General features: G+C 71.0%; 41 protein-coding genes, 1 pseudogene and 1 riboswitch. Of the genes and pseudogenes, 21 read left to right on the plus strand and 21 right to left on the minus strand.

Annotated elements, in window-relative coordinates:
* Positions 1–165: 165 nt before the first annotated feature.
* The 6 genes from WBA97_RS11325 (at position 166) to WBA97_RS11350 (ending at position 6,587) form a co-directional block, all read left to right on the plus strand.
* Entirely contained in the window at positions 166–918 is a 753-nt protein-coding gene (locus WBA97_RS11325) for an ESX secretion-associated protein EspG (protein WP_424230705.1), read from the plus strand.
* Positions 919–1,014: 96 nt separating this feature from the next.
* Positions 1,015–1,380, plus strand: coding sequence for a group I truncated hemoglobin (locus tag WBA97_RS11330; RefSeq protein WP_424230706.1), 366 nt, complete (start codon positions 1,015–1,017; stop codon positions 1,378–1,380).
* 360 nt (positions 1,381–1,740) lie between these two features.
* Positions 1,741–3,342, plus strand: a complete 1,602-nt coding sequence (locus WBA97_RS11335) for a DUF4331 domain-containing protein (RefSeq protein WP_424230707.1) — start codon at positions 1,741–1,743, stop codon at positions 3,340–3,342.
* A 68-nt stretch (positions 3,343–3,410) separates the two neighbouring features.
* Positions 3,411–4,727: a tetratricopeptide repeat protein gene (locus tag WBA97_RS11340; protein WP_424230708.1), complete on the plus strand. Its 1,317-nt coding sequence runs from the start codon at positions 3,411–3,413 to the stop codon at positions 4,725–4,727.
* Complete coding sequence (locus WBA97_RS11345; RefSeq protein WP_424230709.1) at positions 4,724–6,211, plus strand: nickel/cobalt transporter; 1,488 nt, start codon at positions 4,724–4,726, stop codon at positions 6,209–6,211. The genes WBA97_RS11340 and WBA97_RS11345 overlap by 4 nt, the downstream gene beginning before the upstream one ends.
* Before the next feature lie 19 nt (positions 6,212–6,230).
* Complete coding sequence (locus WBA97_RS11350) at positions 6,231–6,587, plus strand: hypothetical protein (RefSeq protein WP_424230710.1); 357 nt, start codon at positions 6,231–6,233, stop codon at positions 6,585–6,587.
* Between the two features lie 121 nt (positions 6,588–6,708).
* Here WBA97_RS11350 and WBA97_RS11355 read toward each other — a convergent pair.
* Positions 6,709–7,809: pseudogene (locus WBA97_RS11355) on the minus strand (aminotransferase class V-fold PLP-dependent enzyme); the annotation flags it as partial.
* Positions 7,810–7,843: 34 nt separating this feature from the next.
* Positions 7,844–8,155 carry a DMT family transporter gene (locus WBA97_RS11360; protein ID WP_424230711.1) on the minus strand — a complete coding sequence of 104 codons (312 nt, stop codon included), beginning with the start codon at positions 8,153–8,155 and terminating at the stop codon, positions 7,844–7,846.
* 6 nt (positions 8,156–8,161) lie between these two features.
* Positions 8,162–8,228, minus strand: a riboswitch (guanidine-III (ykkC-III) riboswitch).
* Positions 8,229–8,343: 115 nt separating this feature from the next.
* Here WBA97_RS11360 and WBA97_RS11365 point away from each other — a divergent pair.
* The 3 genes from WBA97_RS11365 to WBA97_RS11375 all read left to right on the plus strand — a co-directional run bounded on the left by WBA97_RS11365 (position 8,344) and on the right by WBA97_RS11375 (position 12,541).
* Positions 8,344–10,719: a phosphoketolase family protein gene (locus WBA97_RS11365; RefSeq protein WP_424230712.1), complete on the plus strand. Its 2,376-nt coding sequence runs from the start codon at positions 8,344–8,346 to the stop codon at positions 10,717–10,719.
* Positions 10,704–11,786 (plus strand): acetate/propionate family kinase, encoded by a 1,083-nt coding sequence (locus WBA97_RS11370; RefSeq protein WP_424230713.1) that lies wholly within the window; start codon positions 10,704–10,706, stop codon positions 11,784–11,786. The genes WBA97_RS11365 and WBA97_RS11370 overlap by 16 nt, the downstream gene beginning before the upstream one ends.
* Before the next feature lie 107 nt (positions 11,787–11,893).
* Positions 11,894–12,541 carry a response regulator gene (locus WBA97_RS11375; RefSeq protein ID WP_424230714.1) on the plus strand — a complete coding sequence of 216 codons (648 nt, stop codon included), beginning with the start codon at positions 11,894–11,896 and terminating at the stop codon, positions 12,539–12,541.
* 9 nt (positions 12,542–12,550) lie between these two features.
* Here the strand turns inward: WBA97_RS11375 and WBA97_RS11380 are convergent, their stop codons facing one another.
* From WBA97_RS11380 to WBA97_RS11390, 3 genes are all read right to left on the minus strand, one after another.
* Positions 12,551–14,272, minus strand: a complete 1,722-nt coding sequence (locus tag WBA97_RS11380) for a GAF domain-containing sensor histidine kinase (RefSeq protein ID WP_424230715.1) — start codon at positions 14,270–14,272, stop codon at positions 12,551–12,553.
* Positions 14,273–14,360: 88 nt separating this feature from the next.
* Positions 14,361–15,242: a universal stress protein gene (locus tag WBA97_RS11385; protein WP_424230716.1), complete on the minus strand. Its 882-nt coding sequence runs from the start codon at positions 15,240–15,242 to the stop codon at positions 14,361–14,363.
* 19 nt (positions 15,243–15,261) lie between these two features.
* Positions 15,262–15,897 (minus strand): TetR/AcrR family transcriptional regulator, encoded by a 636-nt coding sequence (locus WBA97_RS11390; protein ID WP_424230717.1) that lies wholly within the window; start codon positions 15,895–15,897, stop codon positions 15,262–15,264.
* Between the two features lie 100 nt (positions 15,898–15,997).
* Here WBA97_RS11390 and WBA97_RS11395 point away from each other — a divergent pair, with 100 nt between their 5' ends.
* The gene (locus tag WBA97_RS11395) at positions 15,998–17,179 is read left to right on the plus strand and encodes a cytochrome P450 (protein WP_424230718.1); all 1,182 of its coding nucleotides are present in this window, start codon (positions 15,998–16,000) and stop codon (positions 17,177–17,179) included.
* On the opposite strand, the gene WBA97_RS11400 is transcribed toward WBA97_RS11395, so the two are convergent.
* From WBA97_RS11400 to WBA97_RS11415, 4 genes are read right to left on the minus strand one after another with little or no spacing between them, the layout of a single operon-like run.
* On the minus strand, positions 17,169–18,248 hold the full coding sequence (locus tag WBA97_RS11400; protein ID WP_424230719.1) for a zinc-binding dehydrogenase: 1,080 nt from the start codon (positions 18,246–18,248) through the stop codon (positions 17,169–17,171). The two genes, WBA97_RS11395 and WBA97_RS11400, sit on opposite strands and share 11 nt — an antisense overlap.
* A gap of 23 nt (positions 18,249–18,271) precedes the next feature.
* On the minus strand, positions 18,272–18,967 hold the full coding sequence (locus WBA97_RS11405; RefSeq protein ID WP_424230720.1) for a 2OG-Fe(II) oxygenase: 696 nt from the start codon (positions 18,965–18,967) through the stop codon (positions 18,272–18,274).
* Entirely contained in the window at positions 18,964–19,611 is a 648-nt protein-coding gene (locus WBA97_RS11410; protein ID WP_424230721.1) for a methylated-DNA--[protein]-cysteine S-methyltransferase, read from the minus strand. The genes WBA97_RS11405 and WBA97_RS11410 overlap by 4 nt, the downstream gene beginning before the upstream one ends.
* Positions 19,608–20,072: an RNA polymerase sigma factor gene (locus WBA97_RS11415; RefSeq protein ID WP_424230722.1), complete on the minus strand. Its 465-nt coding sequence runs from the start codon at positions 20,070–20,072 to the stop codon at positions 19,608–19,610. The genes WBA97_RS11410 and WBA97_RS11415 overlap by 4 nt, the downstream gene beginning before the upstream one ends.
* 126 nt (positions 20,073–20,198) lie before the next feature.
* On the opposite strand from WBA97_RS11415, the gene WBA97_RS11420 reads away from it, so the two are divergent.
* From WBA97_RS11420 to WBA97_RS11430, 3 genes are all read left to right on the plus strand, one after another.
* The gene (locus WBA97_RS11420; RefSeq protein WP_424230723.1) at positions 20,199–20,504 is read left to right on the plus strand and encodes a putative quinol monooxygenase; all 306 of its coding nucleotides are present in this window, start codon (positions 20,199–20,201) and stop codon (positions 20,502–20,504) included.
* 175 nt (positions 20,505–20,679) lie between these two features.
* Entirely contained in the window at positions 20,680–21,549 is an 870-nt protein-coding gene (locus WBA97_RS11425) for an NAD(P)-dependent oxidoreductase (RefSeq protein ID WP_424230724.1), read from the plus strand.
* Positions 21,550–21,653: 104 nt separating this feature from the next.
* On the plus strand, positions 21,654–22,520 hold the full coding sequence (locus tag WBA97_RS11430) for an aldo/keto reductase (protein WP_424230725.1): 867 nt from the start codon (positions 21,654–21,656) through the stop codon (positions 22,518–22,520).
* 52 nt (positions 22,521–22,572) lie between these two features.
* Here WBA97_RS11430 and WBA97_RS11435 read toward each other — a convergent pair whose 3' ends face one another.
* The 7 genes from WBA97_RS11435 to WBA97_RS11465 all read right to left on the minus strand — a co-directional run bounded on the left by WBA97_RS11435 (position 22,573) and on the right by WBA97_RS11465 (position 30,346).
* Entirely contained in the window at positions 22,573–23,940 is a 1,368-nt protein-coding gene (locus WBA97_RS11435) for a rhamnulokinase (RefSeq protein WP_424230726.1), read from the minus strand.
* Positions 23,937–25,958 carry a bifunctional aldolase/short-chain dehydrogenase gene (locus WBA97_RS11440; protein WP_424230727.1) on the minus strand — a complete coding sequence of 674 codons (2,022 nt, stop codon included), beginning with the start codon at positions 25,956–25,958 and terminating at the stop codon, positions 23,937–23,939. The genes WBA97_RS11435 and WBA97_RS11440 overlap by 4 nt, the downstream gene beginning before the upstream one ends.
* 94 nt (positions 25,959–26,052) lie before the next feature.
* Positions 26,053–27,075 carry a LacI family DNA-binding transcriptional regulator gene (locus tag WBA97_RS11445; RefSeq protein WP_424230728.1) on the minus strand — a complete coding sequence of 341 codons (1,023 nt, stop codon included), beginning with the start codon at positions 27,073–27,075 and terminating at the stop codon, positions 26,053–26,055.
* A gap of 145 nt (positions 27,076–27,220) precedes the next feature.
* Entirely contained in the window at positions 27,221–28,474 is a 1,254-nt protein-coding gene (locus tag WBA97_RS11450) for an RNA polymerase sigma factor (protein ID WP_424230729.1), read from the minus strand.
* A gap of 16 nt (positions 28,475–28,490) precedes the next feature.
* Positions 28,491–28,877 (minus strand): YciI family protein, encoded by a 387-nt coding sequence (locus WBA97_RS11455; RefSeq protein ID WP_424230730.1) that lies wholly within the window; start codon positions 28,875–28,877, stop codon positions 28,491–28,493.
* Between the two features lie 11 nt (positions 28,878–28,888).
* Positions 28,889–29,317 (minus strand): YciI family protein, encoded by a 429-nt coding sequence (locus WBA97_RS11460; RefSeq protein ID WP_424230731.1) that lies wholly within the window; start codon positions 29,315–29,317, stop codon positions 28,889–28,891.
* Between the two features lie 84 nt (positions 29,318–29,401).
* The gene (locus tag WBA97_RS11465; RefSeq protein WP_424230732.1) at positions 29,402–30,346 is read right to left on the minus strand and encodes a helix-turn-helix transcriptional regulator; all 945 of its coding nucleotides are present in this window, start codon (positions 30,344–30,346) and stop codon (positions 29,402–29,404) included.
* 164 nt (positions 30,347–30,510) lie between these two features.
* Between WBA97_RS11465 and recQ the strand changes: the two genes are divergently transcribed.
* From recQ to WBA97_RS11490, 5 genes are all read left to right on the plus strand, one after another.
* Positions 30,511–32,328 (plus strand): DNA helicase RecQ, encoded by a 1,818-nt coding sequence (recQ, locus tag WBA97_RS11470; RefSeq protein ID WP_424230733.1) that lies wholly within the window; start codon positions 30,511–30,513, stop codon positions 32,326–32,328.
* 112 nt (positions 32,329–32,440) lie between these two features.
* Positions 32,441–33,658, plus strand: a complete 1,218-nt coding sequence (locus WBA97_RS11475; protein ID WP_424230734.1) for a M50 family metallopeptidase — start codon at positions 32,441–32,443, stop codon at positions 33,656–33,658.
* A 27-nt stretch (positions 33,659–33,685) separates the two neighbouring features.
* Complete coding sequence (locus WBA97_RS11480) at positions 33,686–34,609, plus strand: LysR family transcriptional regulator (protein ID WP_424230735.1); 924 nt, start codon at positions 33,686–33,688, stop codon at positions 34,607–34,609.
* Positions 34,610–34,708: 99 nt separating this feature from the next.
* The gene (locus WBA97_RS11485) at positions 34,709–36,118 is read left to right on the plus strand and encodes an OFA family MFS transporter (RefSeq protein ID WP_424230736.1); all 1,410 of its coding nucleotides are present in this window, start codon (positions 34,709–34,711) and stop codon (positions 36,116–36,118) included.
* A gap of 8 nt (positions 36,119–36,126) precedes the next feature.
* On the plus strand, positions 36,127–36,258 hold the full coding sequence (locus WBA97_RS11490; RefSeq protein WP_424230737.1) for an MFS transporter small subunit: 132 nt from the start codon (positions 36,127–36,129) through the stop codon (positions 36,256–36,258).
* A gap of 11 nt (positions 36,259–36,269) precedes the next feature.
* Here WBA97_RS11490 and WBA97_RS11495 read toward each other — a convergent pair whose 3' ends face one another.
* Both WBA97_RS11495 and WBA97_RS11500 read right to left on the minus strand, forming a co-directional pair.
* Entirely contained in the window at positions 36,270–36,809 is a 540-nt protein-coding gene (locus WBA97_RS11495; RefSeq protein WP_424230738.1) for a TetR/AcrR family transcriptional regulator, read from the minus strand.
* Positions 36,806–37,129 carry a DMT family transporter gene (locus WBA97_RS11500; protein ID WP_424230739.1) on the minus strand — a complete coding sequence of 108 codons (324 nt, stop codon included), beginning with the start codon at positions 37,127–37,129 and terminating at the stop codon, positions 36,806–36,808. The genes WBA97_RS11495 and WBA97_RS11500 overlap by 4 nt, the downstream gene beginning before the upstream one ends.
* 65 nt (positions 37,130–37,194) lie before the next feature.
* Here WBA97_RS11500 and WBA97_RS11505 point away from each other — a divergent pair, with 65 nt between their 5' ends.
* A complete protein-coding gene (locus WBA97_RS11505) occupies positions 37,195–38,328 on the plus strand; it encodes an L-talarate/galactarate dehydratase (RefSeq protein ID WP_424230740.1) in 1,134 nt (377 codons plus the stop codon).
* Positions 38,329–38,351: 23 nt separating this feature from the next.
* Here the strand turns inward: WBA97_RS11505 and WBA97_RS11510 are convergent, their stop codons facing one another.
* Entirely contained in the window at positions 38,352–38,900 is a 549-nt protein-coding gene (locus WBA97_RS11510; RefSeq protein WP_424230741.1) for a type 1 glutamine amidotransferase domain-containing protein, read from the minus strand.
* Positions 38,901–39,010: 110 nt separating this feature from the next.
* Between WBA97_RS11510 and WBA97_RS11515 the strand changes: the two genes are divergently transcribed.
* Complete coding sequence (locus WBA97_RS11515; protein ID WP_424230742.1) at positions 39,011–39,634, plus strand: alpha-ketoglutarate-dependent dioxygenase AlkB; 624 nt, start codon at positions 39,011–39,013, stop codon at positions 39,632–39,634.
* Positions 39,635–39,668: 34 nt separating this feature from the next.
* Here the strand turns inward: WBA97_RS11515 and WBA97_RS11520 are convergent, their stop codons facing one another.
* Positions 39,669–39,950: a metal-sensitive transcriptional regulator gene (locus tag WBA97_RS11520; protein WP_424230743.1), complete on the minus strand. Its 282-nt coding sequence runs from the start codon at positions 39,948–39,950 to the stop codon at positions 39,669–39,671.
* Positions 39,951–40,145: 195 nt separating this feature from the next.
* On the opposite strand from WBA97_RS11520, the gene WBA97_RS11525 reads away from it, so the two are divergent.
* Positions 40,146–41,861, plus strand: a complete 1,716-nt coding sequence (locus tag WBA97_RS11525; RefSeq protein ID WP_424230744.1) for a gamma-glutamyltransferase family protein — start codon at positions 40,146–40,148, stop codon at positions 41,859–41,861.
* Here the strand turns inward: WBA97_RS11525 and WBA97_RS11530 are convergent.
* On the minus strand, positions 41,843–43,204 hold a 1,362-nt coding region (locus WBA97_RS11530), incomplete at its 5' end, for an aldehyde dehydrogenase (NADP(+)) (RefSeq protein ID WP_424230745.1). The two genes, WBA97_RS11525 and WBA97_RS11530, sit on opposite strands and share 19 nt — an antisense overlap.

The raw sequence follows: 43,204 nt of genomic DNA on the forward strand, positions 1-43,204 counted from the left end.
CGCCATGGGTGGGGCACCGGTGGGCGCGGGGCGCGGCAAGGGCGACGAGGACGAGGAGCACAAGCGCAAGGTGCTCCTGGAGGCCGATGCGGAGAGCATCTTCGGCAGCAACGTGTTGACCGCACCCCAGGTGATCGGCGACGACGAGTACGAGGACTGACGGGGGTGCTACCGGCGCCGGCGCACGTGCCGGCCGCGCTACTTGCGTGGCTGGTCGCCGACGCCAACCTCGGCGAGCTGCACAAGACACTCGCGCCCGAGGCCCGCTGGTTGCCGCCGTCCGGGCACGTAGCCATGCGTCGGCAGTCCCAGGAGCTGCTGACAGCACTGGGCTGGCGCGACCGCCGTGGCAACCTTGAACGGGAGGTCGCCACGGCGTTGGCCGTGCTGTGCCGGCCGCGCGTCGAGTACTACGGATGGATCACCCATGACGGTCGCACCGTCGGGGTCCTCGCCGGACGAACCGGCGGGGAGTCGCTCCTCGCGGTACGCCAGGCGGATTCGACGGTGCGGTTGAGCCGGATCGGCGCGAACCGGCTCGCCGAGCGGCTGGTCGCGCAGACACCCGACGTGCCGGCGGGCTCTGGCACGCCGTTCACCGTGTCGGCGGCCGAGGTCCGGTCCACCAGGCCGGACGGAAGGCTGCGCACCCCGGCCGGGGCGGGAGTGCGCCGCGCCGGACCCGAGGCGCGGCGCGTGCGGCGCCTGGCCGCGTTGCCGGTCGGCGGGTTCGGTGAACTGTCGGTGGCGACCCGCGACGAGTGGGGCCGCCGACGGCGTGCCGCGCAGCCGTTGCGGTACACCGACACCAGCGAGGGGCGCTTCGTGTTGTTGCCAGGGGCCGGGGATGACGTGCGGGTGGCACCTGCGAGCCGGGACGATCTCGTCCGGCACCTGACCAGGATGGCCTCGAGCTAGCGCCCTGTCGTCACGCGAGCCGCAACTGATACGATGATACGTGCCACGATTCTCTGTATCATCGCGGGAGAACTCCACGCGGGAATGGAGCTTCTGATGAGCGTCTACGGAGAGATCGGCGGCCAGGTCGCGCTGGTCGCGGTCGTCGACGACTTCTACGACCGGGTGCTCGCCGACCCGGAAGTGGCCGCGTTCTTCAACGGCACCAACATGTCCCGCTTGAAGGGCATGCAGGTCGAGTTCTTCGCCGCCGCGCTCGGTGGTCCGGACGAGTACCGCGGCAGGTCGATGAAGGACGTGCACCTTGGCCGCGGCATCACCCAGCGCCAGTTCGATGTGGTGGCCACCCACCTGAACGACGCGCTGACCGACGCCGGTGTGCCATCGGACACCGCGGCCACGATCATCGGCACGATCGCGCCCCTGGCCGACGACATCGTCTCCTCCCGTGTGACCGGATGACCAACCCGCTCGCCGTACCGCGCTGACATCACCGATGCGGGAAGCACCTGTCCGGTAGAGCCGCCGCCACCCGCTCTCGTGGCCGCGCTCCTGGATGAGCCCCGCCACAACACTTCCACAACGTCCCCACAGGCGGCCGCGCGCAGTATCGGCACACGACAGAGGACCGGGGAACCCGGCCTCTGCGCAGCGGGAACCTGCCGACTTCTCCCACGGCGGATCCCGCGTCCAGGGGATTGCAAAACTCTGTTGTTTCCGGGTCGGACGGGGATCGACCTGTTGATCGTCGCGCCGTGATCGAGCTGATACGCGGCCTGCCCGCGTCCCGCGGGCGATGTTCTTTGCCAGAAAGGGATGGAAATGGCAACACCCTCTCCTGCTCGTCCCCGGGTGGTCACCCGGCGACGAGCGGCGGTCGCGCTCGTCGCGGTCGGCAGCACTGTGCTCGCGAGTGCGCTCGTCGGGCTGTCGTACGGGCCCGCGGTCGCGTCGAGCCACCGGGAAGCTCCACTGATCGCCGGCGACCCGCCGGTCGACAACACCGATGTGTACGCGTTCGTCAGCCCCGACAAGCCGGACACCGTGACCCTGATCGCGAACTGGTACCCGTTCTCCGAGCCCAACGGTGGACCGAACTTCTACCCGTGGGCCGCGGACGCCCACTACGACATCAACATCGACAACGACGGCGACGCGCGTGCGGACCTGACCTACCGGTGGGACTTCCGCACGGACGACCGGCGGGGGAACACCACGTTCCTCTACAACGACGATCCGGTCACCTCGCTGGACGACCCGGACCTGTTGTTCCGTCAGACCTACACGCTGTCGTTGATCGACCGGGTCGCCGGGCGGGTCACGACCCTGGCCAGCGGAGCCAGGGTCGCGCCGTCGAACGTCGGTCCGGCCTCGATGCCGGACTACCGGGTGCTCCGCGACCAGGCCATCACCACCATTCCGGGTGGCGGGCGCAGCTACGCGGGGCAGGCCGACGACCCGTTCTTCCTCGACCTGCGGATCTTCGACCTGATCTACGGTGGTGACCTGTCCGAGACAGGGCAGGACACGGTGGCCGGCTACAACGTGAACACCATCGCGTTGCAGGTGCCCAAGACCGCGCTGTCGCTCCGGGGCAACCCGGCCCGCAACCCCGTGATTGGGGTCTGGAGCGACACCGAGCGTTATTCGCTCACGGTGCGCACCCCCGGTGCGCAGCAGTCGTTCGGCAACGAGGTCCAGGTGTCGCGCCTTGGCAACCCGCTGGTGAACGAGGTAATCCCGCCCGCGGCGTTGAAGGACAGGTTCAACTCGCTCCTGCCAGAGCAGGACCGGACCGTGCCCGCCCTGGTCGACCGGGTGAACAACCCGGAGGTGCCCGATCTGATCCAGCGGATCTACGGCATCCCCGCACCGCAGAAGCCACGGAACGACCTGTTCGAGATCTTCCTGACCGGGATCACCACGAAGACCGGTGCCGATATCAACGTGGATCTCAACTCCCAGCTCAACAACCTCGACGTCGACCCGGCTCGGTTCGCACCGTCGGAACAGTTGCGGCTGAACACGTCGATCCCGCCCACCGCCCAGCCCAACCGGCTCGGGGTTCTCGGCAACGACCTCCAGGGGTACCCGAACGGCCGCAGGCTGGCCGACGACGCGCTCGACATCAGCGTCCAGGCCCTTGAGGGCGCCGCGGTCAGCGGCATCGTCGCACCGCTCGCCGCGGGTGACCGGGTCGACCGGAACGACGTTCCGTTCGACACGGTGTTCCCGTATGTCGCGCTGCCGAACAACAAGGCGGTCAACTCGTCCTCCTCGTCCGGTGGCGCGGTGCCGCCGTTCGGCTGGACGAACTTCCCCGCCATGCCGGCGCTGACCGGTCTGGTCGCGGTGGCGTTGATCGGGTCCGGCGTCGTGCTCTACCGGCGCCAGTCCCGAGGCAACGTCGTTCAGACCGCGTAAGAGGACGGCCGTCGGCGACCGCGTCCCGCGGCGTCGGCGGCCCCACCACACCCCGGAAGGCACGATCGATGTCTGGAAGAACGCGCTCCCGCCTCGGTGCCGCACTGGTCGCCGGGCTCGGCACCGGCCTCCTCGTCCTCAGCGTCGCGGCACTCCTGCCACCTGCCCCGCCGAACCCGGCCGTCGTCGAGGGACCGGCCAGTGCGTCGAGCACTCTCGACCGGTGGATCCTGACCGCGCAGGCCAAGCTGGACCGGCGGGAGCGGGATCCGCAGACGTGGGCCGAGCTGGGCACCGCGTACGTCGAGAAGGCACGGATCACCGCGAACCCCGCCTACTACCCCAAAGCGGAAGGGGCGCTGCGCACGTCCTTGGCGCAGCGGCCAGACGGCAACGGGGCCGCGCTGACCGGCATGGGTGCGCTCGCCAACGCACGACACGACTTCGCGGCCGCCCGCGACTGGGGTGAGCGGGCCAGGGCGGTGCTCCCGGACACCGCGAAGGTGTACGGCGTGCTCACCGACGCCTACACCCAGCTCGGTGCCACCGCGGCGGCCACCGACGCGCTGCAGCGCATGCTGGACATCGAACCCGGCGTCTCCTCGTTCACCCGCGCCGCCTACGAGTTCGAGCTGCACGGCCGCGCCGACGACGCCCGCTACGCGCTCGACCGTGCGCTGGCGGACGCGGTCGACACCAGTGACATCGCGTTCTGCCGCTACCGGCTCGGCGAGCTCGCCTTCGACAACGGGGACATCGACACCGCGGCGCGCCACTACGAGGCGGGCCTGCGTGCGGTGCCGCAGGACGCGCCGCTGCTGCAGGGAAGAGCGAAGGTCGCGGCGGCACGCGGGCAGACCGTGGCGGCGCTCGCCGGCTACCGGAACCTCGTGTCCCGGCTGCCGAACCCCCAGTACCTTCAGGAGTACGCCGTGCTCCTGACCTCCGCGGGCGAACCGGAACTCGCCGAACGCCAGTACGCGGTCATCGAACAGCAGGAACGGCTCCAAACCGCCTCGGGCGCGAGCGACGACCTCGCGGCGTCCCTGGTCGCCGCCGACCGCGGTGACGCCGAGCAGGCGCTCCAGCGTGCGCGGGCGGAGTGGTCACGCAGACAACCCGTGTTCGTCGCGGACGCACTGGCCTGGGCGCTGCACCTTGGCGGGCGGGACGCCGAGGCACTCACCTACGCCGACCGCGCCGCGCGCACCGGCTGGCGCAACGCCACGTTCTCCTACCACCGCGGCATGATCCTCGCCGGCCTCGGCAGGAACACCGAAGCCGTCACCACACTCGACGAGGCGCTGCGCGTCAACCCGCACTTCTCCCCCGTCGAGGCGCGGACCGCGCGGACCACGCTGGCGAGTCTGCGAGGTGCCGGATGAGGCGCCTCGCCGTGTTGCTGGTGCTGTGCGCGCTGGGGCTGGCGGCCGCGCCGGCATCAGCGGCAGCGCACCCGCTCGGCAACTTCACCGTCAACCACTTCAACGGTCTCACCCTGTTCCCGGACCGGATCGACCTGCACGCCGTCATCGACCTCGCCGAGATACCGGCGGTGCAGGAACGGCCGACCGTCGACCGCGACGGTGACGGCACGGTGTCCCCGGCGGAGGCCGACCGGTACGCCGGCCGGGAGTGCTGGCGGTTCGCCACCGCGACGACGGTCGCCGTCGACGGCCGCTCCGGCGAGTGGCGGCCTGCCGGGCACCGGCTGGAGTTCCCCGCAGGCGAGGCCGGGCTCGCGACCATGCGCCTGCTCTGCGAGTTCACCACCTCGGCCACGCTGGACCACCCCGCCACCATCGACTTCCGGGATGCGTTCCGCACCGACCGGATCGGGTGGCACGAGCTGGTGGTCACCGGCGACGGGGTGCGTACCGTCGACTCGGCGCTGCCCGCCACGAGCGTCAGCGACGAGCTGCGTGCCTACCCCGAGGACCTCCTGGCGGACCCGCTCGACCTGCGCGCGGCCACGTTCCGGACCGAGCCAGGAGCCGCCGGGAGCGGCGCGGCTCTCGGCGCTCCGCCCGGCTCGGTGGTCACGTCCGCGACGTCCTGGTTCACCGACCTCGCGGGCAGCAGGGACCTCACCCCGATCGTCGGCCTCCTCGCGGTACTGCTCTCCCTCGTGCTCGGCGCCTCGCACGCGGCCCTGCCGGGGCACGGCAAGACCGTCATCGCCGCCTACCTCGCTGGCAAGAACGGCTCGGTGCGGGACGCCGTCACCGTGGGCGCCACGGTCACCGTCACCCACACCGCGGGGGTGCTCGTCCTCGGGCTGCTCATCAGCGGGTCGAGCGCGGTCGCTGGCGAGAGCGTGCTCGGCTGGCTCGGCGTCGCCAGCGGTCTGCTCGTCGCGTTGATCGGCGCCGTGCTGCTGCGATCGGCACTGCGGGCCCGCGCCCGCGCCATGCCGGCCGCACCCGTGCGGGAACCGGTGCTCGCACACACCGGCGGGCCGAGCCCTCACGCCCAGCACCACGGGCATGGGCACGCGCATGGGCACAGCCACGGGCACGGACACGGCCATGGGCACAGCCACGGGTACGGCCGGACCGGGCTCATCGGCATGGGTGTCGCCGGTGGTCTCGTGCCCAGCCCGTCCGCACTCGTCGTCCTGCTCGGCGCGATCGCGCTCGGCCGGACCTGGTTCGGGGTGTTGCTCGTCGTCGGCTACGGCGTCGGCATGGCCGCCACGCTCACGCTCGTCGGCGTCCTGCTCGTCCGCTTCCGTGACCGCTTCGAGCGACTCCCCCGCCTCCAGAACCGCCTGACACGTCTGCGGAACTGGATGCCGGCACTCACGGCGACGCTCGTCCTCGTCGTCGGGCTCGGCCTCGCCGTGCGCGCCGCGGCGGGCATCACCTGACCGGAAAGGCAGCAAACACATGCACCTCCGACTCCTCGGTGCCGCACTGAGCGCGTTGCTCTTCTGCGCGGTCGCCTGCACCGAGGCTGCGCCCGACCCCGGCCCGCGCTTCGACGACGAGACCGCCGGCGGTGCCGCGCGAGAGCTCAGCTGCATGCGGCACCAGCCGCAGCCGCCCGGCACCCGCTACACCGACGCCACGATCAGGCGTACTGGCGAGACCTTCGCCCTGCTCCGCTACTACACCGCGAACGGCGCCAAGCCGTACTGCGACGGCAAGGGCCCCACCGCCGTCGACCGGCAGTGGGCGGACATCTACGTACGGCTTGGCGCGGACCGGAACAACGTCGCCGCACTGCTCGACGACGAGGGGTGAGCGGTCAGAGCCCGCAGGGAACGGCCTGCCCGCGAGCGACAGCGAGCAGACCCTCAGCGACGAACGCGCAGGGCAGCGAAACACTCCATGACCGACATGCCAATCACACGATCAGCGTGTCCCGCTTCAGCCGGGACAGCGCCGCGCGCACCCGGTCGACGGCGCCGGGTCCGGTCGACGCGTGCGGGGACAGCCGCACCTGGTCCGGCCGCACCGTGGCCGTCACTTCGGCGTCGGCCAGCGCGGCCGCCACCTCCCCGGCGGTCCGGCCGGGCACGCGGAAGGCCAGGATCCCGGCTCGCCGGTCGGTCGCGGACACGATCTCGGCACCCGCCGATCGCAGCATCTCGTCGAACTCCGCGACGCGGTCGGTGATCCGCCGCGAGACCACGTCCTGTCCGATCTCCTCGACCAGCTCCAGCGCCCTGGCGAGCGCACCGGCGTTCACCGGGCTGAGGTTGCTCACCGACCAGGACTGGGCATCGGGGGCCATCTCATGGATCTCGTCGTCGAACACCGCGGGGTCGCGTGCCCCGGTCCACCCAGAGATCAGCGGCGACATGCGATCCAGCGCGCGGTCCGACAGCACCGCGAAGGCGATCCCCCACCCCGCGCGCAGCCACTTCTGCCCACCACACACGAGCACGTCGGCGGCCGCCCACGGCTCGTCGACGACGCCGACGCCCTGGATGCCGTCCACCACGAGGAGCCGGTCGCCGACGACCTCGCGCAGCGCGCCGAGGTCGGCCCGGTACCCGGTGCGGAAGTCGACGGCGCTCACCGAGACCACGGTCGTGCTCGCGGTCAACGCGGCCGCGACCACCTCCGGGGTGACCCGGCCCCTCGGCGGACGCAGCAGGCGCACGGTCAGCCTGCCCGCCTGCTCGGCCCGCACCCACGGGTAGGTGTTGGCCGGGAACTCCGCGGCCGACACCAGCACCTCACCGGCCGGGACGCCGAACGCCGTCTGGAACAGGCCCTGACTGGTGTTCGGCAACAGGGCCACCCGGTCGTCGGCGGCGCCGCACAACCGGGCCACCGCCGCCCTCGCGCGCGCGTCGCACGTCATCAGGTCGTCCACCGTGGACGGCCCCGCGGTCGCCAGCCTGCCGAGCAGCTCGGCGCTGGTCTCGACCACCGCACGCGACGGCGGCCCGACCCGCGCGAAGTCGAGGTAGCCAGGCGACTCGCCGAACCACTCACGCCAGAAGTCACCGGTCACCGGTGGTGCACCGCCCTCTCCCCGAAATCACCAACTAAGCAAGCTTCAGGCCCACCGCGCCCGCGACGATCAGCAGCACGCAGCACACCCGCGCGACGGTGACGGGTTCGTTCAGGTACAGCATGCCGAACACGGCGGTGCCGACCGCGCCGATGCCGACCCATACCGCGTAGGCCGTGCCGATGGGAATGGTTCGCATGGCGACGGCGAGGCCGCCCATGCTCATCACGAGCGCGGCGGCGAACACCACGGAGGGTACGAGCCGGGTGAAACCCGCGCTCTTGCCCAGTGCGATCGCCCATACCGTCTCGAAGAGACCCGAAATGACGAGAATGATCCAGTTCATGGTGGTGGTGCGCCGTCTTCGCCTGGCCGGGTACGACGCTCTCGTCCGGAACGGCGCCGGAACGGGCCGTCGACACCGACCATAACCCCCCGGCGGCCGCCCGGTTCGGGCGGTGACCGGGCAGCGCGCGCATAGGACGGCTCGGGCCGGGAACCCGGCACCTGAGCCGACCACCCGGGAGACAACCAGTGACCGAGACGATCGACGTGCCACTCGACCAGCGGGAACTGCGGGTGCTCGACGCGTACTGGCGGGCAGCCAACTACCTGTCCGTCGGCCAGATCTACCTGCTCGACAACCCGCTGCTGACCGAGCCGCTGCGCCGTGAGCACGTCAAGCCGCGGCTGCTCGGCCACTGGGGCACCACGCCCGGCCTGAACTTCCTCTACGCCCACCTCAACCGGGTGATCCTGGCGCGGGACCTGAACGCCATGTACGTGATCGGCCCAGGTCACGGCGGGCCCGCGATGTTCGCGAACACGTGGCTGGAGGGTAGCTACACCGCCGCCAACCCGGCTGTGCAGCGCGACGAGCAGGGCATGCGGGAGCTGTTCCGGCAGTTCTCGTTCCCGGGTGGCGTGCCGAGCCATGTGGCGCCGGAGGTGCCCGGTTCCATCCACGAGGGCGGCGAGTTGGGCTACTCGCTCGCCCACGCCTTCGGTGCCGCGTTCGACAACCCGGACCTCGTGGTGGCGTGCGTGGTCGGCGACGGCGAGGCCGAGACCGGTCCACTCGCGACCAGCTGGCATGCCAACAAGTTCCTCGACCCGGCCACCGACGGCGCGGTGCTGCCGATCCTGCACCTGAACGGCTACAAGATCGCCAACCCCGCGGTGCTGGCCCGCATCCCACAGGAGGAGCTGGACGCACTGCTCCGCGGCTATGGCTACGCGCCGCGTCATGTCACCGGCGAGGACCCGGCGCGGATGCACCAGGACATGGCCGCCGCCCTTGACGACTGCCTCGACGAGATCGCCGCCGTCCAGCGGCGGGCCCGCACGGACGGGGACCGCACGCGGCCACGGTGGCCGATGATCGTGCTGCGCTCCCCCAAGGGCTGGACCGGACCGGACACGGTCGATGGCGTGCAGGTGACCGGCACCTGGCGGGCACACCAGGTGCCGCTGTCCGGGGTGCGGGACAACCCCGGGCACCTCGCGATGCTGGAGCAGTGGCTGCGCTCCTACCAGCCGGAGGAGCTGTTCGACGAGTCCGGCGCCCCAACCCCCGAGCTGCTCGCGACCGTCCCGGACGGCGACCGCAGGATGGGCGCCAACCCGCATGCCAACGGCGGCCTGCTGCTGCGCCCCCTCGACCTGCCCGACTTCCGTAACTACGCCGCGCGGGTCGAGAAGCACGGCGCCACCACCTCCGAGCCCACCCGGGTGCTCGGCCGCTTCCTCCGCGACGTCATGCGGGACAACGCGGACGCCAGGAACTTCCGGCTCTTCGGGCCGGACGAGACGGCCTCCAACCGGCTCGACGCCGTCTACGAGGTGACCGGCAAACAGTGGCAGGCCGAGGTGCTGCCCGTCGACGAGCACCTCACCCACGACGGCCGCGTGGTGGAGGTGCTCTCCGAGCACCTGTGCCAGGGCTGGCTGGAGGGCTACCTCCTCACCGGGCGCCACGGCCTGTTCTCCTGCTACGAGGCGTTCATCCACATCATCGACTCGATGTTCAACCAGCACGCCAAATGGCTCAAGACCAGCAAGAAACTTCCCTGGCGGCGACCGGTCGCGTCGCTGAACTATCTCCTGACCTCGCACGTCTGGCGCCAGGACCACAACGGCTTCTCCCACCAGGATCCCGGGTTCATCGACCACGTCATGAACAAGAAGGCCGAGGTCATCCGCGTCTACCTGCCGCCGGACACCAACACGCTGCTGTCGGTGACCGACCACTGCCTGCGCAGCCGCGACTACGTCAACGTGATCGTCGCGGGCAAGAACGAGTCACCGGACTGGCTGCCGATGGACGAAGCGGTCCTGCACGCCACCCGCGGTGCGGGCATCTGGGAGTGGGCAAGCAACGACGACGGCACCGAACCCGACGTCGTCCTGGCCTGCGCGGGCGACGCACCGACCCTGGAGATCATGGCCGCGACCGCGATCCTGCGCGAGGAACTCCCCGACCTGAAGGTACGGGTGGTCAACGTGGTCGACCTGATGCGCCTCCAACCCCGCACCGAACACCCGCACGGCATGAGCGACCCCGAGTTCGACGCCATGTTCACCACCGGCAAGCCGGTGATCTTCGCCTACCACGGCTACCCCTGGCTGATCCACCGCCTCACCTACCGTCGCACCAACCACGACAACCTCCACGTCCGCGGCTACAAGGAGGAAGGCACCACCACCACGCCCTTCGACATGCTCGTCCTCAACGACCTCGACCGCTTCCAGCTGGTCATCGACGTGCTCGACCGGGTGCCCGGCCTCGGCACCCGGACCGCGCTGGTCCGCCAGCGCATGCTGGACCTGCGGGCCCGCCACCACGTGTGGACCCGCACCCACGGCGAGGACCTGCCCGAGGTCCGCGACTGGGCGTGGCCGAGCCGATGACGTGTGTGCTGGTGGTGAACGCGGGCTCGTCGAGCCTCAAGCTGGCTCTGCTGGACGATGACGACGAGGTCGTCGGCGCCACCACCGTCGAGCGGTGGTCGGGCGGCGACGAGACCGACGACGTCATGGCGTTCGTCGACGGGCTCCCCCGGGTCGACGCGGTCGGGCACCGGATCGTGCACGGGGGCGCCGACCTGACCTCGCCCGTCCTGCTGGACCGGGACGTCCGCGACCGCATCGCCGGACTCGCCGAGCTGGCGCCGCTGCACCAGCCCCGCGGGGTGGCCGGGATCGACGCCGTGAGCGCGGTCCTGCCCGACGTGCCATCGGTCGCGTGCTTCGACACCGCGTTCCACCACGACCTGCCCGCCGCGGCACGCACGTACGCGCTGCCGAGGGAGTGGAACGAGCGGTGGGCGTTGCGCCGCTACGGCTTCCACGGCCTCTCGCACGCGCACGTGGCGCGGCGGGTGGCCGAGCTGGCAGGGCCCGGCAGGCGGATCGTCAGCTGCCACCTCGGTTCCGGCGCGTCGCTCGCGGCCGTCGTCGGTGACCGGTCCGTGGACACGACGATGGGGTTCACGCCACTCGCCGGTCTCGTGATGGCCACCCGATCGGGCGACATCGACCCTGGCCTGGTGTTGTGGCTGCTGCACCACGGCGGTGTGTCGGCCGACGAGCTGTCGGACCTGCTCGAGCACCACAGCGGCCTGGCCGGGCTGACCGGCGGCAGTGGCGACCTCCGGGACATCGTGGACAGCGACGACGAGGCGACCCGGCAGGCACTTGACGTGTACCTCCACCGGCTGCGGCGGGAGATCGCCGCGATGACCGCCGCCATGAACGGGCTGGACGTGCTGGTGTTCACCGGCGGCGTCGGCGAGCACCAGCCGGTCGTGCGTGCACGGGCGGCCGACGGCCTCGCGTTCCTCGGTGTGGCGATCGACGCGGCGGTGCCCGTCGACGGGGATACCGAGATCACCGTGCCCGGTGCGGCCACGCGGACGTTCGTCGTCACGGCCCGCGAAGACGTCGAGATCGCCAGACAGGTCAGGACGGTGGTGTGAAAGGGACTTTCGTCCCTGATTATTAGAGGCCAGTTTCCTGCGTGCGCATCACCCTTTCGGGAATACCTTCTGGGTGAGGGTGTAACCAGTGCGCCGAGGAGGCAACCGTGACTGTCCGCGTCCTGTTGGTCGATGACCACGAGATCGTGCGGCGGGGCATCGCCGATCTCGTCGGCACCGCCGATGACCTCGAGGTCGTCGGCGAGGCGGCGGGCGTGGTGGAGGCACTCGCCAGGGCGCCGCAGGTGACCCCGGACGTCGCGGTGCTGGACGTGCGGATGCCCGACGGCAACGGCATCGAGCTGTGCCGGGACCTGAAGTCCATGCTGCCCGACCTGAACTGCCTGATGCTCACCTCCTACGCCGACGACGACGCGCTGTTCGACGCGATCATGGCGGGCGCGTCCGGGTTCGTGCTCAAGCAGGTACTGGGCCTCGACCTGCTCGAAGCGATCCGCATGGTCGGCGCGGGCGGCTCGCTGCTGGACCCGAAAACCACCGCCGCGTTGATGAACCGGATCCGCCACGAACGCGAGAACCAGAACCCGCTCAACGCACTCACCGAACAGGAACGAGCCGTGTTCGACCTCATCGGTGAGGGACTGACCAACCGCCAGATCGGCGAAAAACTCTTCCTCGCGGAGAAGACGATCAAGAACTACGTGTCACACCTGCTGAACAAGCTCGGCATGCAGCGCCGCACGCAGGCCGCCGTCCTGGCCACGGAGCTCCGCTCCCGCAAACAGGCCAACTGACGGCCCAGGTCACGGTGACGGGATCGGGACCCGCCACACGAGCCGCGTCCCGCCATCGGGGTTCGCCGACACGGTGGTCGTGCCGCCGCACTCCATGGCCCGCCGTTCGAGGTTGAGCAGACCGCTGCGCGCCACGTCGGGCGGCATGCCGACCCCGTTGTCCGTCACGCCGATGACCAGGTCGGCGGCCGCTTCCACGGTGACCACGATGTCGGTGGCGCGTGCGTGCCGCACCGCGTTGCTGATGCCCTCCCGCAGCGCGGCGAGCGCGTGCTCGGCCACGGACGGCGGGACCAGGGTGTCGACGGCGCCGGAGATCCGCACCGCGGGCGACATGTCGGTGTCCGCGCTGGCCTCGGCGACCAGATCGAGCATCCGCCGCCGCAGGCTGGTGGGGCTCTCCTCCCCGGCCGTGTGCAGGTCGAAGATCGAGGTGCGGATCTCGCGCATGGTCTCGTCGAGCAGGCCGACCACGCGGCTGACCCGGCCGCGGGCCTCGCCGTCGGTGATGCGGCCGACGATGGCCTGCAGGCTCATGCCCGCCGCGAAGAGCCGCTGGATGACGTGGTCGTGCAGGTCGCCCGCGATCCGGTCGCGGTCGGCGAGCAGGTCGAGCATCCGTTCCTGCCGCTGCTTGTCCGCGAGTTCCAGTGCCAGCGCGGCCTGCGCGGCGAACGACGCGAGCATCGGCAACTGGTCGTGGCCGAACTGCGTGTCGCCCTTGTTACGCAGCGCCAGCAGCAGCCCGCTGACCCCGGTCGCGGACCCGAACGGCACCGCGTGCGCGGGCCCGAAGTCGCCGAACATGTTGGCCTCCGAGCCCAATGTCTGCGCGAAGTCGGCGTACACGGTCGGCTCGCGGTCGGTGATGACCGAGGCGATCGCGGGCGTGGTCGTGGACAGCCTGCGGCCGATCATCTCCTCGCCCCGGGTCCCGGCACCCGCCTCCACGGTGAGCGTCTCGCCCTCCCCGTCGGCCCGGAGGATCAGCGCGGAGTCGGACCCGGACAGCTCACAGGTGCGCTGCGCGATCAGCAGGAGGGCCTCCTCGCTCGAACCTCCGCCAAGGAGCAGCGCGTTGACCTCCGCCGACGCGTACTGCCAGCGCTCACGCAGCCGGGCCTGCTCGAACAGGCGCGCGTTCTCCACGGCGACACCGGCCGCCGCGGCGAGTGCCTCGAGCACCACGACATCGTCGTCGTTGAACTCGTTCTCGCCCTTCTTCTCCGTGAGATAGAGGTTGCCGAACACCGCGTCACGCACCCGGACGGGCGTGCCGAGGAAGCTGCTCATCGGCGGGTGGTTCGGCGGGAAGCCGACCGACGCCGGATGCTCGGCGAGGTCAGGTAGCCGGATCGGGACCGGGTGCTCGATCAGGTGGCCCAGCAGGCCCTTGCCCTCCGGCAAGTGCCCCATCTCCGCACGTATCCCCGGATCGATACCGACGTAGACGAACTCCGAAAGCCCCTCGTCACCCAGCACACCCAGCGCGCCGTAGCGGGCATCGACCAGCTCCACCGCGGTCTGCACGATCCGCTGCAACGTGCCGGCCAGCTCCAGACCCGCACCGACCGCGACGACCGCGTCCAGCAGACCCTGGAGCCGGTCACGGGTCTTGCCGATCTCGACCAGCCGGTCCTGCAGTTCGTTCAGCAGCTCGTCGAGCCGCAACCCGGCGAGTGACACACCGACGGCAGAACGCTTGGGTCTGCCACCGCCGGCGTCCGGCATCCGCACACTCCGCTCTCGAACCGGTGGCCACCGGGCGATACGGCCACCGATGGACACTTCCCAGCGTATCCGTAGCGGCAATCACCCGTCAGGGACCGACGTCCCTGGTCCGGACGACCGCGACCGGACACGGCGCGTGGTACAGAAGGTGCTGGCTGGTCGACCCGAGCAGCAGACCGCGGAACCCGCCCCGGCCCCTGGTGCCGACGACGACCAGCCGCGCGTTCTCCGCGTGCCGCAGCAGCGCGACGCTCGAGCGTTCGCGCTCCACGTGCCGGGTGACCTCCACGTCCGGGTACTCCTCGCGCCTGCCCGCGAGCCGCTCGCCGAGCTCGGCCGCCGCGGTCTGGGCCAGCGGCGAGAAGTCCAGCGCCGCCGCGCCACCCGCGAACGCGGTCTCCACCAGCAGGTCGGACCACGTGTGGACGGCGACCAGCCCGGTCCCGTACGCCGACGCGGCGGCGAACGCGTGCTCGATGGCCGCCTCGCTCGCCGGGGTGCCGTCGACGCCGACCACGACCGGGCCGGTCGTGGTCGACACCATGCCGCGGACGACCACGAGCGGGCAGTGGGACCGGCTCGCCAGCTCCACCGCGGTCGAGCCGACGAGCAGCCCGGTGAAGCCGCCGAGGCCGCGGGTGCCGAGCACGAGCTGTGCCGCGGTGGCGGACTCCTCGACGAGGGTGGGCACCGCGCCCCCCATGTGCGTGACGGCGTCCACCCGCAGGCCGGGCACGGCCTCCCCGGCCACCTTCTCCGCCTGCGCCAGCGATTCCCGGCCCTGCTCCGCGAGCGCGTCGCGCAGCTGCCGGTGCCCGACGTACCCGCCGGGGTAACCGAAGGGTACGTCGCAGGCGTGCACGAGCCGCAGCGACGTCCCGTGTGTCATGGCCTCCCTGGCGGCCCATCGCACGGCGTCCAGCGCGGACTCCGAACCGTCGACTCCGGCAACGATCGGCAGAGTGGTCATCTGTCCTCCTCAGGCCGGGTCATGACCGGCCGAACTCGAGGTCACCACGGGTCAGCGGGCGGCCGGGCAGGTCGCCGGGGGCGGGTGCGCGCAACCCGTCCATCATGATCGCCAGCACGCGACCCGCCACGAGCCCTTCGGCGTCCCGGGTGACCGCGTGGGTCTGGTGCACGACCGACACGAACAGCATCGCGAGGTCGCCGACGCCAACGTCGCGGCGCAGGCTGCCTTCGTCCTGCGCCCGGCGCACCACCTGGTCGAGCGTGTCGAGCAGCTCGTCGCGCACCCGCGAGGTCTCCTCGTCGGCCCGCACCACGGCCGTGACCCTCGGCGACGCGGCCTGCACGCTCACGTGCAGCCACGCCGACAGCCGCATGATCCGCATCAGGGCAGCCCACGCGGTCGGCTCCTGTGCGAGCGCGGCCCCGGTCTCGTCGGCGACGGCCTGGAAGGTGTCCCGGAAGACCGCGCGGATCAGCGCCTCCCGGTCGACGAACCGCCGGTAGAGGGTGCCGACGCCGACGGAAGCCCGCCGCGCGATCTCCTCCATCGGCACCTCGGCGCCCCGCTCCGCGAAGATCTCCCGCGCCGCCACCAGGATCTGGTCGCGGTTGCGGCGCGCGTCCGCACGCAGGGGCGCCTCGGGGCTCGTCATCTCCGGATTATCACACCGGTCCGAAAAGTAGACGGTGCGCTTTCGGGTGACTACCGTCGATGACAAGTGGACGACTTTCTTCCAGATTTGGGGGCAATGAATGCAGGACTCCTTCCCGCCGCGTGCGTGCCCGTTCCACGACGAGGTGTCGGTGACCGAGCCCGGCCCGATGACCAGGGTGACTCTGCTCAGCGGGCAGGAGGTGTGGGCGGCGTCCCGGCACGCCGACGTCCGGGCCGTGCTGACCGACCCCGCCTTCTCCTCCGACCGCGCCAACCCGGGCTTCCCGAACCCGACCGGCCGCCGCGTCGCGCAGGACCGCAGGGCGAAGCCGTCCCTGATCGCCATGGACCCACCGGAGCACGGGCCTGCCCGCCGCGCGGTGCTCGGCGAGTTCACCGTCAAGCGGCTCGCCGCGCTGCGGCCGCGCATCCAGCAGATCGTCGACGACCACCTCGACAGGATGCTCGCGATCGAGTCCCGCACCGCCGACCTGGTCGAGGCGCTCGCGCAGCCCGTGCCGTCGCTGGTGATCTGCGAGCAGCTCGGCGTCCCCTACGACGACCACGAGTTCTTCCAGTCCCGGTCGAAGACGCTGCTGTCCCGCTCCGCCGCCGTCGAGGACATGCGCTCCTCGCTCGACGAGCTGCGCGCCTACGTGGACAAGCTGGTCAGCGAGAAGGAGTCAGCACCGACCGACGACCTGATCGGCAGGCAGATCGCCAAGCACCGCGCGGAAGGCACCTACGACCACGAGGCGCTGGTGAGCCTCGCGCTGCTGCTGCTGATCGCGGGCCACGAGACGACCGCGAACATGATCTCGATCGGCACGCTGGCGCTGCTGCGGCAGCCGGAACAGCTGGCGCTGCTGATGGCCGGCCAGGACCGGACCACGGGCGCGGTGGAGGAACTGTTGCGGCAGTTCACGATCGCCGAGTTCGTGACCTCCCGGGTCGCGGTCGCGGACACCGAGATCGGCGGCGTGACCGTCAAGGCGGGCGATGGCGTGCTGACCCTCGGCAACGCCGCCAACCACGACCCGGCCGTCTTCGCCGACCCGGAGCGCCTCGACGTCACCCGCGGCGGTCGCAACCACATCGCGTTCGGCTACGGCGCACACCAGTGTCTCGGGCAGAACCTCGCCCGCGAGGAGCTGCGGATCGTGTTCGACACCCTGTTCACGCGGGTGCCGACGCTGCGGGTCGACGTGCCGTTGTCCGAGCTGCCGTTCAAGGATGACGCGACGATCTACGGCCTGCACAGCCTCCCGGTCAGCTGGTGAAGCTGACGATCGTCCGCGCGCCCTGACCGAGGTGTTCGAAGGCGTCGTTGATGCCCGCGAGGTCGGTGGTCGCGGTGGCCAGGGCGGCGAGGTCGAGCTTGCCCTCCTCGACGAGGCCGAGCAGGCGCGGGATCTCGACGTCCGGGTCGCTCGACCCGAACACGCAGCCGTGCAGGGTGCGGCCGAACCAGTACAGCTCCAGCGCGTTGAACTCGACGGTGCTGGTCTTGCTGCCGACGCCGACGACCGTGACCGAGCCGCCGCGGCGGCTCGACGACCATGCCGTGCGGATGGTGGCCGGCAGGCCGACACAGTCGAAGGTGTGGTCCGCGCCCCGGCCCTCGGTGAGCTTGCGGATCGCCTTGGCGGTGGTGTCGCCGGAGACGAGGAAGTCGGTGGCACCGTGCTGTGCGGCCAGGTCGGCCTTGGCCTCGCTCACGTCGACGCCGATGATCGGGCCCGCGCCGACCGCACGCGCGGCCTGCAGTGCCGACAGCCCGACCCCGCCGAGCCCGACGACCACGACGGACTCACCGGACCGCACGCGGGCGGTGTTGAGCACCGCCCCGGCACCGGTCTGCACGGCACAACCCAGCACCGCGGCCTGTTCCATCGGCACGGAGTCGGGCACCTTCACCACGCCGCCCGCAGGCACGATGGTCTCCTCCGCGAAGGCCGCCGTGCCGAGGCCGGGGTAGATGGGCGTGCCGTCATCGAGGTGCGCGTACGGCGCACGCGCCACCTCCTCGGCGTGCACGCACAACCATGGCTCGCCCCGCAGGCAGAACCAGCACTCGCGGCACGCGGGCGCCCAGTTGAGCACCACGTGATCGCCGACGGCCACCCGGTCAACGCCGTCGCCGACCGCGAGCACCACACCGGCGCCCTCGTGCCCGAGCACCGCGGGCACCTCCTGCAGGAGCGTGCCGTTGGCGAGGGAGAGGTCGGAGTGGCACACACCGGCCGCGGCGACCCGCACCTTCACCTGTCCCGGTCCGGGATCGCCGAGGGAGATGTCCCGGATCTCGAGTTGCCCGCCCTGTTTGGTCAGCACCGCTGCACGCACCATGAGTTGGACTTAATCACACGACCTCATGCCGCGTCGTGAAACACCAAGCCCAAAGTGTGCCGTCGCCCCGACCTGATCACCGACACACCGTGCCGCACCGGCGACGCCGACCAGCCGCGTGCCGACCGCACCGGCCGGTCCCGGGTGGTGAAGACCAGGCCATGGCCCTGTGGGAGCAGCGTCGCCGTGCCACGCGACTGTGCGCGTGGCCGCTGTTCGACGAGCAGGAACTCGCCGCCGGTGTGGTCGACACCCGGCTCGTTGAGATTGATCACAACCTGCAGCGGGAAGACCTTGTCCCCGTACAGATCCCGGTGCAGCGCGTTCCAGTCGCCCTCCTCGTAGCGCAACAGGATCGGCGTCGGGCGGGTCTGGCCGGCCTCGTGGCACTCGTCGAGCCACTCGTCGAGAGTGTCCGGCCAGCGCTCGTCCCGGCCCAACCGCGCCGTCCAGTCCCGTGCGATGGGCAGCAGGTGCGGGTACAGCGCGGCGCGCAGCCAGGAGACCGGCTCGGGGAACGGGTCCCGGAAGTACCGGTACTGCCCGCGCCCGAACCGGTACCGCGCCATGTCGATCGTGGCGCGGAACCGGTCCGGCTCGTCGTAGAGCGCGGCGATGTCGGCGCACTCGCGGGTGGTCAGCAGCCGGGGCAGGAGCGCGCAGCCGTACTCGTCGACCTCCTCGGCGACCGCGCTCCAGTCGGCGTCGATGCCGGTCACGCCGCCTCCATGGTCAGCAGGGTCCGCTTGGCGTCCGGCCCGCCCGCGTAGCCGCCGAACGACCCGTCTGAGCGGACGACCCGGTGACACGGCACGACCACCGGCACCGGGTTGGTGGCACACGCGGTCCCGACGGCCCGTACCGCCTTCGGACTACCGGCGGCGGCCGCCACCTCGGCATACGTTTCGGTACGCCCGTATTGGATCGCGGGCAGGTGGTCGACCACGGCCCGCCGGAACCCGCGCGTGAGCCGCAGGTCCAACGGCACGTCGAACGCGGTCCTGCGGCCCGCGAAGTACTCGTCGAGCTGCCGCGCGACGGCGTCGAGGCGGGCGGGGGCGTGCAGGATCCGGGGGCTGACGGTTTCGGCGAGCCGCGCCAGCTCCGCGTCGTGGCCGACGTTCTCGTACACGACCCGCACCAGCCCGGCCGGGGTGGCGGCGAGCAGCAACGAACCGACGGGCGTGTCGACCGTCCGGTAGGCGAGGTCGAGCAGCCCTTCCCGCTCGGCGTCGGCGACGAGCCGTGCGTGCAGCCGCGCCTGTGCCTCGTCGTCTTTCAGCGGCAGGTCTCTCAGCGGCAGATCTCTCGGTGGCAGATCTCTCGGTGGCAGATCTCTCGGTGGCAGTGCGTCGAAGTTCATGCTGTCTCCTCCTCCGTGTACAGCGCGCGGAGACGTTTCATGCCGTCGGCGGCGGCGCGGCGGGCGGCGTCCTCGGTGCCGCCGGTGATCGCGGCGATCTCCCGGTAGGGCAGCCCGGCGAGGTGGTGGTAGGCGACGGCGAGCCGCTGCTTGTGCGGCAGCTCCGCGAGCGCCGCCCAGAGGTCGCCGTGCCACTCGTCGGCACGCCCCCGGTCGGGCACCTCGGCCACGGCCACGGGCCGCCTGCGCTCCGCCCGCCACACGTCGAGCGCCTTGCGGTGCGCGATGGTCACCAGCCACGCCTCGACGTTCGCGTCCGAGGGCAGCCGGGGGTACGCCTTGAGCGCGGAGAGGAAGGTCTCCGACCACGCGTCCTCGGCATCCGATGGCCCCAGCACCGCGCGGCACACCCGCAGCACCATGGCCCCGTACTCGTCCACGATCCGCTCGAAAGGTCTCACACCAGGAAGACGCCGTGATCCCACAGAACGTGAGATTGCCATGTCCGCCGCCGTCGCGTTCGTCCAAGCCGAGTGTCGGTGGCCCGTGCGACGATCCCGGCCATCGGCGAAAGACCAGGAGGAACAGTGCGGTACGGATACTTCGGCACCATGCGGGTCAAGCCGGGCCACCGGGACGAGGTGGTGGCCACGCTCGTCAGCGGGCAGGAGGGCCTGAGGGCGGCGGGCTGCGACCTGTACATGGTCGGCGTGTCGGATGACGACAAGGACCTGGTGTGGGTCAACGAGGTCTGGGTCAGCAAGGAGGCGCACCACGCGTCGCTGCGGTTACCCGAGGTGAAGGCCTCGATCGAGAAGACGATGCCGCTGCTCACCGGCGAGTTCACCGGCCAGGAACTGGACATCGTCGGCGGACTTGGCGTCCCCGGCTAGTGCCCCGTCAAGGTGAAGTGGGTCGTTTGTCCGTGGATCCAGGTGGTCGCCGGCAAGGCGCGGGAAAGCCGCTCGTACCGGGTTGTACTCGGGCTTTCCCGCAACGCCGCCAGCGGCCCGCCTGGCCGAGGAGAAACGTGCCCGATCCACCTGGACGGGCACTAGGGTTGGCCGCATGGCAAAGGTCGGGTTTGTCGGGCTCGGGATCATGGGACTGCCCATGGCCGTCAACCTCGTCCGTGCCGGGCACGACGTCACCGGCTTCAACCGCAGCCCTGGCAAGACGGCCCGGTTCGCCGAACAGGGCGGGACCGCCGAGGACGACGTGCGAGCGGCGGTGCGCGGCGCCGAGGTCGTGATCACGATGCTGCCCGACTCCCCGGATGTCGAGGCGGTCGCCGACGACGTGCTGACCGCGAAGGGCGCGCTGTGGATCGACATGAGCACGATCGCGCCTGCCACCGCCCGCGCGGTCGCCGAACGGGCGCGGCAGGCCGGGGTCCGGGCGCTCGACGCGCCGGTCAGCGGCGGTGAGCAGGGCGCGGTCGACGGCACGCTGTCGATCATGGTCGGCGGCGCGGACGATGACGTGGCGGCGGCCCGGCCGGTGCTGGACGTGCTCGGGAAGACGATCGTCCACGTCGGACCGGTGGGCAGCGGGCAGACGGTCAAGGCCGCGAACCAGCTGATCGTCGCGGGCACCATCGGGCTCGTCGCCGAGGCGCTGACCCTGTTGCGGGCCCAGGACGTCGACCTGACCTCCGCCGTCGAGGTGTTGTCGGGCGGGCTCGCGGGCAGTGCCGTGCTGGACCGCAAGGCGACGCAGATGCTGACCCACGAGTTCACGCCCGGCTTCCGGGTCGACCTGCACCACAAGGACCTCGGCATCGCGCTCGGCTCGGCCAGGGAGGCCGGGGTGCCGCTCCCCCTCGGCGCGGCGGTCGCCCAGCTGATGGCCGCCGCCCGCACGCAGGGGCACGGCGACCTCGACCACTCGGCACTGCTGCTGGTGCTCGAACAACTGGCGGGGATCAGCCGGGACTGAAGCGCCCAACGCGACGAGTGTCACTCCATCGAGCGAACGGACGCCGACAGCGAGAAGCTGGGCACGTAGAAGGTCCAGAGGCAACACCGCAGGAGGCTTCCGAAATGCAGTCCCGCCGCATCGGCGACACGCAGGTCAGCGCCATCGGACTCGGTGGCATGCCGCTGTCCATCGCGGGCAGGCCGGACGACGAGCAGCGCTCCGTCGACACGATCCACGCCGCGCTCGACGCGGGCGTCACGCTGATCGACACCGCCGACGCCTACTCGCTGGACAACAGGGATGTCGGGCACAACGAGTCGCTCATCGCCCGCGCGGTCGCGAGCTTCGGCGGCGACACGTCCGGCGTGCTGATCGCGACCAAGGGTGGCCACACCCGCGCCGAGGGCGGCGGCTGGGGCCTGAACGGCTCACCCGAGTACCTCAGGCAGGCGTGCGAGGCGTCGCTCAAACGGCTCGGCGTCGACGCGATCGGCCTCTACCAGTTCCACCGGCCGGACCCGTCGGTCGACTACGCCGAGTCGGTCGGTGCCATCCGCGACCTGCTCGACGCGGGCAAGATCCGGTACGCGGGCATCTCCAACGCCAACCCGGACCAGATCCGGCTGGCCAACGACATCCTCGGCGGCAGGCTCGCGAGCGTGCAGAACGAGTTCTCGCCCGCGTTCCGGTCCAGTGAGCCGGAGCTTCGCCTGTGCGACGAGATGGGCATCGCGTTCCTGCCGTGGAGCCCGCTCGGCGGCATCGCGAAGGCGGGTGACCTTGGCTCGATCTTCGCGCCGTTCGCGGCGACCGCACGGGACAAGGGCGTGAGCCCGCAGCAGGTGTGCCTCGCGTGGATGCTCGCCAAGTCCCCCGTCGTGATCCCGATCCCGGGTTCGTCGCGGCCCGCGACGATCCGCGACTCGGCCGCCGCGGCGCACCTGACGCTGACACCGGAAGAACTCGCCCGGTTGGACGCCACGCACTGAAACGCCCCAGTACCACCCGCTGCCACGGTCCACGAGGTCGACTGGGCGCTGCTCACCCGCGAGCGGAGCGAGCGCGTGACACAGGCTGATAGCGCGTGACCGGCTGTGTGGCCCGGGTCAGGGCCCGCAGCCTGGTCAGGTCGCCGTCGAGGGCACCCAGCGCGCGGGCCTGGACGAGCACGTTGCCGATGGCGGTCGCCTCGACAGGGCCCGCCACCACCGGCAGGCCGCACGCGTCCGCGGTCAGCTGGCACAGCAACGTGTTCCGCGCCCCGCCGCCGACGATGTGCACGACGTCGACGGCCTTGCCGGACAACGCCTGCGCGTCCTCGACGGCCCGCCGGTGCGCGTCGGCGAGACTGTCCACGACGCACCGGACGATCGCGGCACGGTCGGCGGGCACCGGCTCACCCGCGCGGCGGCAGGCGTCGACGATGCGGGCGGGCATGTCGCCGGGCGGCAGGAACACCGGGTCGTCGGGATCGATCACGGCGCCACGTGGCCGGTCCGCCGCGGCCCGCAGTAGCCCGGCGGTGTCGGCGCCCCACTCCCGCACGCATTCCTGCAGCAGCCACAGTCCCATCACGTTGCGCAGGTAGCGCACGGTGCCGTCGACACCCAGCTCATTGGTGAAGTTGGCTGCCCTGCTGGCTTCCGTGAGCACCGGGGAGTCCAGCTCCACCCCGACGAGCGACCACGTGCCGCACGAGATGTAGGCGAACCGCTCGTGCTCGGCGGGCACGCCGACCACCGCGGAGGCCGTGTCGTGCGAGCCGACCGCGATGACCGGCACACCGCCGTTCTCGCCGAGCACCGTCCCCGGCTCCCGCAGCGGCGGGAACAGCGCCGGGTCGGCACCGACCTTCTCGATCAGCCCGGTGGCCCAGGTCCGGGTACGCACGTCGAGGAGCTGCGTGGTGGACGCGTTGGTGACCTCCGCGCCCTGCTCGCCGGTCAGCCAGTACGCGAGCAGGTCCGGGATCAGCAGGAGCCGCCGCGCGAGCCCCAGCCGGGGTTCGGCGGCCAGCTGGTGGATCGTGTTGAACGGCAGGAACTGCAACCCGGTGGTGGCGTACAGCTCCTGTGCGCCAAGGCGTTCGAGGTTGTCGCGGGCGTGCGCGGTCCGTTCGTCCCGGTAGTGCACGGGGTTGCCGAGCAGCGCGCCGTCCGCGTCGATCAGCCCGTAGTCGACGGCCCACGAGTCGATGCCGATCCCGTCGACGGGTCCGGCCGCCGCCAGCCCGTCGAGCACTCCCTGGTACAGCGCGAGAATGTCCCAGTGCAGGGTGCCATGTGCCCGAACAGGACGGTTGGGGAACCGGTGACACTCCCGCAGCTCCAGGGTGTCCGCGCCCACCGACGCGGCCATCACCCGCCCGCTCGCCGCGCCGAGATCGGCGGCGGCCACCATGACACTCATCGGAGGAAAGCGGCCGCGACCCCGGCGTCCACCGGCACGTGCAACCCGGTCGTGAGCGACAGGTCCCCCGCGCACAGCGCGACGATCGCCGCCGCGACGTGCTCGGGCAGCACCTCCCGCTTCAGCAGCGTGCGTTTGGCGTAGAACGCGCCAAGCTCCTCCTCGGGCACCCCGTACACGGCGGCCCGCTGCGCGCCCCAGCCACCGGCGAAGATCCCGGAGCCGCGGACCACGCCGTCGGGGTTGATGCCGTTGACACGGATCCCGTACCCGCCCAGCTCGGCCGCGAGCAGCCGGACCTGGTGGCTCTGGTCGGCCTTCGCCGCGCCGTACGCGACGTTGTTGGGACCGGCGAACACGGCGTTCTTGCTGGAGATGTAGACGATGTCGCCGCCGATGCCCTGCTCGATCATGATCCGCGCGGCCTCACGGGAGACGAGGAACGAGCCCTTCGCCATCACGTCGTGCTGGCGGTCCCAGTCCTGCTCCGTGGTCTCCAGCAACGGTTTCGACACGGACAGGCCCGCGTTGTTGACGATGAGGTCGACGCCACCGAAGGCCAGTACGGCGGTGCGGAAGGCCTCGGCGACCGCGTTCTCGTCGGTCACGTCGACGGTCACCGCGAGACCGGTCTCGCCGATCTCCTCGGCGACCTGCTTGGCCGAGTCCGGGTCGCGGTCCGCGACGACCACGCACGCGCCATCGGCCGCGAGCCGCAGCGCGGTGGCACGGCCGATGCCGGAGCCGCCGCCGGTGACGAACGCGACGCGGGTGGCGAGGGGTTTCGGCTTGGGCCGCCGCCTGAGCTTCGCCTCTTCGAGCGCCCAGTACTCGATGCGGAACTTCTCGCGTTCCTCGATCGGCTCGTAGGTCGAGACCGACTCGGCGCCGCGCATCACGTTGATGGCGTTGACGTAGAACTCGCCCGCCACACGCGCGGTCTGCTTGTCCGCGCCGAAGCTGAACATGCCGACACCGGGCACCAGCACGATGGCCGGGTCCGCGCCACGCAGGGGTGGGCTGTCCGCGTCGGCGTAGCGCTCGTAGTAGGCACGGTAGTCGGCGCGGTAGTCGTCGTGGAGTTCCTTGAGGCGCGCCAGAAGCTCGTCCAGCGGGGTGGTCGGCGGCACGTCGAGGACGAGCGGGCGGACCTTGGTGCGCAGGAAGTGGTCGGGGCAGCTCGTGCCCTTCGCGGCCAGCTCACCGAGGCGTTCGCGGGCGAGGAAGTCCAGCACCCCCTCGGCGTCGGTGAAGTGGCCGACCTGCGGGTGGTCGGTGGAGACGAGCCCTCGGACGGCCGGGGCGATGCGTGCGGCCAGCAGTGCGCGGTCGGCCGGCGCGAGTGTCTCCACCACGACCGCGCCGAACGGGTCGGGCCTGCCGTGCTCGTCGAGGTAGCGCTGCGCGGCCGAGATGATCTCGAGCGAGTTAGCCTCGCACTCCTCGCTCGTCGCGCCCCACGCGGTGACGCCGTGGCCGCCGAGGACCACCCCGATCGCCGTCGGGTTGTCCCGCGCCACGGCCGCGATGTCCAGTCCCAGCTGGAATCCCGGCCGCCGCCACGGCACCCAGACCACCCGGTCCCCGAAGCACTGACGGGTCAGCTCGGGCCCGTCGACGGCGGTCGCGAACGCGATGCCCGCGTCGGGATGCAGGTGATCGACGTGCGCCTGCTCGACGAGGCCGTGCATGGCGGTGTCGATGGACGGCGCCGCGCCACCCCTGCCGTGCAGGCAGAAGTCGAACGCGGCGACCATCTCGTCCTCACGCTCGACTCCCGGGTAGACGCCCGTCAGCGCGCGGAGCCGGTCGAGGCGCAGCACGGCGAGCCCACCCGAGGTGAGCGTGCCGAGGTCGCCGCCGGATCCCTTGACGTACAACAGGTCGACGTCCGTGCCGGTGACCGGATCGGTGGCGGTGGTCTTGGCGGAGGTGTTGCCGCCTGCGTAGTTGGTGTTGCGCGGGTCCGCCCCGAGCCGGTTGCTCCGTCGCAACAACGCCTCGACCTGGTCAGTCATGCCGCCCTCTGCCGTCGAGTTAAACGTTTCAATTCGACCATCAGCATGGTGGAGCCACAGAGGAGTGTCAAGGCACGCACCGGTTCCCGGCGCCTCATCGCTGGATCCGGGTGGAGGCCCGCACGACCAGCTCCGGCCGGAACCGGACCTGCTGGTGGGAGTGCGCCACCTCCCCGGACGCCTCCTCCAGGAGCAGCCGCGCCGCGGTGCGGCCGAGCAGCTCCCTCGGCTGGCGCACCGACGTGAGCGGCACCGCCGCGGCCTCGGCGAACTCGATGTCGTCGTAGCCGACCACGGCGAGGTCCTTCGGCACGGAAAGGCCCTGCCGGGTCATCGCCTGCAACAGCCCGAGCGCGAGCAGGTCGTTGGCACAGAACGCGGCGGTCGGCCGCCGCGCGGCGGGCAGCCCGACGAGCCGCTCCCCCGCGCGCCTGCCCTCGGCCACGGTCAGCGCCTCGGTCTCCATCCGCGTCAGCTCGGCCGGTCCGCCGGTGGCGAGCGTGGCCTCCTGCGCACCCCGGTAGCGGTCGCGCACCTGCTGCACGGTCATCGGGCCACCGACGAACGCGATCCGCTCGTGCCCGGACTCGAGCAGGTGGGTCATCGCCAGCTCACCGCCGAGCACGTCGTCGACCGCGACCGAGCACTGCGCCTCGTCATCGGACGGGCAGTCGACGAGCACCACCGGCATGCCCCGGCCGGGCATCTCCGCGAGCCGCTCGCCGCCAGGGTCGATCGGGGTGATCAGCACCCCCTGCACCCGCTGCTCACGCAACCGCTCAAGGTACTCGCGCTCCCGGATGCCGTCCTGGTTGGAGTTGCACAGGTAGACGACCATGCCCTCGGCGCGGGCCGCCTCCTCGACGCCGCGCGCGACGTCGATGAAGAACGGGTTCGCGGCGTCCATCACCACGTACGCGATGGTCCTGCTCTGCCCCGCCCGCAGCTGGCGCGCGGTCTCGTTGCGGACGAAGCCCAGCTCGACGATCGCGGCCCGCACACGCAACCGGGTCGCCTCGCTGACCAGGTGCGGGCGGTTCAGCACGTTCGACACGGTGCCGATGGACACGCCAGCGACCGCGGCCACGTCCTTCATCCCGGGAGTGCCGTCGGTCATGCCGGCCCCTCGTCAACGCGACCACGTCGCGACGCTCCGCAGGCTCCGCTACCGCGCCGTGGCACGCGCTGACTCCGTGCCGTCCTGAACATCGATGATTCCCTCGCAAGCTCGGTCAATATCGATGATTCCCTCGCAAGCTCGGTCATTCCGCCGCTCGCTTCAGCATCAGCGCGCGTTCCCGCTCGTTGCGGGTGAGCGACGCGGCCCGCTCGAACTCCGCGCGTGCCTCCTCGGTGCGGCCGAGCTTGGCCAGCAGGTCACCGCGCACACTCGGCAGCAGGTGGTAGCTCTGTAGCGACGGCTCGTCGAGCAGCTCGTCGACGACGTCGAGCCCGACCTGCGGGCCGAACGCCCGCGACAGCGCGACGGCCCGGTTCAGCTCGATCACCGGCGATGGCACGAGCTGCACGAGCCGCGCGTACAGCGCCGCGATCCGCACCCAGTCGGTGTCCTCCGGGGTGCCTGCTCTCGCGTGGCAGGCGGCGATCTCGGCCTGCAGCACGTACGGACCCATCGGCGCCTCCAGCTCGGCCGCCCGCGCGAGTGCCGCGAGGCCGCGCCGGATCAGCAGCTGGTCCCACTTCAGCCGGTCCTGGTCGTCGAGCAGGACCGGGGTACCGTCCGGCGCGGTCCTGGCACGGGCGCGGGAGGCCTGGATCTCCATCAGCGCGATCAGGCCGTGTGCCTCCGGCTCCTTGGGCACCAGCTCGGCGAGGATCCGGCCCAGCCGCATCGCGTCATCGCACAACCCCGGCCGCATCCAGTCGTCGCCGCCGGTCGCCGCGTAGCCCTCGTTGAAGACCAGGTACACGACCTCGAGCACGGAGGCGAGCCGCTCCCCCAGCTCGGCCGCGGCAGGCACCTCGAACGGGATCTTCTTCTGGGCGAGGGTCTTCTTGGCCCGCACGATCCGCTGCGCGATCGTCGGCTCCGGGGTGAGGAACGCGCGGGCGATCTCCTCGGTGGTCAGCCCGCCGAGCAGACGCAGCGTGAGCGCCACTCTGGCCTCGGTGGACAGGACCGGGTGGCAGGAGATGAAGACCAGCCGCAGCAGGTCGTCGGAGATGTTGGAGTGGATCGCGTCGAAGTCCGGCTCCGCGTTGGGCGGCTCGGCGGTCTCCAGGTCGCGGCCGATCTCGGTGACCTTGCGGTCCAGCGTCTCGCGGCGGCGGAACATGTCGATGGCGCGCCGCTTGGCGATGGCCATGAGCCAGGCACCCGGGTTGTCCGGGACGCCCGACTCCGGCCACTTCTCCAACGCCGCGACCAGTGCGTCCTGCGCGAGCTCCTCGGCGAGACCGACGTCGTGCACCATGCGGGTGAGCCCGGCGATCAGCCGGGCCGACTCGATGCGCCACACGGCGTCTATCGCACGATGGGTCTCCAGCGTCGGCATGCGCCTATCAAAGCAGTTACCCGCCGTGGTTCGCTGTCACCGCCGCGATCAGGTCGCCCGCTTCGTAGACCTGACGGATCTCGACGTCGGACTCGGCGCCGTCGGTGCACGGGATCCGCTTGACCCACTCGATCGCCTCCTCCTTCGACTTGACGTCGATCAGCCAGAAGCCGGCCACCAGCTCCTTGGCCTCGGCGAACGGACCGTCGATCACCGTCGGCGTGCCGTTCGTGAACCTGACCAGCGCGCCCTTCGCCGACTCGAGCAGGCCCTCACCGGCGAGCAGCACGCCGGCCTTGATCAGCTCGTCGTTGTACCGCCCCATGGCGGCCATCTCCTCCGCGTCCGGTTCGGCTCCGTCCTCGGACTGCTCGCTCGCCTTCACCATGACTAGAAATCGCATGCCGGTCCTCCTTATCTGCCGTCGGTCAGGTCGCGGAGGCGCTGGGTGTGCGCGCGGTTCTCGTCGGTCATCGCGTCACCGAAGTCGTCGATCTCGGCGATCCGGCGGATCTCGATCACGGCGTTGCCGTGGCCGTCCTCGACCGGCCACCTCTTCACCCATTCGACGGCATCCGCCAGCGAGTCGACCTCGATGATCGAGTACCCGGCCACCAGCTCCTTCGCCTCGGCGAAAGGACCGTCGATCACCGTCGTCCTGCCGGTGCCGGAGAACCGCACCTTGGCCCCCTTGTCGGAGGCCATGAGCCCGTCGCCGGACAACATGACGCCGGCCTTGATCATTTCTTCGTTGTAGCGGCGCATGGCTTCGAGGAGTTCCTCGCTAGGAAGCACGCCCGCTTCCGTTTCCTCGTCGGCTCTGCGAATGACCATGAAGCGCATGCCTCGTCCTTCCTCTCTCTCCAGCTCGCCTCGAAACCTAGCCGCCTACCCCACGTCGAACGACCGGAGCGGGAATCGACACGCTCATCGGGAATTCGTCGCCCTGCCTACCCGCCCGCCCAGTTCTCGCAGGTAGTCGACCAGTTCTGGAGGTTCCTCCACGGTGAACTCGCACCCGGCGGTCGCGAACCGGAACGCCAGCCACTCCAGGGTGTCGGCACCCGCCCGCACGCGACTGCTGCGCTCGTCGAGCGGCTCCGCGGTGCCGAGGTGTGCCGGCACGCGGTCCGCTGGCAGCTCGACGACGACCACGGCCTCGTAGGTGGGCACGAGGGAGTAGAGCTTGCTGGTGGCGAACGAGGCCGCGTCGCCTTCCGGCAGCTCGCGCGGCTGGTAACGGGCGCCGGTCGGCTGCGCGTTCGCGATACGGTCGACCCGGAACAGGCGCCAGTCGTCGCGCTCCAGGTCGAACGCGGCGAGGTACCAGCGGCGCCCGGCCGCGATGAGCCGGTACGGCTCGACGTGCCGCTTGGTCTCCTCGGCGTCGTGGTCCCGGTAGGCGAACCGCAGGCGTTCGTGGTTGGCCACCGCGCCCGCGATTCCGGTCAGCTGACCTGGATCCACGGCCTGCCGTTCGCCGGTGACGAGCGGGACGGTCGCCGAGGTGAGTGCGCCGACCCGGTACCGCAGCCGCGACGGCAGCACCCGCTCGAGCTTGGTCAGCGCGCGCACCGACGCCTCCTCGATGCCCCGCACGGCCTGGCCCGCGGCGGCACGCAGGCCGACCGCCATCGCGACCGCCTCCTCGTCGTCGAGCAGGAGCGGCGGCACCTCGGCGCCCGCGACGAGCCGGTAACCGCCATCGGCACCCATCGTCGCCGCCACCGGGTACCCGAGGTCGCGCAGCCGCTCGACATCGCGCCGCACGGTCCTCGGGGTGACCTCGAGCCTTCTGGCCAGCTCGCTGCCCGGCCACTCCCTCGGCGTCTGGAGCAGGGACAGCAGGGCGAGAAGACGGCCGGCGCTCATGCCCCGAGCATATGGGACCGATGCTGACCTAGTTGGCCGTCGACGGCAGGCCGAGCGCGTCGGCGCCACGCCGACGGTGCCGATCGGCGAGGTCACGGTGGGGGACACGCCTGGCCTGTGGACAACTCCACGGGCTTGTCGGTCGCCGCGCCTAGAATCGCCGCGTGACTCTCCCGGACACCGCAACCCAGCCCGCCCTGGACACGCTGCGCCGCGTGTTCGGCTACGACGCGTTCCGGGGAAACCAGCAGGACATCATCGAGCACGTCGCAGGCGGCGGTGACGCGCTGGTGCTGATGCCGACCGGCGGCGGCAAGTCGCTGTGCTACCAGATCCCCGCGCTGGTGCGGCCCGGCGTCGGCATCGTGGTGTCGCCACTGATCGCCTTGATGCAGGACCAGGTCGACGCGCTCAGGGCGCTCGGCGTGCGCGCCGGTTTCCTCAACTCCACGCAGGACTTCGGCCAGCGGCACGAGGTCGAGGCGGCGTTCCTGGCAGGCGATCTCGACCTGCTGTACCTGGCGCCGGAACGGTTGAAGGTCGAGTCCACCCTGCGCCTGCTGGACCGGGGGAAGATCTCGCTGTTCGCCATCGACGAGGCGCACTGTGTCGCGCAGTGGGGGCACGACTTCCGCCCGGACTACCTGGAGCTGTCGCGCCTGCACGAGCGGTGGCCGACGGTGCCGAGGATCGCGCTGACGGCGACCGCGACGGAGGCCACCCGCAAGGAGATCGCGCACCGGCTGAACCTGGACGAGGCGCGGCAGTTCGTGTCGAGCTTCGACCGGCCCAACATCCAGTACCGGATCGTGTCGAAGAACCGCCCGGAACAGCAGCTGCTCGAACTGCTCACCACCGAGCACAAGGGCGACGCAGGCATCGTCTACTGCCTGTCGCGGGCGTCGACGGAACGCACCGCGCAGTTCCTGTCCGCCAACGGCATCGAGGCCGTGCCCTACCACGCTGGCCTCGACGCGGGCACCCGTGCGCGCAACCAGTCCCGTTTCCTGCGCGAGGAAGGGCTCGTGGTGGTGGCGACCATCGCGTTCGGCATGGGCATCGACAAGCCGGACGTGCGGTTCGTCGCGCACCTGGACCTGCCGAAGTCGGTGGAGGGCTACTACCAGGAGACCGGCCGCGCGGGCCGCGACAGCCAGCCGTCGACCGCCTGGCTCGCGTACGGGCTGCAGGACGTGGTGCAGCAGCGCAAGATGATCGCGACCTCGGAGGGCGACGACGCGCACCGCCGCCGCCTCGGCACCCACCTTGACGCGATGCTGGCGCTGTGCGAGACGGTCGAGTGCCGCCGGGTGCAACTGCTGAACTATTTCAGCCAGGACGCCACCCCGTGCGGCAACTGCGACACGTGCCTGAGCCCGCCAGAGGCGTGGGACGGCACGATCGCGGCGCAGAAGGTGCTGTCCGCGGTCTACCGGCTGGACCGGGAACGCCGCCAGAAGTTCGGTGTCGGCCACGTCGTCGACATCCTGCTCGGCCGCCAGACGGCGAAGATCCAGCAGTTCGGCCACGAGTCGCTGACCGTGTTCGGGGTCGGCACCGAGCTCGCGGAACCGGTGTGGCGCGGCGTGATCCGCCAGCTGCTCGCCCAGGGCCTGCTGACCGTGGAGGGTGACCACGGCACGCTCGTGCTCACCGAGGCGAGCGCCGACGTGCTGGCCCGCAGGCGAGAGGTGCGACTGCGGCAGGAACCCAAGCGTGCCGCCAAACCCGCGAGGACCAAGGCGCCGCAACAGGAACTGTCCCCTGCGACGCAGCCGGTCTTCGAGAAGCTCCGCGCCTGGCGCGCGGCGACGGCCAAGGAACAGGGCGTCCCCGCCTACGTGATCTTCCACGACGCCACGCTCCGCCAGATCGCCACGGAGGGTCCCACCACGCTGGCGGCGCTGGGCACGATCAGCGGTGTCGGCGAGAACAAGCTGGCGAAGTTCGGGCAGCAGGTACTGGACACCTTGACCGGATGACCGGCGTCGCGAGGTGGACCGGTCAGCCGGGTCCGCCTGCGGCGACCGGTCTGAACAGCCGCTTTACCTGCCCTGCGTAGGCTCGCCGGAACGACAGGCGAGAGGGGCGGGTGTGCTCGCGTACATCATCGGCGTAGTGCTTTTCGCCTTGTGCATCGGTGCGTCGCTCGCCCTGCACGAGGCGGGCCACCTGCTCACCGCGAAGGCCTTTGGCATGAAGGTGCGCAGGTACTTCGTCGGGTTCGGTCCCCGGATCTTCTCGTTCCGGCGTGGTGAGACCGAATACGGGCTCAAGGCCGTCCCCGTCGGCGGGTTCTGCGAGATCGCCGGGATGACCGCGCTCGACGACGTCGACCCCGAGGACGAGCCGCGCGCCATGTGGCGCCAGAAGACGTGGAAGCGCACGGTCGTCATGGCGACCGGGCCGTTCACCCACTTCCTGCTCGGGTTCGTCGTGCTCTACGCGATGGCGGTGACGTTCGGCCTGCCGAACCTCGCCGAGAAGCCGGGCGTCTCACAGGTCTCCGCGTGCGTGCACGACGCGACGACCTCGGAGCAGCTCGCGAACATGGCGTGCGGGCCTGGCGAGACCGGTCCGGCACAGGCGGCGGGCCTGCGCCAGGGCGACGAGGTGCTGTCGGTCGGCGGGGTGTCGACGCCGACGTGGAGCGCGATGGTCGACGAGATCCAGCGCGCCGACGGCCCGACACCGTTCGTCGTTCGGCGTGGTGAGGAGACGGTGCGGCTGACCGTCGACGTCCCGCGTGTCGACCGGCCGGTCACGAACTCCGACGGCAGGGCCGACGTGGCACAGGTCGGTGTCGCGGGGGTGACGGCGACCAGGTCGTTCGACTACACGGCGTGGTCCGCGGTCGGCGGCACGGCGTCGTTCGCCGGTGACATGTTCGCGCAGACCTTCGAGAAGCTCGTCGAGTTCCCGCAACGCATCCCGGCGGTCGTTGCGGCCATCTTCGGCGGCGAACGCGACCCGGAGACGCCGGTCAGCGTCGTCGGCGCGAGCCGGATCGGCGGCGAGGCGGTGGAAGCCGGGCTGTGGCAGGTGTTCCTGCTCCTGCTGGCGGGGCTGAACTTCTTCATGGGCGTGTTCAACCTGCTGCCGCTACTGCCGCTGGACGGCGGGCACATGGCGGTGACGTGGTACGAACACGTCCGCAACCGGCTACGCGACCGACGCGGCAAGACGGCGGCCGCGCCGGTCGACTACACCAGGCTGTCGGGCATCACGATGGTGCTGGTGATGATCGGCGGCGCCGTCCTGCTACTGACGGTCACCGCAGACATCGTGAACCCGATAAGAATCACCCCATAGGCACCAGGTCGCCCTTAGGCTCTGTCCATGTTGCTGCGCCAGCTGGAGTACCTGAGTGCGCTCGCACGCGAAGGGCACTTCGGGCGGGCGGCCGAGGCCTGTCACGTCTCACAGCCCGCGTTGTCGGCCGCCATCCGCAAGCTCGAGGCGGAGCTTGACGTCCAGATCGTGCAGCGGGGCCAGCGGTTCGAGGGGTTCACCCCCGAGGGCAAGCAGGTGCTCCTCTGGGCACACCGCATCCTCGCCGAACAGGACGCGCTCCGCCACGAGCTGGCCAGCATGCGCGGTGGCCTGTCCGGCGTGCTGCGCATCGGCGCGATCCCGACCGCGCAGACGATCGCCTCGTTGCTGACGGCGCCGATGTTCGAGGACCACCCTCGGGTACGCATCTCGATCGAGTCGCTGTCGTCGCGGGAGATCGTGCAACGGCTCGCGGAGTTCGACCTCGACATCGGGTTGACCTATGTGGACGGTGAGCCGCTCGGCACGGTCCGGGTCACGCCGCTCTACCGCGAGCGCTACCTCCTGCTCACGCCCGCCGACGGCCAGTTCGCCGAGCGGGACTCGGTCGGGTGGGGCGAACTGATCGACACGCCACTATGCCTGCTGTCGTCGGTGATGCAGAACCGGCGGATCCTCGACCGCAACTTCGCGGAGGCGGGGGTCACGGTGTCGCCGTCGGTGGAGACCGACACGGTCTCGGCGATCTACGCCCACGTGGCCACCGGGCGGTGGTCGAGCGTCATCGCCCACGCGTGGTTGTACCTGTTCGGGGTGCCCGACGGCCTGAAGGTGGTGCCGCTGGACCGGCCCCGCGTCACCAACCAGGTCGGCCTCGTGCTCGCCGACCGGGACCCGGAACCGATGCTCGCCCGCGCCCTCCTCGACGCCACGAGCCGCGTCGACATGCAGGAGAAACTGGACCAACTTCTCACAACGTACGTCCGATAGACAGCGGTTATCGGCCCATCAATCACATTGCTTGACCCCCAACGACCTCCGTCAGTACGGTTCGCCACGATCATCCAGGCAGCACACCGGAGGTGCGTCTTGGCCGCCTTGTCGTTCCTCGACCGCGAACACACGGTGGCGAAGCCCGGATACAGCAGATGGCTGATCCCTCCCGCGGCACTGGCGATCCACCTCTGCATCGGTCAGGCCTACGCCACCAGCGTCTACAAGACGGCACTCGTCGCGCACTTCGACACGAGCCTCACCGCCATCGGCATCATCTTCTCGATCGCGATCGTCATGCTCGGCGTGTCGGCCGCGGTCATGGGCACGTGGGTCGAGCGGGTGGGGCCACGCGCGGCGATGTTCACGTCCGCGTGCTTCTGGGCGGCAGGCTTCCTCATCGCCTCGCTCGGCATCGCCACCACCCAGCTGTGGCTGGTGTACGTCGGCTACGGCTTCGTCGGCGGGATCGGGCTCGGCATCGGTTACATCTCGCCGGTGTCCACGCTGATCAAGTGGTTCCCGGACCGCCCCGGCCTCGCGACCGGCATGGCGATCATGGGCTTCGGCGGCGGCGCCCTCGTCGCGTCCCCCCTGTCCCGCCAGCTGATGTCGTTGTACGACAGCGACTACGACCCGACCGACTCCACGTCGGTGGCCTCCGGCAGTTCGGTCGCGCTGCTGTTCCTCACGCTCGGCATCGTCTACTTCATTGTGATGATGTTCGGCGTCTTCAACGTCCGCGTCCCGGCGCCGGACTGGCGGCCGGCGGGCTTCGACCCGGCGAAGCTCAAGGCCAAGCCGCTCGTCACCACGTCGCACGTCTCGGCGGCCAACGCGATCAAGACCCCGCAGTTCTGGCTACTGTGGACGGTGCTGTTCTGCAACGTGACCGCGGGCATCGGCATCCTCGAGCAGGCCAGCCCGATGATCCAGGACTTCTTCCGCGAGGGCGGCACCTCGACGGTCGCCACCACGGCGGCGACCGCGTTCGTCGGCCTGCTGTCGATCTTCAACATGGCGGGCCGGTTCGTGTGGTCGTCCACTTCGGACTTCCTCGGCCGCAAGCCGACCTATGTCATGTACCTCGGCGTCGGCATGATCCTGTACTTCCTGCTCGCCGTCGCCGGGCACACCGCCACCGCCGTGTTCGTGCTGCTGGCCGGTGTCATCATCTCTTTCTACGGCGGCGGTTTCGCCACCGTCCCGGCCTACCTGCGTGACCTGTTCGGCACCTACCAGGTCGGCGCCATCCACGGCCGATTACTCACCGCGTGGTCCGCCGCGGGCATCGCGGGACCGCTCATCATCAACGGTTTCCTTGACGCACAAGGAAAGCCGGGCCAGCTCGTCTACACCGACTACCGCCCGGCCCTGTTCACCATGGTCGGCGTGCTCGCCGTCGGCTTCGTCGCGAACCTGCTGATCCGCCCGGTGGCGGCGGCATACCACGAGTCCGAGCACACCGACGCGTTCGCGGAAGCCGACCGGTCGGCGAAGGGATAGGTGACCCGATGCCCGAGACAGCACCCGAGGTACGGGACCAGACCGCACGCCTGGTGATCTCCTGGCTGGTGGTGGGGATCCCGATCGTCTACGCGCTGTACCAGACCATCAAGTCGATCCTGCCCCTGTTCGGCGGCTGACTAGTTCTGGCTCAGCTCCGCACGAGCCGTTCGACGCCCGCGCGCAACGCGTCGGCGTCGACGGGTTCGTCGGTCACGAGCGCCTGCATCAGGTGGCCGTCGATCAGCGCGGCGAGCGCGAAACCCCGGTCCTTGCCCGCGAACCGGGCGCAGATGCCGCGCAGTCCGTCGATCCACAGCTGGGCCAGCGGCCGCAGCTCCGGCATGCGCGCGGCCGCGAGATACAGCTCGTACTCGAGCAGCACCTGCTCCCGGTTGTCGAGGTAGCGCATGGTCGCTTCGACGAACGTCCCGATCACGTCCCTGCTCGCCAGCAGTTCGTCGGCCCACGCCTCGAGGTCGGCGCGTGCGTACTCGATCGCCTCGCGCAGTGCGGCGGCCACGAGGTCGTCGAGCGTCGGGAAGTAGTAGGTCGTCGACCCGAGCGGGACCCCGGCCAGCTCGGCGATCCTGCGGTGGGTGACGTTGCCGACGCCGACGTCCGCGATCGCGGCCACCGCGGCGGTGACGATCTTGCGACGCCGTGCCTCCGGGTCGCGCCGGGCGGTCAATGCGCACCGCCCAGGTTGAGCACCACGACGCCGCCGATGACGAGCAGCACGCCCGCGACCTTCTGCGGGTTGATCGGCTCGCCGAGGAACACCACGCCGATGGCGACGATCGCGGCCGTGCCGAGCCCGGACCACATGGCGTACGCGACGCCGACCGGCAGGTCCTGCTTGATCGCCAGGGACAGCGCGGCGAACGCGGCCGCGTAACCGGTCAGGGTCGCGACCGTGGGCCACAGTTTCGTGAACCCCTCGGTGGACTTGAGCAGGCTCGTCGCGATCACTTCGAACGTGATCGCGACCAGCAGGAACACGTACGGCATCGCTCTACTCCCCGTAGGTGTACATCTGTACTAGTACGAACGTACACCACGATAGGGTTAGCCAGGTGCGTACAGGAGACCGAATAGACCGTGTCCGGTTGTCGCTGGTGTTTCTGCCACTCAGCTCGCCCATCAACGGCGAGAACGCGGCGATCGGACGACGGCCGCCAGTCACCGAGGTGGCGTTCCTCTTCGCGGAGCTCGGCACCACCGACGGCCATGCCGGCCTCGGCTTCAGCTACGCGACCAGGGCGGGCGGACCCGGCCTCTACGCGCACGGCAAGGAGATCGTGCCGCTGCTGCTCGGCGAGGACCCCAACGACATCGGCCGGGTGCGCGAGAAGCTGCTCGCCGCGGGCTCCTCCGTGGGGCGCACCGGGCTCGCCGCACAGGCGATCGGCGCGGTCGACGTCGGCCTGTGGGACCTCAAGGCCAAGCGCGCGAACCTGTCGCTGGCCAAGCTGCTGGGCAGTCATCGTGACGCGGTGTCGTGTTACACCACGTCCGGTGGATCTCTTTCGGTGCCGATCGAGCAGGTCATCGACAACGCCAAGCGGTCACTCGAACTGGGGGTGGGTGGCATCGGCATCGCGGTCGGCGCGCGGGACTCGGCGCGCGACGTCGAGCGGGTTCGTGCGGTCCGCGAGGCACTCGGCGACGACGTGCCGCTCATCGCCGACGCGGACCAGCGCTGGCAGCGCGTGCAGGCGAGCAGGACCGGCCACCGCCTCGACGAGTTCTCCCTGCTGTGGCTGGCGGAACCACTCGACGCACACGACACGAAGGGCCACGCGGCCCTCAACGCCGCGCTCGCCACCCCCATCGCGACCGGGTCGGCGCTCACCGGTGTCGACGAGCACTGGCAGCTGATTTCCCACGATGCGGCCGACATCGTGCGGCCGGACGCGGCCATGGTCGGCGGCATCACGCCGTTCCTGCGGGTCGCGGCACTCGCCGACCAGCACCACCTCATGCTCGCCCCGCACTTCGCAACGGAGCTGCACGTCCACCTCGCCGCCGCCTACCCTGGCGAGGCGTGGGTCGGGCACGTGGACTGGCTCGCGCCGCTGTTCAACGAGAAGGTGACCGTCGCGAACGGCGCGGTGCTCGTCCCCGACCGGCCCGGCATCGGCTTCACACTGAGCGAACGCTCACGCGTGTGGACCACAGACCGGATCGAGTTCGCCGAGTCGGTCTGATTGGCGCCTGCCGGAACGGGCCATCAGACGCGCACGCCCCCGGCGATCTCATCGACGGCCTTGGCGCAGAACGCGTCCAGGTCGCCCGGGTTGCGGCTCGAGACAAGGCCGCCGTCGATGACGACCTCCTGGTCCACCCAGGTGGCACCCGCGTTGCGCAGGTCGGTCCTCAGGCTCGGCCACGACGTCATCGTCTTGCCGCGCACCACGTCCGCCTCGGCGAGGACCCAGCCGCCATGGCAGATCACCGCGATCGGCTTGCCCGCGTCGGCGAAGTGACGCACGAACCGCACGGCCCGGTCGTCCGCACGCACGAAGTCGCCGTTGGCCACGCCGCCCGGCAGGACCAGCGCGTCGTAGGCCTCGGGACTCGCGTCGTCGATCGCGACGTCGACGTGCTTGGTGTCGCTCTTGTCGAGATGGTTGAAGGCCTGGATGTCACCCGCCGCGAGCGACACCAGCTCCGGCCGCCCGCCCGCCGAGGTGACCGCCTGCCACGGCTGGTCCAGTTCGACCTGCTCGACGCCGTCCGTGGCCAGGAAGGCCACCCTCTTGCCTTCGATCGCAGGCATTGCGCACTCACCCTTCCTTCCTCGGTGTTCCTCGGTAACGCGACTACCCCGCGTCCCGCACCGTTAACCATCTCGCTCACGTGTTCGATTGACGGTGTAGGGTGGTCGCCATGTCCGCGCTCCAAGGCTCCCTGCTCGACGACCTCGACGACGTCGGCCTCCGCCCCCTGCCCCCCGTCCGCCGCACCGAGCTGTCGGACGGCGCGTGGGTGGACGTGCGCCCCGGCTGGCTCACGGGAGCGGGCACGTTGTTCGACCGGCTGGCCGCCGGGGTGCCGTGGCGGGCGGAACGGCGGCGGATGTATGACCGCAGCGTCGACGTGCCCCGGCTGCTCTGCTTCTACGACGAGGACGCGACGCTGCCGGACCCGGTGCTCACCAGGGCCCGGGACGCGCTGAGCCACCACTACGCTGCCGAGCTTGGCGAGCCGTTCCGCACCGCGGGCCTCTGCTACTACCGCGACGGCCGTGACTCCGTCGCCTGGCACGGAGACCGCATCGGCCGGGGCAACACCGAGGACACGATGGTCGCGATCGTCTCCGTCGGCGCGCCGAGGGCGCTGTTACTCCGGCCGCGCGGGGGCGGCCCGGCCCTCCGCTACGCACTCGGGCTCGGCGACCTGATCGTCATGGGCGGCTCGTGCCAGCGCACGTGGGAACACGCGGTGCCGAAGACGGCCAAACCGGTGGGGCCGAGGATCAGCATCCAGTTCCGGCCGCGCGGCGTCCGTTGAGGACACGCGGCATCGCGCATGTCCCACAAGCAAGCTAGGAGCGCACCAACCGCGCGATCGCCTCGCTGGCCTCGCGAACCTTCTCTTCCGCGTCCTTGCCGCCATCGACCAGCGCCTGCGCCACACAGTGCTTCAGGTGCTCGTCCATCAACCCGAGTGACACCGCCTGCAAGGCCTTCGTCGCCGCCGAGATCTGGGTCAGCACATCGATGCAGTACTCGTCGTTCTCGACCATGCGCTGCAGTCCGCGGATCTGGCCCTCGATGCGGCGGAGGCGCTTGAGGAAGCCATCCTTGTCGCTGGTGTAGCCCCGCATCCGACGTCCCTTTCCCGCTGTGTCCCTCGTCCGACCACCAAGCATACCCGCAGGGGGTACCGGCGTCGATGTGTCGCCACGTCAGGGTACGGGGCGCGGGGCTCATGAGGCGGATGACCTTGCCTCCGGCCTGCCCGATCCCGTAAACGTTACGACGTGTTCACTACCCGTCCGGAACTCGCCGGCACCTTTGGCATGGTGGCATCCACCCACTGGCTCGCCTCGTCCTCGGGCATGGCGGTCCTCGAACGCGGTGGCAACGCCTTCGACGCGGCCGCGGCGGCCGCCTTCACGCTGCACGTGTGCGAGCCGCACATGAACGGCCCTGGCGGCGAGGTGCCCGCGATCTTCGTGACCGCCGAGGACCCCACCCCGCGCGTCCTGTGTGGACAGGGCGTGGCACCCGCCGCCGCCACCACGCGGCGGTTCCGGGAGCTGGGGCTGGACCTCGTGCCGGGCACCGGGCTGCTGGCGGCGACCGTGCCCGGCGCGGTCGGCGCCTGGCTGACGCTCCTGCGCGACCACGGCAGCCTGCCGCTGCGCGACGTCCTCGGCTACGCCATCGGTTACGCCGAGCACGGCCACCCGGTGGCGCAGGCCGTGGTGGACACGATCGCCGCCGTCGAGCAGCTGTTCCTCGGACACTGGCCCACCTCGGCCGACCTCTGGCTGCCAACGCCCGCGCCAGGCGGGCTGATCCGCAACCCCGCCCTCGCCGCCACCTACCGCAGGCTGGTCGACGAGGCCGAGGCCGAGGGCGGCGACCGCGAGAAGCAGCTCGACGCCGCCGTCACCGCCTGGTACGAGGGGTTCGTCGCCGAGGAGATCGACGCCTTCTGCCGGACCGAGGTGGTCGACGACTCCGGCCGCCCGCACACCGGGCTGCTCACCGGCGCCGACCTGGCGGCATGGCGCCCGAGTTACGAGCCGACCGTGAGCCAGGACGTGTTCGGCTGGCAGGTCCACAAGGTCGGCGCGTGGAGCCAGGGCCCGGTCCTGCTGGCGCAGCTGGCGATGCTGGCGGCCATGGGCGAGCCGCCCGGCGCGGCCACCGCCGAGGAGATCCACCGCGTCGTCGAGGTCGCGAAGCTCGGGTTCGCCGACCGGGACGCGAACTTCGGCGACGGCGCCGACCTGACCGCGCTGCTCGACCCCGCGTACCTCGCCGAGCGGTCACGCCTCGTGACCGGCGAAGCCGGTGCCGCGCTCCGCAACGGGCTAGGCACCCTCCCCCGGTACGTGCTCGAAGGTGGCGGCCCGGCCGGGCCAGCAGGCCTCGGTGTCGGGGAGCCGACGCTGGGCGGTCTGGAGGTCTCCCCGCAGGGCACGACCCGCGGCGACACCTGCCATCTCGACGTCGCCGACCGGTGGGGCAACATGATCTCCGCGACGCCGTCCGGCGGCTGGCTGCAGAGCTCACCCACCATCCCCGCGCTCGGCTTCTGCCTCGGCACGCGGGCCCAGATGTTCTGGCTTGAGGAGGGCCTGCCGAGCACGCTCGCCCCCGGCAGGCGGCCCCGCACCACGCTGTCCCCGTCGTTCGCGACCCGCGACGGCACGCAGCTCTCGTTCGGCACGCCCGGCGGCGACCAGCAGGACCAGTGGCAGCTGGTGTTCTTCCTCAACCACGCCGTGCACGGCATGAACCTGCAGGCCGCGATCGACTCGCCGAGCTGGCACACCACCGCGTTCGCGTCGTCGTTCTACCCTCGGCAGACCGGCACACAGCTGCTCCTCGAGGCGCGGGCCGCGGCCGCGGCCGACGAGCTGCGCAGGCGCGGTCACGACGTCGAGATCGTCGACGGCTGGTCGCTCGGCCGCATGTCCGCGATCGCCCGCGACACCGGGTCAGGGCTGCTCCGCGCGGCCGCCAACCCGCGCGGGCAGCAGGGCTACGCGGTCGGGCGGTAACCGCGCACCCCGTCGACCATGCGCGGCACGTCGAGCGGGTTGCCGTCGCGCAGCACCTCGGGCAGCAGCGCCTGCGGCATGTTCTGGTAGACGACCGGCCGCAGGAACCGCCGCACCGCCGTGGTGCCCACCGACGTGTGCCCCGGCATGGTGGTCGCCGGGTACGGGCCGCCGTGCTGCATCGCGTACGTCACCGACACACCCGTCGGCCAGCCGTTCCACAGCACGCGCCCGACCCGCTCGGTCAGCAGCGTGACCAGCGGCTCGACCTCGTCGTCGGCGAGTGAGCCGTGCACGGCGGCGGTCAGCTCGCCGGTGAACCCCCGCGCGCACGCCAGCAGTTCGTCCGCCGACGAGTACCGCACCACCATCGACGTCGGGCCGAAGCACTCCGTCAGCAGTTCGGAGCGCGCCGCGAGGAAGTCCGCCGCGTCGCAGCCGAGCAGCGTCGGCGCGATGCCCTCCCCCGCCACCAGCACCCGCACGGCCGGGTGCGAGCGCAACGCGTCGAGCCCCTCGGCGTACCGCGTCGCGATGCCCTCGTTCAGCAGCGGCGCGGCGACGTGCCCGGCCAGCGCGGCTGCGACGTGTGACTCGAAGTCACGCGCGGCCGCCGCCGGCACGAACACCAGGCCCGGTTTCGTGCAGAACTGGCCCGCGCCGAGCGTGTAGGAGTCGACGTAACCCTCCGCGATCCCCTCGGCCCGCTCTTCGGCTGCCGACGCGGTCACGAACACCGGGTTCACGCTGCCCATCTCCGCGTGGAAGGGGATGGGTTCCGGCCGCGAGCAGGCCAGGTCGAACAGCGCCCTGCCGCCCCGCGGCGACCCGGTGAACGCACCCGCCTTGATCCGAGGGTCGAGCACGAGCGCCCGCCCCTCCTCGACGCCGTGCACGAGGCCGAACACCCCGTCCGGCAGCCCGGCCGACGACAGCGCGCCGCCCACCAGCTCACCGACGCGGTCGCTCAGCAGCGGGTGGCCGGGGTTCGCCTTGAGCACCACCGGGCAGCCGACCGCCAGCGCGGCCGCCGTGTCCCCGCCCGCGACGCTGAACGCGAACGGGAAGTTCGACGCCGCGAACACCGCCACCGGCCCGACCGGCACCAGCATGCGCCGCAGGTCGGCACGCCCGCCCGCTGGCCAGCAGGTGTCGGGTGAGTCGACGGTGACCGACAGGTAGCCGCCGTCGACGACCGTCTCCGCGAGCAGCCGCAGCTGGAACGTGGTCCGCTCCAGCTCGGCGTACAGCCGGGGTTTCTCCGGCAGGTTCGTCTCCCGGTGCGCGAGCGGCACCAGCTCACCCGCGGCCGCGTCCAGCACGTCGGCCACGCGCCGCAGCGC

The sequence above is a fragment of the Actinophytocola sp. genome, from assembly GCF_049647105.1.
In the GTDB taxonomy this organism is placed as follows: domain Bacteria; phylum Actinomycetota; class Actinomycetes; order Mycobacteriales; family Pseudonocardiaceae; genus Actinophytocola.

What these genes read in the sequence shown, in the direction of transcription:
- WBA97_RS11395 (WP_424230718.1), top strand. Translation starts at nt 15,998, where the DNA reads ATGCAGGACTCCTTCCCGCCGCGTGCGTGCCCGTTCCACGACGAGGTG.
- WBA97_RS11335 (WP_424230707.1), top strand. Translation starts at nt 1,741, where the DNA reads ATGGCAACACCCTCTCCTGCTCGTCCCCGGGTGGTCACCCGGCGACGA.
- WBA97_RS11350 (WP_424230710.1), top strand. Translation starts at nt 6,231, where the DNA reads ATGCACCTCCGACTCCTCGGTGCCGCACTGAGCGCGTTGCTCTTCTGC.
- WBA97_RS11400 (WP_424230719.1), bottom strand. Translation starts at nt 18,248, where the DNA reads ATGGTGCGTGCAGCGGTGCTGACCAAACAGGGCGGGCAACTCGAGATC.
- WBA97_RS11490 (WP_424230737.1), top strand. Translation starts at nt 36,127, where the DNA reads ATGCCCGAGACAGCACCCGAGGTACGGGACCAGACCGCACGCCTGGTG.
- WBA97_RS11425 (WP_424230724.1), top strand. Translation starts at nt 20,680, where the DNA reads ATGGCAAAGGTCGGGTTTGTCGGGCTCGGGATCATGGGACTGCCCATG.
- WBA97_RS11440 (WP_424230727.1), bottom strand. Translation starts at nt 25,958, where the DNA reads ATGACTGACCAGGTCGAGGCGTTGTTGCGACGGAGCAACCGGCTCGGG.
- WBA97_RS11340 (WP_424230708.1), top strand. Translation starts at nt 3,411, where the DNA reads ATGTCTGGAAGAACGCGCTCCCGCCTCGGTGCCGCACTGGTCGCCGGG.
- WBA97_RS11360 (WP_424230711.1), bottom strand. Translation starts at nt 8,155, where the DNA reads ATGAACTGGATCATTCTCGTCATTTCGGGTCTCTTCGAGACGGTATGG.
- WBA97_RS11410 (WP_424230721.1), bottom strand. Translation starts at nt 19,611, where the DNA reads ATGAACTTCGACGCACTGCCACCGAGAGATCTGCCACCGAGAGATCTG.
- WBA97_RS11330 (WP_424230706.1), top strand. Translation starts at nt 1,015, where the DNA reads ATGAGCGTCTACGGAGAGATCGGCGGCCAGGTCGCGCTGGTCGCGGTC.
- WBA97_RS11480 (WP_424230735.1), top strand. Translation starts at nt 33,686, where the DNA reads ATGTTGCTGCGCCAGCTGGAGTACCTGAGTGCGCTCGCACGCGAAGGG.
- WBA97_RS11520 (WP_424230743.1), bottom strand. Translation starts at nt 39,950, where the DNA reads ATGCGGGGCTACACCAGCGACAAGGATGGCTTCCTCAAGCGCCTCCGC.
- WBA97_RS11380 (WP_424230715.1), bottom strand. Translation starts at nt 14,272, where the DNA reads ATGCCGGACGCCGGCGGTGGCAGACCCAAGCGTTCTGCCGTCGGTGTG.
- WBA97_RS11510 (WP_424230741.1), bottom strand. Translation starts at nt 38,900, where the DNA reads ATGCCTGCGATCGAAGGCAAGAGGGTGGCCTTCCTGGCCACGGACGGC.
- WBA97_RS11450 (WP_424230729.1), bottom strand. Translation starts at nt 28,474, where the DNA reads ATGCCGACGCTGGAGACCCATCGTGCGATAGACGCCGTGTGGCGCATC.
- WBA97_RS11525 (WP_424230744.1), top strand. Translation starts at nt 40,146, where the DNA reads ATGGTGGCATCCACCCACTGGCTCGCCTCGTCCTCGGGCATGGCGGTC.
- WBA97_RS11500 (WP_424230739.1), bottom strand. Translation starts at nt 37,129, where the DNA reads ATGCCGTACGTGTTCCTGCTGGTCGCGATCACGTTCGAAGTGATCGCG.
- WBA97_RS11445 (WP_424230728.1), bottom strand. Translation starts at nt 27,075, where the DNA reads ATGACCGACGGCACTCCCGGGATGAAGGACGTGGCCGCGGTCGCTGGC.
- WBA97_RS11455 (WP_424230730.1), bottom strand. Translation starts at nt 28,877, where the DNA reads ATGCGATTTCTAGTCATGGTGAAGGCGAGCGAGCAGTCCGAGGACGGA.
- WBA97_RS11515 (WP_424230742.1), top strand. Translation starts at nt 39,011, where the DNA reads ATGTCCGCGCTCCAAGGCTCCCTGCTCGACGACCTCGACGACGTCGGC.
- WBA97_RS11345 (WP_424230709.1), top strand. Translation starts at nt 4,724, where the DNA reads ATGAGGCGCCTCGCCGTGTTGCTGGTGCTGTGCGCGCTGGGGCTGGCG.
- WBA97_RS11385 (WP_424230716.1), bottom strand. Translation starts at nt 15,242, where the DNA reads ATGACCACTCTGCCGATCGTTGCCGGAGTCGACGGTTCGGAGTCCGCG.
- WBA97_RS11460 (WP_424230731.1), bottom strand. Translation starts at nt 29,317, where the DNA reads ATGCGCTTCATGGTCATTCGCAGAGCCGACGAGGAAACGGAAGCGGGC.
- WBA97_RS11390 (WP_424230717.1), bottom strand. Translation starts at nt 15,897, where the DNA reads ATGACGAGCCCCGAGGCGCCCCTGCGTGCGGACGCGCGCCGCAACCGC.
- WBA97_RS11465 (WP_424230732.1), bottom strand. Translation starts at nt 30,346, where the DNA reads ATGAGCGCCGGCCGTCTTCTCGCCCTGCTGTCCCTGCTCCAGACGCCG.
- WBA97_RS11430 (WP_424230725.1), top strand. Translation starts at nt 21,654, where the DNA reads ATGCAGTCCCGCCGCATCGGCGACACGCAGGTCAGCGCCATCGGACTC.
- WBA97_RS11435 (WP_424230726.1), bottom strand. Translation starts at nt 23,940, where the DNA reads ATGAGTGTCATGGTGGCCGCCGCCGATCTCGGCGCGGCGAGCGGGCGG.